General features: G+C 59.6%; 46 protein-coding genes and 2 pseudogenes (2 of these 48 cut by a window edge). 21 read left to right on the top strand and 27 right to left on the bottom strand.

Annotated features, from left to right (window positions below):
• Window positions 1-125: pseudogene (locus K5E40_RS13555) on the bottom strand (DUF6124 family protein); its annotated part reaches 166 nt to the left of the window's first position; the annotation flags it as partial.
• 377 nt (window positions 126-502) lie between these two features.
• Complete coding sequence (locus K5E40_RS13550) at window positions 503-910, bottom strand: hypothetical protein (protein WP_221731203.1); 408 nt, start codon at window positions 908-910, stop codon at window positions 503-505.
• Window positions 911-1,209: 299 nt separating this feature from the next.
• Here K5E40_RS13550 and K5E40_RS13545 point away from each other — a divergent pair, with 299 nt between their 5' ends.
• Window positions 1,210-1,668 carry a ubiquitin-like protein gene (locus K5E40_RS13545; RefSeq protein ID WP_221731202.1) on the top strand — a complete coding sequence of 153 codons (459 nt, stop codon included), beginning with the start codon at window positions 1,210-1,212 and terminating at the stop codon, window positions 1,666-1,668.
• Window positions 1,669-1,754: 86 nt separating this feature from the next.
• Here K5E40_RS13545 and K5E40_RS13540 read toward each other — a convergent pair.
• Window positions 1,755-1,937: pseudogene (locus K5E40_RS13540) on the bottom strand (polysaccharide lyase family 7 protein); the annotation flags it as partial.
• 165 nt (window positions 1,938-2,102) lie between these two features.
• On the opposite strand from K5E40_RS13540, the gene K5E40_RS13535 reads away from it, so the two are divergent.
• The gene (locus tag K5E40_RS13535) at window positions 2,103-2,243 is read left to right on the top strand and encodes a hypothetical protein (protein ID WP_221731201.1); all 141 of its coding nucleotides are present in this window, start codon (window positions 2,103-2,105) and stop codon (window positions 2,241-2,243) included.
• An 89-nt stretch (window positions 2,244-2,332) separates the two neighbouring features.
• Here K5E40_RS13535 and K5E40_RS13530 read toward each other — a convergent pair whose 3' ends face one another.
• Window positions 2,333-3,001, bottom strand: coding sequence for a polysaccharide lyase family 7 protein (locus K5E40_RS13530; RefSeq protein ID WP_221731200.1), 669 nt, complete (start codon window positions 2,999-3,001; stop codon window positions 2,333-2,335).
• Between the two features lie 321 nt (window positions 3,002-3,322).
• Here K5E40_RS13530 and K5E40_RS13525 point away from each other — a divergent pair, with 321 nt between their 5' ends.
• Genes K5E40_RS13525 through K5E40_RS13515 form a run of 3 tightly spaced genes read left to right on the top strand, consistent with a single transcriptional unit; the run spans window position 3,323 to window position 6,305 of the window.
• Window positions 3,323-5,446, top strand: coding sequence for a bifunctional diguanylate cyclase/phosphodiesterase (locus tag K5E40_RS13525; protein ID WP_221731199.1), 2,124 nt, complete (start codon window positions 3,323-3,325; stop codon window positions 5,444-5,446).
• Between the two features lie 44 nt (window positions 5,447-5,490).
• Complete coding sequence (locus K5E40_RS13520; protein WP_221731198.1) at window positions 5,491-5,982, top strand: M48 family metallopeptidase; 492 nt, start codon at window positions 5,491-5,493, stop codon at window positions 5,980-5,982.
• A gap of 26 nt (window positions 5,983-6,008) precedes the next feature.
• Window positions 6,009-6,305: a helix-turn-helix domain-containing protein gene (locus K5E40_RS13515; RefSeq protein ID WP_221731197.1), complete on the top strand. Its 297-nt coding sequence runs from the start codon at window positions 6,009-6,011 to the stop codon at window positions 6,303-6,305.
• Window positions 6,306-6,402: 97 nt separating this feature from the next.
• Here the strand turns inward: K5E40_RS13515 and K5E40_RS13510 are convergent, their stop codons facing one another.
• Entirely contained in the window at window positions 6,403-6,855 is a 453-nt protein-coding gene (locus K5E40_RS13510; RefSeq protein ID WP_221731196.1) for a GNAT family N-acetyltransferase, read from the bottom strand.
• A 255-nt stretch (window positions 6,856-7,110) separates the two neighbouring features.
• On the opposite strand from K5E40_RS13510, the gene K5E40_RS13505 reads away from it, so the two are divergent.
• Complete coding sequence (locus tag K5E40_RS13505; RefSeq protein WP_221731195.1) at window positions 7,111-7,848, top strand: ABC transporter substrate-binding protein; 738 nt, start codon at window positions 7,111-7,113, stop codon at window positions 7,846-7,848.
• A gap of 120 nt (window positions 7,849-7,968) precedes the next feature.
• Here K5E40_RS13505 and yccS read toward each other — a convergent pair whose 3' ends face one another.
• The 9 genes from yccS to betI all read right to left on the bottom strand — a co-directional run bounded on the left by yccS (window position 7,969) and on the right by betI (window position 21,810).
• Window positions 7,969-10,161, bottom strand: coding sequence for a YccS family putative transporter (gene yccS, locus K5E40_RS13500; RefSeq protein ID WP_221731194.1), 2,193 nt, complete (start codon window positions 10,159-10,161; stop codon window positions 7,969-7,971).
• 226 nt (window positions 10,162-10,387) lie between these two features.
• Complete coding sequence (locus tag K5E40_RS13495) at window positions 10,388-11,566, bottom strand: NAD(P)/FAD-dependent oxidoreductase (RefSeq protein ID WP_221731193.1); 1,179 nt, start codon at window positions 11,564-11,566, stop codon at window positions 10,388-10,390.
• A gap of 99 nt (window positions 11,567-11,665) precedes the next feature.
• The gene (dbpA, locus tag K5E40_RS13490; RefSeq protein ID WP_260455775.1) at window positions 11,666-13,003 is read right to left on the bottom strand and encodes an ATP-dependent RNA helicase DbpA; all 1,338 of its coding nucleotides are present in this window, start codon (window positions 13,001-13,003) and stop codon (window positions 11,666-11,668) included.
• 128 nt (window positions 13,004-13,131) lie between these two features.
• Entirely contained in the window at window positions 13,132-14,559 is a 1,428-nt protein-coding gene (gene mdtD, locus K5E40_RS13485) for a multidrug transporter subunit MdtD (protein ID WP_221731191.1), read from the bottom strand.
• A gap of 160 nt (window positions 14,560-14,719) precedes the next feature.
• Entirely contained in the window at window positions 14,720-16,057 is a 1,338-nt protein-coding gene (locus K5E40_RS13480) for a TldD/PmbA family protein (RefSeq protein WP_221731190.1), read from the bottom strand.
• Window positions 16,057-17,499, bottom strand: a complete 1,443-nt coding sequence (locus K5E40_RS13475) for a TldD/PmbA family protein (protein WP_221731189.1) — start codon at window positions 17,497-17,499, stop codon at window positions 16,057-16,059. Before K5E40_RS13475 ends, K5E40_RS13480 begins: the two co-directional genes overlap by 1 nt.
• A 280-nt stretch (window positions 17,500-17,779) precedes the next feature.
• Window positions 17,780-19,483, bottom strand: coding sequence for a choline dehydrogenase (betA, locus tag K5E40_RS13470; RefSeq protein WP_221731188.1), 1,704 nt, complete (start codon window positions 19,481-19,483; stop codon window positions 17,780-17,782).
• Between the two features lie 152 nt (window positions 19,484-19,635).
• Window positions 19,636-21,108 carry a betaine-aldehyde dehydrogenase gene (gene betB / locus K5E40_RS13465; RefSeq protein ID WP_221731187.1) on the bottom strand — a complete coding sequence of 491 codons (1,473 nt, stop codon included), beginning with the start codon at window positions 21,106-21,108 and terminating at the stop codon, window positions 19,636-19,638.
• A gap of 108 nt (window positions 21,109-21,216) precedes the next feature.
• Window positions 21,217-21,810, bottom strand: a complete 594-nt coding sequence (gene betI / locus K5E40_RS13460; protein WP_221731186.1) for a transcriptional regulator BetI — start codon at window positions 21,808-21,810, stop codon at window positions 21,217-21,219.
• Between the two features lie 484 nt (window positions 21,811-22,294).
• Between betI and K5E40_RS13455 the strand changes: the two genes are divergently transcribed.
• Window positions 22,295-24,235 (top strand): BCCT family transporter, encoded by a 1,941-nt coding sequence (locus K5E40_RS13455; RefSeq protein WP_311775949.1) that lies wholly within the window; start codon window positions 22,295-22,297, stop codon window positions 24,233-24,235.
• A gap of 200 nt (window positions 24,236-24,435) precedes the next feature.
• Here the strand turns inward: K5E40_RS13455 and choV are convergent, their stop codons facing one another.
• The 3 genes from choV to K5E40_RS13440 all read right to left on the bottom strand — a co-directional run bounded on the left by choV (window position 24,436) and on the right by K5E40_RS13440 (window position 27,470).
• Window positions 24,436-25,614 carry a choline ABC transporter ATP-binding protein gene (choV, locus tag K5E40_RS13450; RefSeq protein WP_221731184.1) on the bottom strand — a complete coding sequence of 393 codons (1,179 nt, stop codon included), beginning with the start codon at window positions 25,612-25,614 and terminating at the stop codon, window positions 24,436-24,438.
• Window positions 25,611-26,456, bottom strand: coding sequence for a choline ABC transporter permease subunit (choW, locus tag K5E40_RS13445; protein ID WP_221731183.1), 846 nt, complete (start codon window positions 26,454-26,456; stop codon window positions 25,611-25,613). The genes choV and choW overlap by 4 nt, the downstream gene beginning before the upstream one ends.
• Window positions 26,457-26,522: 66 nt before the next feature.
• A complete protein-coding gene (locus K5E40_RS13440) occupies window positions 26,523-27,470 on the bottom strand; it encodes a choline ABC transporter substrate-binding protein (protein WP_221731182.1) in 948 nt (315 codons plus the stop codon).
• 425 nt (window positions 27,471-27,895) lie between these two features.
• On the opposite strand from K5E40_RS13440, the gene K5E40_RS13435 reads away from it, so the two are divergent.
• Together K5E40_RS13435 and K5E40_RS13430 are read left to right on the top strand one after the other, a co-directional pair.
• Complete coding sequence (locus tag K5E40_RS13435) at window positions 27,896-29,272, top strand: L-serine ammonia-lyase (protein ID WP_221731181.1); 1,377 nt, start codon at window positions 27,896-27,898, stop codon at window positions 29,270-29,272.
• Window positions 29,273-29,795: 523 nt separating this feature from the next.
• A complete protein-coding gene (locus K5E40_RS13430) occupies window positions 29,796-30,899 on the top strand; it encodes a GlxA family transcriptional regulator (protein ID WP_221731180.1) in 1,104 nt (367 codons plus the stop codon).
• A 112-nt stretch (window positions 30,900-31,011) separates the two neighbouring features.
• Here the strand turns inward: K5E40_RS13430 and K5E40_RS13425 are convergent, their stop codons facing one another.
• The 5 genes from K5E40_RS13425 to K5E40_RS13405 all read right to left on the bottom strand — a co-directional run bounded on the left by K5E40_RS13425 (window position 31,012) and on the right by K5E40_RS13405 (window position 35,203).
• Window positions 31,012-31,275, bottom strand: a complete 264-nt coding sequence (locus K5E40_RS13425) for a hypothetical protein (protein WP_221731179.1) — start codon at window positions 31,273-31,275, stop codon at window positions 31,012-31,014.
• Window positions 31,276-31,584: 309 nt separating this feature from the next.
• On the bottom strand, window positions 31,585-32,061 hold the full coding sequence (locus tag K5E40_RS13420) for a thioesterase family protein (RefSeq protein ID WP_221731178.1): 477 nt from the start codon (window positions 32,059-32,061) through the stop codon (window positions 31,585-31,587).
• Between the two features lie 127 nt (window positions 32,062-32,188).
• Window positions 32,189-33,154 (bottom strand): L-carnitine dehydrogenase, encoded by a 966-nt coding sequence (locus tag K5E40_RS13415; RefSeq protein ID WP_221731177.1) that lies wholly within the window; start codon window positions 33,152-33,154, stop codon window positions 32,189-32,191.
• A 141-nt stretch (window positions 33,155-33,295) separates the two neighbouring features.
• Entirely contained in the window at window positions 33,296-34,183 is an 888-nt protein-coding gene (locus K5E40_RS13410) for a 3-keto-5-aminohexanoate cleavage protein (protein WP_221731176.1), read from the bottom strand.
• Between the two features lie 75 nt (window positions 34,184-34,258).
• A complete protein-coding gene (locus K5E40_RS13405) occupies window positions 34,259-35,203 on the bottom strand; it encodes a choline ABC transporter substrate-binding protein (protein ID WP_221731175.1) in 945 nt (314 codons plus the stop codon).
• Window positions 35,204-35,410: 207 nt separating this feature from the next.
• Between K5E40_RS13405 and K5E40_RS13400 the strand changes: the two genes are divergently transcribed.
• A complete protein-coding gene (locus tag K5E40_RS13400; protein ID WP_221731174.1) occupies window positions 35,411-36,355 on the top strand; it encodes a GlxA family transcriptional regulator in 945 nt (314 codons plus the stop codon).
• Window positions 36,356-36,494: 139 nt separating this feature from the next.
• On the opposite strand, the gene K5E40_RS13395 is transcribed toward K5E40_RS13400, so the two are convergent.
• The 3 genes from K5E40_RS13395 to K5E40_RS13385 form a co-directional block, all read right to left on the bottom strand.
• Complete coding sequence (locus tag K5E40_RS13395) at window positions 36,495-36,911, bottom strand: DUF3010 family protein (RefSeq protein ID WP_221731173.1); 417 nt, start codon at window positions 36,909-36,911, stop codon at window positions 36,495-36,497.
• 28 nt (window positions 36,912-36,939) lie between these two features.
• Window positions 36,940-37,263, bottom strand: coding sequence for a helix-turn-helix domain-containing protein (locus K5E40_RS13390; RefSeq protein ID WP_221731172.1), 324 nt, complete (start codon window positions 37,261-37,263; stop codon window positions 36,940-36,942).
• Between the two features lie 103 nt (window positions 37,264-37,366).
• On the bottom strand, window positions 37,367-37,768 hold the full coding sequence (locus K5E40_RS13385) for a lysozyme inhibitor LprI family protein (RefSeq protein WP_221731171.1): 402 nt from the start codon (window positions 37,766-37,768) through the stop codon (window positions 37,367-37,369).
• Between the two features lie 234 nt (window positions 37,769-38,002).
• Here K5E40_RS13385 and K5E40_RS13380 point away from each other — a divergent pair, with 234 nt between their 5' ends.
• The 10 genes from K5E40_RS13380 to K5E40_RS13335 all read left to right on the top strand — a co-directional run bounded on the left by K5E40_RS13380 (window position 38,003) and on the right by K5E40_RS13335 (window position 54,299).
• The gene (locus K5E40_RS13380; protein ID WP_221731170.1) at window positions 38,003-38,980 is read left to right on the top strand and encodes a dipeptidase; all 978 of its coding nucleotides are present in this window, start codon (window positions 38,003-38,005) and stop codon (window positions 38,978-38,980) included.
• A 78-nt stretch (window positions 38,981-39,058) separates the two neighbouring features.
• Window positions 39,059-39,589, top strand: a complete 531-nt coding sequence (locus K5E40_RS13375) for a DUF5943 domain-containing protein (RefSeq protein WP_047303843.1) — start codon at window positions 39,059-39,061, stop codon at window positions 39,587-39,589.
• A 15-nt stretch (window positions 39,590-39,604) separates the two neighbouring features.
• Window positions 39,605-41,665, top strand: a complete 2,061-nt coding sequence (dgcA, locus tag K5E40_RS13370) for a dimethylglycine demethylation protein DgcA (protein ID WP_221731169.1) — start codon at window positions 39,605-39,607, stop codon at window positions 41,663-41,665.
• A gap of 154 nt (window positions 41,666-41,819) precedes the next feature.
• On the top strand, window positions 41,820-43,769 hold the full coding sequence (dgcB, locus tag K5E40_RS13365) for a dimethylglycine demethylation protein DgcB (protein WP_221731168.1): 1,950 nt from the start codon (window positions 41,820-41,822) through the stop codon (window positions 43,767-43,769).
• Window positions 43,769-44,989 (top strand): electron transfer flavoprotein subunit alpha/FixB family protein, encoded by a 1,221-nt coding sequence (locus K5E40_RS13360; protein ID WP_221731167.1) that lies wholly within the window; start codon window positions 43,769-43,771, stop codon window positions 44,987-44,989. Before dgcB ends, K5E40_RS13360 begins: the two co-directional genes overlap by 1 nt.
• A gap of 9 nt (window positions 44,990-44,998) precedes the next feature.
• On the top strand, window positions 44,999-45,769 hold the full coding sequence (locus K5E40_RS13355; protein WP_221731166.1) for an electron transfer flavoprotein subunit beta: 771 nt from the start codon (window positions 44,999-45,001) through the stop codon (window positions 45,767-45,769).
• A gap of 221 nt (window positions 45,770-45,990) precedes the next feature.
• Window positions 45,991-46,557 carry a GNAT family N-acetyltransferase gene (locus K5E40_RS13350; protein ID WP_221731165.1) on the top strand — a complete coding sequence of 189 codons (567 nt, stop codon included), beginning with the start codon at window positions 45,991-45,993 and terminating at the stop codon, window positions 46,555-46,557.
• A gap of 987 nt (window positions 46,558-47,544) precedes the next feature.
• On the top strand, window positions 47,545-50,997 hold the full coding sequence (locus K5E40_RS13345) for a GMC oxidoreductase (protein ID WP_221731164.1): 3,453 nt from the start codon (window positions 47,545-47,547) through the stop codon (window positions 50,995-50,997).
• Window positions 50,998-51,160: 163 nt separating this feature from the next.
• Entirely contained in the window at window positions 51,161-53,029 is a 1,869-nt protein-coding gene (locus K5E40_RS13340; protein ID WP_221731163.1) for a hypothetical protein, read from the top strand.
• A gap of 25 nt (window positions 53,030-53,054) precedes the next feature.
• Window positions 53,055-54,299 carry a metallophosphoesterase gene (locus K5E40_RS13335; RefSeq protein ID WP_221731162.1) on the top strand — a complete coding sequence of 415 codons (1,245 nt, stop codon included), beginning with the start codon at window positions 53,055-53,057 and terminating at the stop codon, window positions 54,297-54,299.
• A gap of 98 nt (window positions 54,300-54,397) precedes the next feature.
• Here the strand turns inward: K5E40_RS13335 and gbcA are convergent, their stop codons facing one another.
• Window positions 54,398-55,693, bottom strand: a complete 1,296-nt coding sequence (gbcA, locus tag K5E40_RS13330) for a glycine-betaine demethylase subunit GbcA (protein ID WP_221731161.1) — start codon at window positions 55,691-55,693, stop codon at window positions 54,398-54,400.
• Window positions 55,694-55,976: 283 nt separating this feature from the next.
• On the opposite strand from gbcA, the gene gbcB reads away from it, so the two are divergent.
• A complete protein-coding gene (gene gbcB, locus K5E40_RS13325) occupies window positions 55,977-57,077 on the top strand; it encodes a glycine-betaine demethylase subunit GbcB (protein WP_221731160.1) in 1,101 nt (366 codons plus the stop codon).
• A 120-nt stretch (window positions 57,078-57,197) separates the two neighbouring features.
• Here the strand turns inward: gbcB and K5E40_RS13320 are convergent, their stop codons facing one another.
• A protein-coding gene (locus tag K5E40_RS13320; protein ID WP_221731159.1) for an NAD(P)-dependent oxidoreductase crosses the window boundary here: on the bottom strand, window positions 57,198-57,671 show its 3' portion. It continues 351 nt past the right edge of the window; the window shows 474 of its 825 coding nt (coding positions 352-825); its start codon lies beyond the right edge, outside the window; it ends in the stop codon at window positions 57,198-57,200.

The following is a 57,671-nucleotide window of genomic DNA, read 5'->3' as shown; positions in this document are numbered from 1 at the left end:
GCCGCCGCGGGGTTGAGGTAGTGGTCGAGGGCGCGTTCGGCGGCGTCGTGAAATTTTTTTGAGTGGGGGGATTCGTAGGGGGATGCCGGGTCGGTGACCGGCGGATGAGGCGTTGATTTGATCATTTGCTCGAAACCTGATTGGAGTGCCCCCTCTCTGGCTACTAATCAAAGTGGAGGCAACTGTACGCAGGTTAGTAGACCGGGGTTTCGAGCAAGCCGGCGCACCCGAAGGTGCCCTGCGCACAGCTACCATCAAGCGCAGGAATCGCAATCCCTGACTGACAGATACTTGTGCACCAAGCTTGAAACCACGGGCTACTAAACCCGATCACTGGAAATCAGTGACGCGAATCAAGTTACCGATGGCCCTCCAGGCGCACAAGCCGGCGGATTCTGGCGTACCCGTAGGCAACGACGCAAGCTGTTGTAGGCCTGCGGATGTAACGTCTTACGAATGTAAACAACTCGTGGAAATGCCCGTCTTGCCCCGTGCAAACAGCTCAACCAAGCATCCAGCGTTTCAAGTGAACGAGTGACCCACCGTAACGCGGTTTTTCTACAGTTGCGTGGGCGGAGCGAGATGGCTGGGCAACGGGTTTCTCTTTCAAGTGATAACCGGTCAAGGCTTGGCCTGCGCCTGGCGAGGCATGAGCCCGGATGACGCTGAGTGTCGGATAACCTCTAAGGCTGTCGATCTCTCCCCACCAGCGGCCCTCTATGCCAGCGATATCTGTCATAAACCCGATCTCGGTGTAAGTGCTGTCACGCTGACGATAAGTCCCGGCAATCGGGTATCGGTGACCTCGTTCTTCCAGCGTACCTCGGAGCTGGCCGTCGTTTTCTGCATGGGCAATATCTATGCAAAAGCTGTTGTTGTCGTTGCAGAAAATTCCGAGTGGGCCAGGCATGGGGCGTCTTCTTGAACAATTGATGGCATTGCCAACGCTATCGATTCTGGATCTGGTCGCCTACTGTGAAATCTGACAGGTGTTTATATTGTTTGGCGATAGGCGCCCGTTAGAAGTATGCGTTTTGTTGTAAGAGAAAAGAAGTTGCTCGAGTTGATGCTCGATCGAGTGCAATGGTTATGGGCGTTATTCAGAATCGATATTAAAACCTGTCAGGTTTGACAGTGGTCAATTTTAATGTTGGCCGTGAATATCGAGGCTCAAATTAACTGTTCTATTAGCCTCTAAAGGAATTGACCATGGACGACGAATATAGAGCAACTGCGGGGATGAAAGTTGTCGTCGGATATACTTTTAATGATGCGATTTCAGGAGCGCAGGAGCATCGAGTTTTTTCAGGCTTGGTGGAATCAAAAGACGATTCAGCGCTAACCATAATCAGTGATCGCGATAACTACGACCGAAGGACTATCTTGTTTAAAAACATAATCAGTTTTTCATCGGATGCCATCATGTTAAATGTACTAGTAATGTCGGGCGAGCAGGGCGAGTCGGATAATGTGGATGATTATTGTAAATTCTATTTTTCTTCATCAGAGCCTATACGGAATGTTAAGGTGTTAATTCAGTCTGACGCAGACATTCCTCCTGCTAAGCAAAAACTCGTGTTCGAAGGTAAACAACTCGAAGATGGACGAACGTTGTCTGACTATGGCATCAGCGACGAATCTACTGTCCAGTTGTTTATTGCTGAATGAACACGGTGGCTGCCTGAAGCTGTGATCATTTGATCTTGCCTTTTATTTAAAAAGCAAAGTCAAAAGATCGCAGCCTGCAGCAATGCCTAAAGAGGGGGCGTGGGCTGTTTATCGTGATCGATACCGAGTTTACTGAACGTCAACTGCCCACCCTCACTCGTGTACCCGGTGTTGTCCTGCACATGAACCCAAGCCTTGAAGTACCGCGGCTTGTTGCGCCACGTCGCGCTGATCTGTTAATCCCACTGATAACCTGCCGCGCTGATGCCCCTTTCTCTTCGAATTCAGTTTCCAGGCTGACGTTCATCTGAGGTTGTGCAGACGCTACGGGCAAATATTGCCAATCGGTATAAGTAACTGTCAGATCTGACAGTTGCCAGTACTACTATTTTTACTCAGTCTTCAGTCTCCACCAAGTAACGGAGTACTGAGTCATGAGCAAGAAAGATTTATCCCCTATTAAACCGAAAGGCCCTGCCCCTGTATCCATCCCGACGGAATCCACACCGATTGAACCTGAGATCAAAAATTCAAAAGGCCCGGCACCGATTACACTTCCCACAGAGAAAAATTAACCAACGAGTAACGAAAACCCGCAGCCATGCGGGTTTTCGTCGTTGATGCATTAATGGTGGGAAAACTGTTAATGATTGGTAGGCATGGCCTATTTATCGTGATCAATATCCAGTTTGGAGAACGTCACCTGCCCACCCTCACTCGTGTACCCGGTGTTGTCCTGCACATAAACCCCAGCCTTGAAGTACAACGGCTTGTTGCGCCAGGTCGCGCTGATCTTCGAATCCCACTGATAACCCGCCGCGCTGACGCCCAGTGCGCCGCCGGGGCTCAAGTGGATGAGGTAGTTGAATTCGTTATCCAGTTTGATCCCGGTGGCGAGGGTGATGACGCGGCTGTCGTCTTCATCGGGGTGCATGCGCACTTTGATCACCAGGTTGCCGGTTTGGGTTTTGGTCTTGTACTGGTATTCGAGTTTGACCAGCGGTTTCTGGCTTTGGTAAGCGTGGATCTGGCCGATGACGATCTTGCCGGAGCTGGGCACTTTGTTGACCGTGACGGTCGCGCGCAGCAGGTTGTCGGCGTCCGGGTAATACCAGTTGCGCAAGGTGCCATTGCTGTAGGTTTCGCGCAGTTCGGTGCGCGGGTAGATGGCGTTTTCGGTCTTTGATCCGGTCACCGGCGACCAGAAAAACAGCGTGCCGGTGTCGGAATGGAAGTACTGATCCTTGAAGCCCTTCACCAGTTTGGAGGTTTCGACGGTGTACGGCGGGCTGCCGACTGGAACGCTGAGGTTCCAGGTTGCGAGATCGATCATGTCGGTTCTTCCACTCGATTGATCCTGAACGCGCGTGCCAGAAGCTCTAGTCCGCGCCTTTTGGGGGCGGTCTTTATAAGCGTAGAGGCGTTTTTTGTTAACGGCCGTTTGGCAGATGATTGGCGTCAACATCCTGTCGAAATGCCATCTTTCACGGTTTACGCGGGCTGTAGCGACGACCGTTAGTCGGCTAGACAATCATTGGTTAGCTGATGGCCTGATGACAGCTTCTGCTTTTGCCGATCCGGGACTAGAGTGAAGCCTCTATATGTGTACGGTTTTTAACGGAAACCGATCTGATGTCCCGACAAGAGAAGCAGCATGGAATGCGCGCAAACACAGCCAGGTGAAGGCAGCTCAGTCCTATTGATCGTTGATGACTACCCTGAAAATCTGATTAGCATGCGGGCTTTGCTGCAGCGTCAGGATTGGCAGGTGTTGACCGCCGCCTCCGGTTTCGAGGCGCTTAACCTTCTGCTCGAACATGACGTCGATCTGGTGCTGCTGGACGTGCAGATGCCAGGCATGGACGGTTTTGAAGTCGCGCGACTGATGCGCGGCAGCCAGCGTACGCAACTCACACCGATTATCTTCCTCACCGCCAACGAACAGTCTCAGGCTGCCGTGATCAAGGGTTACGCCAGTGGCGCGGTGGATTATCTGTTCAAGCCGTTCGACCCGCAGATCCTCAAGCCCAAGGTGCAGGCATTGCTGGAGCACCAGCGCAATCGTCGAGCCTTGCAACGTTTAAGCCGGGATCTTGAATCCGCCCGGGCCTTCAATGCTTCGGTGCTGGATAACGCCGCCGAGGGCATTTTGGTGCTGAGCGAGGATGGTTTGATTCGCTTTGCCAATCCGGCGATTTCACGGTTGCTCAATGCGCCGGTAAGGGATCTGGAGGGTAAGGAGTTTCTCGACTATCTGCAGAAACCGCACATTCCGGTGTGGGCCGATTCCGAGTTTTACACCCGCTATCAGCTTAGTGAAACGCTGAGACTGCACGATGCGTTATTACGCACGGCGCCGGGCCAGCAGGTGCCGGTGGCGCTGTCTTGTGCCGCGTTGCCCGCCGAGCAACACGCCATGGTGGTGACGGTGCTGGATATGTCGGTGGTGCGCCACTTGCACCAGCAACTCGAATTTCAAGCCGTCACTGATCCGCTGACCGGGCTGCTCAATCGTCGTGGTTTTTACCAGACCGTGGAAAACCTGCTGCAGCGCGGCGAACGCAACGACAGCAGTTGGGTATTGCTGTATCTGGATCTCGACGGGTTTAAACGGGTCAACGACTCACTCGGTCACGATGTCGGCGACCGTGTGCTGCGCTGGGTGTCCGAGCAATTGAAGGCTTGCCTGCGACCGTTCGATATTTTGGCGCGCATGGGTGGGGACGAATTCACGGCGCTGCTGGATCTTGAGTTTCCAGAGCAGGCGGCGAAGATTGCGGAAAAGCTCATCGAACGGGTGTCGATCTGTCAGCAAATCGAAGGACTGGACATCGCCCTCGGCGCCAGTATCGGCATCGCCACTTATCCCGATTGCGGGTCGAACCTCGACGGACTACTGCGTGCTTCGGACATCGCTATGTACGAAGCCAAGCGTGCCGGGCGTCAGCAATATCGTTTCTACGATCACGAAATGAACGGTCGGGCGCGTTCGCGTTTGATGCTGGAAGAAAGCGTGCGTACCGCCATCGAAAACCGCGATTTCAATCTGGTCTATCAACCACAGGTGGCGATCGACAGTGGCCAGATCCGTGGTTTTGAGGCGCTGTTGCGTTGGCAGCACCCGAGTGTCGGCGACGTGCCGCCGGGGCTGTTTCTGCCGTTGCTGGAAGAGGCGCGGCTGATCAGTCGCCTCGGCAGCTGGATTTATCATTGTGGCGCCGGTCAGCGCAAAGCCTGGGAAACCTTGTTTGCCGAAGACCTGGTGCTCGGCGTGAGTTTGAGCAACACCCAGTTCAGCCTGCCGAATCTGGTCACCGAGTTGCGCCAGGTCATGGAGCGGCACGCGTTGCAGCCGCGGCAACTGGAGGTCGAAGTCACCGAAGAGGCATTGATGCAAAACCCCGAGGAAACGCGCAAGCAGTTGCGTTTGCTGCGCAATCTGGGGGTGCGGGTGGCGCTGGATGACTTCGGCTCCGGGCCGTGTTCACTGGCGCATTTGCGCGATCTGGAACTGGATACGCTGAAGCTCGATCGCCATCTGATTGCGCGATTGCCGGACTCCAAACGCGATGCCTCACTGGTCAGCACGGTGATCACGTTGTGCAAGCAATACGGGTTGCTGGTGATCGCCGAAGGGGTCGAGACCATCGAGCAATACCAATGGCTGCAAGCCCACGGCTGCGAGTACGTGCAAGGCTTTTTGGTGGCGCGGCCATTGATTGCCGAAGATGCCGCAAGCTTTACCGAGCCGTTTGACTGGAGCGCGTTGTCCGGCTGAATTCGCTACACTGGCGCACCTTTTTCGAACCGTGTCGCTCGTCCATGACTGTGTTGAAGTATCTCCAGGCCTATCCTGCGCCACTGCAGGATCAGGTGCGCCAACTGATCGCCGACGGGCGTCTGGGTGAATACCTGGATCAACGCTATTCGGGGCGCCACGATGTGCAGAGCGACAAGGCGCTGTACACCTACGCCTTGGACTTGAAGCAGGAATACCTGCGCAACGCCCCGGCCATCGACAAGGTGCTGTTCGACAACCGCCTCGACCTGACCCATCGCGCCCTCGGCCTGCACACCACGGTTTCGCGTGTGCAGGGCGGCAAGCTCAAGGCCAAGAAAGAGATTCGTATCGCCTCGCTGTTCAAAGAGGCGGCGCCGGACTTTCTGAAAATGATCGTCGTGCATGAACTGGCGCATTTCAAGGAATCGGATCACAACAAGGCATTCTATAAATTGTGCGAGCACATGCTGCCGGGGTATCACCAGGTCGAGTTTGATCTGCGGGTGTACCTGACATGGCGGGATATGCAGTGAAGAGCTGTCACGTTGGGAGTGTTTGGATGGATGTCAGCAAAACCAAAAGCAGTTTTTACCGACGTCTCTACGTCGCGTATCTGATCGATAGCGGCTTGGCGCCCAGCGTGCCGGCGTTGACTGAAATCACCGGGATGCCCCGGCGCACCGCGCAGGACACAATTGCCGCGTTGGCGGATCTGGACATCGTCTGTGAGTTCGAGCAGGAAGAAGGCGCCCGCAACCATGCCGGGCGCTATAGGGTTCGTGAGTGGGGGGCGATTGATCGCGGGTGGATCGAGCGCAATTTGGGCCAGATCAAGGCTGTGCTTGAGTATCCCTGAGCCTTGTATCGATTGAACTGACACCTTCGCGAGCAAGCCCGTTCCCACAGGAGAATGTATCCCGACTGTGGGAGCGGGCTTGCTCGCGAAGGGGCCGTCAGGAACGGCGCATCCCGATGTGCGCAATGCCATCCTCCAGGTATTCCTCACCCACTGCGACAAACCCGTACTTGCCGTAATACCCCTGCAAATGCGCCTGTGCCGACAGGTAGATCGGCACCTGCGGCCAATGCCGTTCGGCCTGTTTCAGTGCCTGTTCCATCATCTCGTGGCCCAGCCCTTTACCACGCGCCTGTGCGGAGGTCACTACCCGGCCGATGACCACGTCGCCGCCCTGGGACTCCGGATCCAGCAGGCGCAGGTAGGCGACCAGTTGGCCCTTGTCCCAGCCCATCAAATGGTAGGTGTCGCCCTCCAGATCCTGCCCGTCGAGATCCGGATATGCACATTTCTGTTCGACCACGAACACTTCCGATCGCAACTTCAACAGTGCGTACAACTGCTCTTTGCCCAGATCGTTGTGATGTTTGCAGACCCACTCGATTGTCATTGTCCGACTCCTTGAACGTGTCGCCCGATACTAAGCGCACTGGCCGCAGATGTCTTTATGGCGTAAGAGTCTGTGACAAAGGTCAAAATGCCACTATTCCTTTCTCGCGACAGTGACATCTTTGTGTAATCTGCACAGGAGCGCTGTGCAATGGCTCCAATGAGCTAATGTTAGGGCCTGGGTTTTGCCGGTAAGGGGCCTTGGGGTTTTGACTGAAAACACGCTGGGCTGCTCGCCCGCTAAGGATTTTCAAGCATGCCGCGACTGCATCGAGCCTTTGCTTTGATCGGGTTGCTCTTACTGGCTCAAACCGCCGTAGCGGACAAGTTGCGGCTGGTGTTTGATATCTGGCCACCCTTTACCGATGACACCTTGGTCAACGGCGGTCTGGCCACAGACATTGTCAGCACCGCGCTGGCCCGGGCCGGGTATGCCAGCGATTACGAGCAAGTGCCGTGGGCACGGGCACTGATGGGTGTCGGTGAGGGTCGCTACGATGTGCTGGTCAACGCCTGGTATAACGACGAGCGCACCAGGCTTGGGCAGTTCTCCGGTGAGTACCTGCTCAACCGCGTCCGCTTCCTCAAGCGCAAAGACACGCCGCTCGAATACAGCAACTTGCAGCAACTGCACACGTATCCGATTGCGGTGGTGCGCGGTTACGCCTATTCGGCGACGTTCGATGCCGACACCGCGTTGCAGAGAGTCCCTGTGCATAACTTTGCCATGGCCGTGCGCATGCTCGCGGCGGACCGGGTCAAGTTGACGCTGGAGGACGAGTATGTGGCGCGCTATTACCTGGCGCGTGAATCACCGAAGGTGCGCAATGCCGTGGAGTTTTTGCCCAAGCCGTTGAGCGAGAACAGCCTACATATTCTGGTGAGCCTGAAAAACCCGCAGCATGAGCAGATTGTCGCGGGGTTTGACAAGGCGATAGCGGCGATGAAGGCCGATGGCAGTTATGACAAGTTGTTGAGGCAGCATGGGATGTGAGGGCTGACCCAGATTCTGTGGTGCTGCGATGGCCTCTTCGCGAGCAGGCTCGCTCCCACATGGGTGCTGTGTCGTGCACACATTCACTGTGGGAGCGAGCTTGCTCGCGAAGGCGTCCTGTCAGCCAGCGCCAATCTCATTGGTGTCTTTGATCAAATGCGCCGCCAAGGTACGCAACGGTCCGAGCTGCCGGTAAATCAGCGCCAGTTGTGTCTGCACCAACCGCTGCCCCTCATCAATTTCATCGGGCATCTGTTCCAGCTCATTGGCCAGCGTTTCTTCTTCATCGCTCTGAATCGCAATCGGCTGTTTGCTCGCCAGCCCTTGGGCGATTTCATCGATGCTCGTCGCCAGTTTCACCCCGGCGCCGCCGATCAAGTGTTCGCGCACATCCGCCGGTAATTGCGTTTCCCGGTGTGCGCCCAGCCCCGACAGGTAGCTGAGCAGGGTGTGCGACAGCACCAGAAAACGGAACCCCACATCCGCTTCCTTACGAAAATGCCCCGGCTCCATCAGCATGTTCGCCAGCGTCGTCGACAGCGCTGCATCGGCGTTGTGCGCGTTGCGTCGAGCCAGACGATAAGCGAGGTCGTCGGTTTTGCCAGCGGCGTATTGCTGCATGATCTGGCGCAGGTAGATGCTGTTGCAGGTCAGGGTGTTGGCCAGCACTTTGTTCAGGCGTCGACCCTGCCAGTCCGGCAGGAACAGGAAAACGGCCAGCCCCGCGATCAGACTGCCGAGCAAGGTATCGAACAGCCGTGGCAGGAACAGCCCGTAACCGTCGCCGACCTGATTGAAGCAGAACAGCACCATGATGGTGATCGCGGCGGTGGCCAGGGTGTAGCGGGTGGTGCGGTTGGTAAAGAACACCACGCCGGCAGCAATCGCAAAGCACGACTGCACCAACGGGCTGGGGAACAGATCGAATAGCGCCCACGCTACGGTCAGGCCGATGGCAGTGCCGAAGATCCGCTGGCCGAGTTTACGGCGTGTTGCGCCGTAGTTCGGCTGGCAGACGAACAGCGTGGTGAGGATGATCCAGTAGCCTTGCGATGGGTGAATCAAATGCACCATGCCGTAGCCGATACTCAACGCCAGCGGCAGGCGCAGGGCATGGCGGAACAGCAAGGACGTCGGTGTCAGTTGGGTGCGCAGGCGAATCCAAACGTCTTTCAGATTGCGCGGCGAGCGGTCGAGCAAACTGCTGTCGGTGGCATCGGCCAAGGCATCGGGGTTGCTCGCATCACTGAGCAATCGGTCGAGGGTGCCGAGGTTGGCGGCCAGTGCGCGCAGTGAGCGCAGCAGGCCGCGCCAGGCCGGGTTGCTCTGGATGCGCAGGTGTTCGAGGGAGGCATCGAGGTCGCTCAGGGCTTCAGCGAAACTGGCGTCGTAGACGAAGGGCTGACGCATCTGGATCGATTCGGCCAATGCCCGGCAGGCCTTGCCTTGCTGGCGCAACAGGCGCTGACAACGGAACAGCACGTCGCTGTGGAAAAACGCATCGGCCAACGCGTTGTACGGATAGTGCGAAGAACTGGCGCGTTCGTGGATGTCCTGGGCGAGGAAGTACAGTTTCAGGTAACGGCTGACTTTCGAGCCAGGGCGACCGTTGCCGACGCGGTGCAGGATGATTTCCTTGGCGCTGTTCAGCGCAGCGACCACGCGACCATTTTGCTGGGCCAACTCCAGCCGTCGTGCTTCGACGTCCATCTGCCGGATCGGCTCGAACAGCGACGATTTGAGCTTCAGGTAAAAGCCCAGTTCACGGAACAGTCGCGCCAGGCTTTGCTGCACGGGCTGATTGGAGAACAGCGCCTGCCACAACACCGACAGCAGGCCGTACCACGCGGCACCAGCTACCAGCAGCATGGGCTCGTGCCAAAAATCGATGACAGCGCCGCCGCGCTGGTCAACGCCGATCATTGTGTACACGGAAAGAATCAAGGTCGCCGAGGCAATCGCGCCATAACGCTCGCCGAGCGCACCGAGCATGGTCAGGCCGAAACTGGCCAGTGCCAGGGCAACGGCAAAGACGATGGGGTAGGGGAAGAGCAATTCAACCGACAGCGCGGCGACACTGAAACACACCAGCGTCACGGCGAGCGCATTGAGACGGCCCTGCCAACTGTCGTCGGTTTCGGCCAGGGCGCTGGCGATGATCCCCAGGAACAACGGGATCAGCAGCCCCATTTCATCCTGATACCAACACAGCGCCATGCTGCCGGTCAGGGCGATGAACACCCGCACGCTATAGCTGAATTTATCCAGCGCCCACAGGCGCCGCAAAGACTGACGAAACGAGGTCGAGGACATGAAGTGCGAAGGCCTTCCGAGGCGATGCCGCTAAATTGAGCCAGTAATGACGTCGACGCAATGGCGCCGATCACATCTGACAGCAAAAAGTGTTCCTTTGAGCTCTACACATAACAACTGTGGGAGGGGGCTTGCTCCCGAAAGCGGTGTGCCATTCAACATCAATGTCGACTGATCCACCGCATTCGCGAGCAAGCTTGCTCCCACAGTTTTGATTTTTTTGGGATCAGACGTACTGCGCCGCCGCGTAACCCGAGGCCCAGGCCCACTGGAAATTGAAGCCGCCCAAATGGCCGGTGACGTCGAGCACTTCACCGACGAAATACAGGCCAGGGCTTTTCAGCGATTCCATGGTCTTGGAGGAGACTTCGCGAGTATCCACGCCGCCGAGGGTCACTTCGGCGGTGCGATAACCTTCGGTGCCGGCCGGCACGACTTTCCAGCTGCCCAGCCTGTCGGCGATTTCCGCCAGTTCGGCGTGGGTGTACTGCTTCATCGGTTTGGACTCGAACCAGTTGTCCGCCAGCAAATTGGCCATCTTCTTGGTGAAGATTTCACCCAGCAGGGTTTTCAATTCGCTGTTCGGGCGTTCGGCCACTTGCTGTTGCAGCCACGCGGCGGCGTCGTGATCGGGCAGCAGGTTGATCTGGACCACATCGCCGGATTCCCAGAACGACGAGATCTGCAAGATTGCCGGGCCGCTGAGCCCTCGGTGAGTGAACAGAATGTTCTCGCGAAAGCTCTGATCGTTGCAGCTCACCAGACAATCCACCGACGTGCCGGACAGCTCGGTGCACAGTTCCTTGAGCTGATCGGTGATGGTGAACGGCACCAGGCCGGCGCGGGTCGGCAGCAGTTCATGGCCGAACTGTTTGGCCACCTGATAACCGAAACCGGTGGCGCCCAGTGTCGGGATCGACAGGCCGCCAGTGGCGATCACCAGCGATTGGCACTGGATCTGGCCGAGTGTGGTGTCGAGCAGGTAACCGCTCTCGACTTTCTCGATGGTCTGGATCGACGTGTCGAGGTGCAACTCGACGCCCACCTGATCGCACTCGTCCAGCAGCATGCCGAGGATGTCGCTGGACTTGTTATCGCAGAACAACTGGCCGAGTTTTTTTTCGTGGTACGGCACGGCGTGTTTGCCGACCATGCCGATGAAATCCCACTGGGTATAACGCGCCAGTGCGGATTTGCAGAAGTGCGGGTTCTGCGAGAGGAAATTGCTTGGTTCGGTGTACATGTTGGTGAAATTGCAGCGGCCACCGCCCGACATCAGGATTTTCTTGCCGGCCTTGTTCGCATGGTCGAGCAGCAACACCTGACGCCCACGCCCGGCGGCGGTCAGTGCACACATCAACCCAGCGGCGCCAGCGCCAATGATCACGACTTCGGTAGAGCGCAAAACGGTGTCCTCACAAAGAATTCAAAATTCACCGAAGACCAATGTGGGAGCGGCGGTGCGACGGCTCCCACATTTGATCTCTGTCGGGCAGCAGATCAGTTACAGGATACGTACGCGCAACGAACGGCCCTTGATCTTGCCGTCGTTCAGGCGCTGCAAGGCCTGCATGGCCACGGTACGTTCAACGGCCACATACGCCTGGAAGTCGAAGATCGCGATCTTGCCGACCTGAGCGCCCGGGATACCGGCGTCGCCGGTCAGTGCGCCAAGGATGTCGCCCGGGCGAACCTTGTCTTTACGGCCAGCGCCGATGCACAGCGTAGTCATCGGCGGCTGCAGCGGGGCGAGGCCCTGGGATTTGAGGTTGTCGACCTGATCCCAGTTCAACGGGGATTTCTGCAATTGTTCGATGGCTTGTGCGCGATGCGCTTCACCCGGTGCAACGAGGCTGATCGCAATGCCTTTCTCGCCAGCGCGACCGGTACGGCCGACGCGGTGAATGTGGATTTCCGAATCACGGGCCAGTTCGACGTTGATCACCATGTCCAGCGCATCGATGTCCAGACCACGCGCGGCAACGTCGGTGGCGACCAGTACAGAAGTGCTGCGGTTGGCGAACATCGCCAGCACCTGATCGCGATCGCGCTGTTCCAGGTCACCGTGCAGGCCGACGGCGGAGATGCCTTTGGCGGTCAGGTGATCGACGGTTTCCTGCACTTGCTGCTTGGTGAAGCAGAACGCCACGCAGGACGCCGGGCGGAAGTGGTGCAGGACTTTGGTCACCACGCTCATGCGGTCTTCTGGGGAAATCTCGTAGAAACGCTGCTCGATCTGCGTGTCATCGTGGAACGCTTCGGCTTTGACCGTTTGCGGATCACGCATGAACTTCGACGCCAGTTGCTTGATGCCCACCGGGTAAGTGGCGGAGAACAGCAGGGTCTGACGACGCTCCGGGGTCTTGACGATGATGTCTTCGATCGCGTCGTAGAAACCCATGTCGAGCATGCGGTCGGCTTCGTCGAGGATCAGCGTGTTCAGGCCGTCAAGGACCAGCGAGCCTTTGCGCAAGTGCTGCTGAATGCGCCCCGGTGTGCCGACGATGATGTGCGCGCCGTGCTCCAGCGAAGCGATCTGCGGGCCAAACGACACGCCGCCGCATAGGGTCAGCACCTTGATGTTGTCTTCGGCACGGGCCAGACGACGGATTTCCTTGGCAACCTGATCGGCCAACTCGCGCGTCGGGCAGATCACCAGGGCCTGGCAACCGAAGTAGCGCGGGTTGATCGGGTTGAGCAGGCCGATGCCGAAAGCTGCGGTCTTGCCGCTGCCGGTCTTGGCCTGGGCGATCAGGTCCATCCCTTTGAGGATCACCGGCAAGCTCTGCGCCTGGATCGGCGTCATCTGGGCATAACCGAGTGATTCGAGGTTAGCCAGCATGGCGGCGGACAGCGGCAGAGTATTAAAAGCGGTGGCGATGGTGGTCACGGGACTGGCCTGCAAAACAAAATGTCGCGCAGTGTAGCAGCCCCGTGCCATTTTCTTCGAAAGTTCTGGACGAACAGTGACTAATGTTCGAAGTGTTCTTCCGGGTGTTTGGCGCGCCGGCCGGTTTCCTTCGAGAGTTGCGAGAAGATCGTAGCGGCAAGCATCGCCATGACGCCAACCGTCACGAAGGTCAGTTGGAACGCCCCCAGAACGGTGTCCACGCCGTCATTTCCGGCCTCGGCGGTAAACCCGCCCAGCAAGGCCCCTGCACACGCCACCCCCAGGCTCAACGACAATTGCGCGACCACCGACAGCAAGCTGTTGCCACTGCTGGCGCTGGCGTCGTCGAGGTCGATCAGGGTCACGGTGTTCATCGCGGTGAATTGCAGCGAGTTGATCGCCCCGAGAATCGACAACTGACACAGCAGCAGCCAGTAGGGGGTCTGCCCGCTGACCAGGCCCATGCTTGCCAGCATGATCCCCAATGCCAGCGTGTTGCCGGTGAGCACGATGCGATAACCGAGGCGTTCGATCAGCGGTCGCGCCAGCCACTTGGCAAGCATTGCCGCTGCGGCCAGCGGCAGCATGCTCATCCCCGCTTGCGAGGGCGAATAACCCAGCGCTACCTGCAGCAGCAATGGCACCAGAAACGGCAGGGCGCCGCTGCCCAACCGCGCGAACAGATTGCCGAGAATGCCAACGGCAAAGGTGCGGGTCTTGAACAGTGATGGCGAGAACAAGGGGTTTTCGATGTGGCCTGCGCGCAACCAATAAGCAGCGAGGCAAGCCATGCCGCCGAACAGCAGCAACATCACCCGCAGGTGCGGCAAGTGCAGTTCGCCGAGGCCCTCCATGGCGATGGTGATCAGGATCATCGCCGCGCCGAACAACAGGAAACCCAGGCCATCGAAACGTGTTCGCTCAGTACCGCGCAAGTCGGGAATGAACTTCCATACGGCGTAACAGCCAATGACGCCGACCGGCAGGTTGATCAGGAAGATCCAGTGCCACGTCAGGTATTGCACCATCCAGCCGCCCATGGTGGGGCCGATCAGCGGGCCAAGCAGGCCGGGAATGGTGATGAAACCCATGATCCGCACCAGCTCGGAGCGCGGGTAGGCACGCAGCACCACCAAGCGCCCGACCGGCAGCATCAACGCGCCGCCCAAACCCTGAATGACCCGTGCCCCGACCAGCATGGTCAGGCTGCTCGATACCGCGCAGAGCAGCGAGCCGAAGCTGAACAGCAAGATCGCGCCGAAGAAGATTTTCTTGGTGCCGAAACGGTCGGCGATCCAGCCTGAAGCCGGGATCAACAGGGCCACGGTGAGCATGTAGGCGATGATCACGCCTTGCATGCGTAACGGATCTTCGGCCAGGTCGCGAGCCATGGCCGGCAAAGCGGTGTTGAGGATGGTCCCGTCGAGGGACTGCATGAAGAAAGCGATAGCGACGACCCACGGCAACCAGCGTGTGGTGATGGCGTCGAGAGGCGGGCGGCTGGGCATGGAACCTCTTTCGAATTGGATTAATGCGAAACCAGCTTTTGTGGGAACGGGCTTGCTCGCCAATGCGGTGTATCAGTCACCCTCAATATCGACTGACACATCGCATTGGCGAGCAAGCCCGCTCCCACCGTAGATCTCCAGTGTTCTGGGGATCTTTGTCTTACAGGGTCAAGGTCAGTCGGCTCACCAACGCCCCCGGCAACAACGCCGACGAGGTATTGCGCTGGCTGTACGTACTCGACGAGAGCAGCAACTCACGCTCGGCGGTCAACGCTTCCAGTTGCGAACCCAGCAGGTTGTAGGCGCTGTCGTCGAAACGCATGGTGCTGACCGGTGCCTGGATCTCGCCGTTCTCGACCCAGAAGGTCGCGAAGCGTGTCATGCCCGTCATGCGCGCCGCCGGTTGGTCCGAGAAGTTCAGGTACCACAGGTTGCTGATGTACAGCCCTGTGCCCAACTGCTTGAGGATTTCCGCTTGCGGCAGATCACCCGCCGCCATGTTCAGCGCACTCGGCGATTCGCCGCCACTGGCACCGTTGGCGGTCAAACCGTATTCGGCCGCACTGCGCGAACCGACCAACTGATCACCCGCCTTGCCCTCGACAATCAGGCGCAGATCACTGCGCGGATAACCTTCGCCGGAAAACGCCGGGCTCAGCGAGTCGCTGACTTTCTCATCCAGTGACACCAGCGCACTGAACGCCTGATCGCCGACATACAGCTTTTGCAGCGGACTGCTCTTGCTGGCGATCGACTGCGCGGAGAACCCGCCCCAGCTCAGCATGCCCATGATTTCTTCTAGCGCGGCCGGTGCCAGGTAGGCGCGGTACTGCCCCGGCGCCAAGGTGCGTATCGGACGGCCGAGAAACGCCAATTGCTCGCGCGCCTGCTGGAAGCGTTTGGCGAAACCCTCGCGGCTCCAGTCATGCCCGGCGTAGCTGGCCTTCACCGCTTCGCCATTCTCGTGGAACAGGCTGAAGTCGAAGTTGAAACTGTTCGCCTGGTGCCAGCCGAACGCGCCCGAGGAGCTGGCGAAACCACGGCTGATGGGACCGGCGGCGTAGAAGCCGACCAGGTCCAGGCCTTCGGCCGCTGCGCAGATTTGTTCGACCACATGCTCGGTGTCCGGCAGCGGATGCTCCTGCACATGCGTGCTCTGCCAGCCGTTGTGGTTGAGTAGCAAGTACGGATCCTGCGGCAGCAGCGGCAGGGTTTCTCGCAGTTGTTGCAAGCCTTCGGCGAGGCGTTGCAGGTCGGCTTCCTGATCACCGGACAGGGTGATTTGCAGGTCGGCGTGACGACCGTCATTGACCAGCTTCAGCCCGATGTTGGCCTGTTGCACTTGCCCGGCCTGACGCACCTTGGCGTGGTTGAACCGCACGAATGCCGAGGATTCGGCGGCATAGCTGAGGGTGAACTGTTCTGGCTCGCGCACGCTGTCACGCAGCCAATGGACCATCACCTTGAAGGCGTCGGACTGATTCTTCGAAAGGCTCATCAGGCGTCTCCCCCAAACACATCAATGTTGCTGAAAACGCAGGCCGGCGAGGCATGGCCGACGCGGATGACCTGGTTTGGTTCGCCCTTGCCGCAGTTCGGCGTGCCCAGCACCTTGACGGTGTTGGCGTCGCCGACGGCGCGCAGGCTCTTCCAGAAGTGCGCGGAAATCGCCCGGTAGTTGGGGTTTTTCACCACGCCTTTGAGTTCACCGTTTTCGATCAGTTGGCCCCATTCACAGCCGAACTGGAATTTGTTGCGCGCATCGTCAATCGACCACGAACGGTTGGTGCTCATCAGAATGCCGTGCTCGATGCCCTTGATCATTTGCTCAAGTGGCTGGTCGCCCGGCTCGATGTTGAGGTTGGCCATACGGTCGATCGGCGCGCGGTTCCAGCCGCAGGCGCGGCTGTTGGCGACACCGTCCAGGCCCGCGCGGTATTGCGACAGCGCACCGCCCAATGGGCGCAGCAACAGGCCATCGCGAATCAGAAATTGCTTGCTCGCCTGGGTGCCGTCGTCGTCATGGCCGTAGCTGGCGAGCTCTTCGGGAATGCCCGGATCGAACGTCACGTTGAGCAGTTTTGAACCGTATTGCAGGCTGCCGAAGTCGCTCGCTTTGACGAAACTGGTGCCGGCGTAATTGCGCTCATCACCGAGGATGCGATCCAGCTCCAGCGGGTGGCCGATGGATTCGTGGATCTGCAACATCATCTGGTCGGGCATCAGCAGCAGGTCACGCGGGCCTTGCGGGGTGTTCGGTGCGAGCAGCAGTTGCAGCGCCTGATCGGCCACCTGTGGGCCGGCGCCGACCAGCCCGCAACGGCTGATCACGTCGGCGCCGCCCTGTTGGCCGAAGTTCTCGCGACCGAGGCTGCGAGTCTGGCTGTCGTTACCGTCGTAGGCGGTGACGTCCAGGCTTGGGTAGACGAAACGCTGGGCCTGGCGCAGTTCGGCGCCGGCGCTGCTCAGGTAGATCTGCTCGACGAGGGTGATGCCGATGCTCACTTCCCAATTCACCAGGCGCTCATCCTTTGGCACCGAGGCGGACTCCGCGCTGAGCAGCTCAAAGCAGTCGCTCAGGGACGGGAAGGGTTGTTCGAGATTGGGTGAAAAATAATCAGCGCGGTCGCTGGACACCGGTTGATCGCGCAGGTCGAGCAAGGCGTGGGGCTTGAGCCGCCGGGCTTGCTGTTCGGCGCGTTCAAGGGCGGCTTGCAGGCCTTGTTGCGACAGGTCGTTGGTCGCCGCATACGCTTCGACGCCATTGACGCGCACAGTGAGCATTGCCCCTTCGTCGCGGCTCAGGCTCGGCGGTTCGGCAACGTTCTTGCGCACCGACAGGTGCTGGCCGGATTCGCGAACATACCGCAGGGAAAAAAAATCAGCGCCCGTGCGCAAGGCAGCGAAGCGCTGCTTGAGCTGGGGGTGGAAATCGAACATTCGGGAACCTCCTTGTTATGGAGTTGCGGTGCAGCGACGGTGGGGCAGGGGGTGAAACGGTTGCGCGAGGTCTAGAGTAGGCCTGCGTGGGGGTAGGATCAAGTGAAGAGGGGGTGTAGGAGGAATTACTTGAAGTAGAGGGGTTTGCGTGGAATGTGAGGGCCCCATCGCTGGCAAGCCAGGCTCCCACAGGTTTTTTGCTGAACACGATAGGTGTGAACGACGCAAAACCCTGTGGGAGCTGGCTTGCCAGCGATTAGCCGTGACGCGGTGTTATGTCTTACTGAGCAACAGGCGTGATATCACGCATCGGCTTGCCCTTAACCGGCGCATCGCCCGCTACATAGTAGGCGGCGGTGCTACGCGGCAATGGCTTGCGACCACGGATCTTGTCGGCGATTTTCTCGGCCATCATGATCGTCGGCGCGTTCAGGTTACCGGTGGTGATGATCGGCATGATCGAAGCATCGACCACACGCAGGCTCTGCATGCCGTGCACGCGACCTTCGCCATCGACCACAGCCATTTCGTCGGTGCCCATCTTGCACGAGCAGGACGGGTGGAACGCGGTTTCAGCGTGCTCGCGGATGAACTTGTCCAACTGCTCATCGGTTTGCACGTCGATGCCCGGGCTGATTTCGCGGCCACGGTATTGGTCCAGTGCCGGTTGCTGCATGATTTCGCGGGTCAGGCGGATGCCGTCACGGAATTCCTGCCAGTCCTGCTCGGTGGCCATGTAGTTGAACAGGATGCTCGGGTGCTGGCGCGGGTCTTTCGACTTGGCCTGAACGCGACCACGGCTTGGCGAACGCATGGAACCCATGTGCGCCTGGAAACCGTGCTCTTTCACACCGTTGCTGCCGTTGTAGTTAATGGCGACCGGCAGGAAGTGGTACTGAATGTTTGGCCATTCGAATTCCGGACGCGAACGGATGAAACCGCCGGCCTCGAACTGGTTGCTGGCGCCGATGCCGGTGCCGTTGAACAGCCACTCGGCACCGATGGCTGGCTGGTTGTACCAGAGCAGTGACGGGTACAGCGAAACCGGTTGGGTGCATGCGTATTGCAGGTACAGCTCCAGGTGATCCTGCAGGTTCTCGCCCACGCCCGGCAGATCGTGTACGACCGGGATGTCGAGGCTTTCCAGCAGTTTCGCCGGGCCTACGCCGGAACGTTGCAGAATCTGTGGCGAAGCAATGGCGCCGGAGCACAGCAGCACTTCTTTGCGCGCTTTGGCTTCAACACGCTCTTCAGCGTCGCCCACCAGGTAACGTACGCCAACGGCACGCTTGCCATCGAACAGAATCTTGTCGGTCAGGGCGTGGGTGACGATGGTCAGGGTCGAACGCTGTTTAGCGGTGTCGAGGTAGCCTCGGGCGGTGGAAGCACGACGGCCGTTCGGCGTCACGGTGCGGTCCATCGGGCCGAAACCTTCCTGCTGGTAACCGTTCAAGTCTTCGGTACGCGGGTAACCGGCCTGCACGCCCGCTTCAACCATGGCGTGGAACAGTGGGTTGTTGCCCGCCTTCGGCGTGGTCACGCTGACCGGGCCTTCGCCACCGTGGTAGTCGTTCGGGCCGATATCCCTGGTTTCTGCTTTTCTGAAATAGGGCAGGCAATCCAGGTACGACCAGTCCTCAAGACCTGGCAGTTTCGACCAGCCATCGTAGTCCATCGCGTTGCCACGGATGTAGCACATGCCGTTGATCAGCGAAGAACCGCCGAGGCCTTTGCCGCGACCGCATTCCATCCGGCGACCGTCCATGTGTGGCTCTGGATCGGTTTCGTACGCCCAGTTGTAGCGACGGCCTTGCAGCGGGAATGCCAGAGCGGCAGGCATTTGCGTACGGAAGTCTAAACGGTAGTCCGGGCCGCCCGCTTCAAGCAGCAGAACGGTGACGCCTTCGTCTTCAGTCAGACGGGTCGCCAGGGTGTTACCGGCCGAGCCGGCACCGATGATGATGTAATCGAATTCTTGGGACATTGAATGCACCCTCTTTAGATGTGGTCAGGTCAGGCCTGACGAGCGCTTCGCACTCGATTTGCGAGCAAGCCCGCTCCCTCCTTGGAATGTGGGCTCCGGTGGGAGCGGGCTTGCTCGCGAAGGCGGCTTCGCGAGCAATACAAGACTCGGTCTTAGAACACCGAGACGTAATCGCCCAGCTCGACCTGTACCGATTTGATACGAGTGAAGTTGTTCAGCGAGCTGATGCCATTCTCACGGCCCACGCCCGACTGCTTGTAACCGCCCACCGGCATTTTTGCGTCGGACTCGCCCCAGGCGTTGATCCAGCAAATACCGGCTTCCAGTTGATGAATCACGCGGTGAGCGCGGTTCAGGTCTTTGGTGACGACACCGGCAGCCAGGCCGAAGTCGGTGTCGTTGGCGCGGCGGATCACTTCTTCTTCGGTTTCGTAGGAGAGGATCGCCATGACCGGGCCAAAGATTTCTTCACGCACGATGGTCATGTCGTCGGTGCAGTCGGTGAACACGGTTGGGGCAACAAACGCGCCTTTGGCGAATTCGCCGTCGGTCAGACGCTCGCCGCCGCACAGGACGCGGGCACCTTCTTCTTTGCCCTTGGCGATGTAGCTGAGCACGCTTTCCATGTGCGGGAAGCTGACCAGCGGGCCGAAGTTGGTGTTTTCGTCTTCCGGGTTGCCGATGCGGATGCGCGCAACGCGCTCAAGGATCTTGGCTTCGAAAGCGGCTTTGAGGTGGCTCGGTACGAACACGCGAGTGCCGTTGGTGCAGACCTGACCGGAGCTGTAGAAGTTGGCCATCATCGCGGTGTCGGCAGCGCGATCCAGATCGGCGTCGTCGAAGATGATCAGCGGGGATTTGCCGCCCAGTTCCATGGTCACGTCTTTGAGCGAGGATGCCGAAGCGCTGGCCATTACTTTTTTGCCAGTGTCGGTGCCGCCAGTGAACGAGATTTTCTCGATGCGCGGGTGCTCGGTCAGCCAGGTGCCGACTTCGCGGCCGCTGCCGGTCAGAACGTTGAACACGCCATTCGGCACGCCGGCTTCGGTGTAGATCTCGGCCAGTTTCAGGGTGGTCAGCGAGGTCACTTCGCTTGGCTTGAAGATCATCGCGTTACCGGCCGCCAGGGCTGGAGCGGATTTCCACAGCGCGATCTGGATCGGGTAGTTCCACGCGCCGATACCGGCCACAACGCCCAGCGGCTCGCGACGGGTGTAGACGAAAGAAGTGTCACGCAGCGGGATCTGCTCGCCTTCGATGGCGGGTACCAAGCCTGCGTAGTATTCCAGCACGTCGGCGCCGGTGACGATGTCGACGTACTTGGTTTCGGAGAAAGCTTTACCAGTGTCCAGGGTTTCCAGTGCGGCCAGCTCATCGTTGCGCTCACGCAGGATGTCGACGGCACGACGCAGGATGCGCGAACGCTCCATGGCGGTCATCGCGGCCCAGATTTTCTGGCCCTTTTCGGCGCTGACCACAGCGCGCTCGACGTCTTCCTTGGTCGCACGTTGCACTTGTGCGAGAACTTCGCCGTTAGCCGGGTTGATGGCTTCGAAGGTGGCATCGCTGCCGGCGTCGGAATACGCGCCATCGATGTAGAGTTTTTGCAGTTCGAAACGGGCCATAGTGTCCTCGCAAGTGCATTGGTGGTTGGCGTTGGTCACCGGGTGAGCCATGTAGCTGTGGCATCACTGGTCGGTGACAGTTCAGGGGTCGAGCGTTTTATGTGTGCTCTAACTCACCTGCTTGGCCAATTGGATATCCATGTATTCGTAAGCGATCTGTTGCGCCTGCGCCGTGTCGAAAGCGTCTCCTGACAGCGCGCCGCGCAACCACAAACCGTCAATCAACGCTGCCAGTCCTCGCGCGGCACTGCGCGCTTCTTCGAGCGGCAACACACGGCGAAACTCGCAGCACAGGTTGGAATACAGACGGTGATCGTTGATCCGCTGCAACCTGTGCAAAGACGGCTGATGCATGCTGGTGGCCCAAAAGGCCAGCCAGGTTTTCATTGCCGGGCCATTGACCTGGCTGGCGTCGAAGTTGCCTTCGATGATCACCTGCAGATGCGCCCGAGGGCTGCTGTCTGTCAACGCCTGACGGCGTGCGGTGACGTTCTCGCTGAGGACGTTCATCAGATACCGCATCGTGGCGGCAATCAGGCCGTTCTTGTCCTGAAAGTAATGACTGATGATGCCATTCGAGACACCGGCCAAACGGGCGATCAGCGCAATGCTGGCGTCCCCCATTCCGACCTGATCGACCGCCTGCAATGTGGCTTCGATCAGTTGTTGGCGGCGGATGGGTTGCATACCGACCTTGGGCATCTTGCACATCTCCTTAGGCCTTCCGACGGGCGAATAACGCCTATCGGATTGAGGGCCAGTCTATTTTGTTTTGATTGAACGTTCAATCAACAAAGAATAAGATCTGCGACAAATCGTCGCTGCCTACAGATTTTTCCTACATGTAAGTGGCGATAAAACTGACACCCCAAAAAGCTCGAAACCTGCGCGGGGCATGGCGCGGTTCGCGGTTCGATGGACGTGTTGAAAGGGCAAGACGCTCAGGGCCAGGTTTCGGATGAACGTCCGGACTTTCGGCCACGAAAGCGATTCGCAACGCCATTTCGGCAGGTTCGGGCTTTTTTCGGGGTGTCTTTATATCACCCGCCGGTCGGCTGGCAACTAACCGATTGGTCGGGTGCCGTGTTGCCTTGTGTTCTTCTCTCGCACTGCCTGGAGCATTTGTGCCATGAGTTCTGCCTCGCTTATAAAGACCCCGCCCGAGAAGGTGACGGTCAACGGTTGGGTGTTCTACACCTCTACCGCGTTGATTCTGTTGTTGACCGCCATTCTGATCATCGCCCCGCAAGAGGCCGGCAGAGTGTTGGGTGTGGCTCAGGAGTGGTTGTCGCGCAGCTTCGGCTGGTACTACATGGTGGTGATCGCCGCTTACCTGGTGTTTGTGGTGGGCCTGGCGTTCTCCTCCTACGGAAAACTCAAACTGGGCAGCAAGGACGACACCCCGGACTTCAGTTACGGCGCTTGGGCGGGGATGCTGTTCTCGTCGGGTATCGGTATTTCGCTGCTGTATTTCGGCGCGTCCGAGCCGCTGGATCACTACTTCAATCCGCTGGAAGGCGTGGCCGCCACCAACATGGCGGCGCGTCAGGCGGTGCAACTGACGTTCCTGCACTGGGGCCTGCACGGCTGGGCGATCTATGCATTGGTCGGCCTGGCCGTGGCTTACTTTGCCTACCGTCATAACCAACCGCTGGCCCTGCGTTCGGCGCTGTATCCGTTGGTCGGCGAGCGTTGGGTCAAAGGCGCGGCCGGTCACGCGGTGGACGGCTTCGGCATGTTCGTGACCCTGCTGGGCCTGGTGACGAACCTGGGGATTGGTTCGCTGCAAGTGTCCTCGGGCCTTGAAAACCTGTTCGGCATGGAACACAGCAACACTAACCTGCTGATCGTGATCATCGTGATGAGCACCGTGGCGACCATCGCTGCCGTGTCCGGTGTGGAAAACGGTATCCGTCGTCTGTCCAACCTGAACATCGTGCTGTTCAGCGGTCTGCTGATTTTCGTCCTGCTGTTCGGCCCGACGTTGCACTTGCTCAACGGCTTTGTGCAGAACATCGGCGACTACCTCAACGGCGCGGTGCTGAAGACGTTCGACCTGTACGTCTATGAAGGCGACAGCGCCAAGTCTGACCGCTGGTTGGGCCTGTGGACGCTGTTCTACTGGGCCTGGTGGATTTCCTGGGCGCCATTTGTAGGCATGTTCATCGCGCGTATCTCCCGTGGGCGTACCGTGCGTGAACTGGTCGCCGGCGTGCTCCTGATTCCGCTGGGCTTCACGCTGGCCTGGCTGTCGATCTTCGGCAACTCGGCGCTGGATCTGGTGATGAACCATGGGGCGGTTGAGCTCGGGAAGACGGCGCTGGAACAGCCGTCGATGGCGATCTATCAATTGCTTGAGCACTATCCGGCGTCGAAAATCGTCATCGGTGTGTCGATCTTCGTTGGTTTCGTGCTGTTCCTGACCCCGGCCGACTCTGGTGCGGTGATGATGGCCAACCTGTCCTGCAAGGGCGGCAACGTCGATGAAGATGCGCCGCATTGGCTGCGGATCTTCTGGTCGGTGGTGATCACTCTGGTGACCGTCGGTCTGCTGTTCGCCGGTAACTTCGAAGCCATGCAAACGATGGTGGTGCTGGCCGGTCTGCCGTTCTCGGTGGTGCTGGTGTTCTTCATGTTCGGCCTGCACAAGGCAATGCGTCAGGACGTGCTGATCGAAGAGGAGCAAGCGCAACTGGCCGAACGTGGTCGTCGGGGTTTCAGCGAGCGTCTGACTCAGCTGGACCTGCAACCGAGCCAGTCGGTGGTGCAGCGTTTCATGGACAAGCAAGTCAGCCCTGCGCTGGAAAACGCTGCTGCGCAAATGCGTGCTCAGGGGCTGGAAGTGCAAACGCTGCTGGGTAAATCCAAGCGCTGCATGGGCGTGCGCATCGAGATGGAAGAGAGCAACCCTTTCGTTTACGAAGTGAGTCTGGACGGTTACCTCGCAACCCCTACCGAATCGGTGGCGTCTGAAGAGGCACGTCAGCGTTTCTACCGCGCCGAGGTGTATCTGCAAAGCGGCAGCCAGGATTACGACCTGATGGGCTTCACGCAGGATCAGATCACGCGGGATGTGCTCGATCAGTTTGAAAGCCATCGGCAGCTCCTTGGCCGGGTGTACAGCTAAACAGCAAGTGGCGTGGTGTTTCTGTCTGAAGCACCGCGTCGCCTTCTTCGCGAGCAGGCTCGCTCCCACATTGGCATGCATTTCAACTGTGGGAGCGGGCTTGCTCGCGAAAGGGCCATCAGCCACAACACGGTTTGACCTGACTCCCTGATAAACAAAAACGCCGCGATCCTCTCGCGGCGTTTTTGTGTCCGGGATTATTACCCCAGGTTCTTGCCCAGCAACGCGTGATACAACTCGCTGTCACCGAGAATCCCTACGACCTGATTGTTATCGTGCAGCACCAGTTTGTTGCCCGTCTGATAACGAATCTGCAAGGCGTCACGCATGCCGATATTGGAGTCCACCAGCGTCGGTTTGCGCTCCAGCGCTTCAACCGCTTGCCCCGGTGCCCAGTTCTGCAGGTTGAGTGTCGAGCCGTTCTGCCGCGCGCCTTTGATGGTGTTGCCCTCGGCCAGATCCAGCCACGAGTCGTCGCCCGGGTCCAGGCACACCGAACCGTTGATGCGTTTGCAGTTATCCAGCGTGCGCATCAGGCTGCGCCCGCACAGCACGTTGAGCGGATTGGTGTGCGCCACGAAGGTACGCACATAGTCATCCGCCGGGTTCAGCACGATCTCTTCCGGCACGCTGTACTGGACGATGCGACCGTCCTTCATGATCGCGATGCGGCTGCCCAGTTTCAGCGCCTCATCGAGGTCGTGGCTGACGAAGACGATGGTCTTGTTCAACTTGCGTTGCAGTTCCAGCAGTTCATCCTGCAGGCCTTGGCGGATCAGCGGGTCGAGTGCCGAAAACGGTTCGTCCATCAGCAGAATGTCGGCGTCCATCGCCAGTGCACGAGCAAGGCCGACGCGCTGCTGCATGCCGCCGGAGAGTTCGTCAGGCCTCTTGTTGCGCCATTGGGTCAAACCTACCAGTTCCAGTTTTTCGTCGACCAGTTTCCTGCGTTCCTTTTCCGGTCGGCCCTGCATTTCCAGACCAAAGCTGATGTTCTCGCGAACCGTCAGCCACGGCATCAGTGCGAACTTCTGGAACACCATGGCGATGCGTTTGGTGCGCATCATTTTCAGTTCGGCGGGGGTGCAGGATGCGATATCGATCTGACGGTTTTCGTGCTCGACGAACAGCTTGCCGCGGCTCACGGTGTTGAGGCCGTTGATGCAACGCAGCAGGCTCGACTTGCCGGAGCCGGACAGGCCCATCAGCACGCAGATTTCGCCTTTGTTGATGTCGAGGCTGGCCTTTTCCACGCCGACGATCTGCCCGGTCTTTTTCAGGATCTCGTTGCGGGTCATGCCCTCATCCAGCAGCTTGAGTGCCTCGCGCGGGTCCTTGGAGAAAATTACGTCGACGTCTTCGAAGCGAATGATGCTCATGCGTCACCCCCTGCTTTGGCTTCGGGCTGTTTGCAGATACGGTCGAGCATGATCGCCAGCAGTACGATCGCCAGGCCTGCTTCGAAGCCCAGGGCGATATCAGCAGTGTTCAGTGCGTTGACCACCGGTTTGCCGAGTCCGTCGGCGCCTACCAGTGCAGCGATCACCACCATCGACAGCGACAGCATGATGCACTGGGTGATGCCGGCAGCGATGCTCGGCATGGCGTGAGGCAGTTCAATCCGTGAAAGCAATTGGCGACGCGAGCAGCCGAAGGCCTTGCCGGCGTCCATCAGTTCTTGCGGGACATCGCGGATGCCCAGGTAGGTCAGGCGGATCGGCGCAGCGATGGCGAATACCACCGTGGAGATCAGGCCCGGCACCACACCCAGCCCGAAGAGGGTCAGGGTAGGAATGAGGTAAACGAAGGTGGGTACGGTCTGCATCAGATCGAGAACCGGACGCATCAATGTGTAGAACATCGGTTTGTGCGCGGCGACGATACCCAACGGCACGCCGATGACCACGCAGACCAGGGTCGCGAACATGACCTGGGCGAGGGTTTCCATGGTTTCCTGCCAGTACCCCAGATTGAGGATCAGCAGGAAGGACGCAATCACAAAAGCAGTCAGTCCCCATTTGCGCTGGATGAAATGGGCGAGCACGGCGATGAGGCCGATCAAGACAAAAGGGTTGAACCAGGTGAGCGCAAACGTCACGCCGTGGATCATCGTTTCCAGTGTCACGGCGATTGCGTCGAATGTATTGGCGCCGTGGTCGGTCAACCATTCAACGAAACCCGCGATGTACTGGCCTAAAGGTATTTTCTGATCAATCAGCATGGTAGTGAACGTCCGCATGCAAGGAATAAACAGTCCGGGCGAGCGCACTCGCCCGGCATAAGGCGGTTACTGCGCGAGCTTGGCTTTCACGGCCGCAAGGCCTGGTTTACCGTCAATGGTGGTCACGCCAGCGAGCCAGGTATCGAGCACCTGTGGGTTCTTTTTCAGCCAGGCTTTGGCTGCTGCTTCGGGCTTCATCTTGTCGTCGAGGACATTGCCCATCAGCTCACTTTCCATGTCGACGGTGAACTCCAGGTTCTTCAGCAACTGGCCGACATTGCTGCACTCTTCGACATAGCCCTTGCGGGTGTTGGTGGCCACGGTGGCGGCGCCGAAATCCGGGCCGAAGAAGTCATCGCCCCCGGTCAGGTATTGAATGTGAAAGCGTTTGTTCATCGGATGGGGTGCCCAGCCCAGGAACACGACAGAGGTGTCACGTCTCTGGGCGCGGTCGACCTGCGACAGCATCCCCGCTTCGCTGGATTCCACGACTTTGAAACCGGCGTCTTTCAGGCCGAAAGCGTTTTTGTCGATCATGCTCTGGATCAGACGGTTGCCGTCGTTGCCTGGCTCGATGCCGTAGATCTTGCCGTCGAGTTCTTTCTTGAATTTGGCGATGTCGGCAAAGTCATGCAGACCTTTGTCGTACAGGGCTTGCGGCACAGCGAGGGTGTATTTGGCGCCCTTGAGGTTGGTGCGCACGACGTCCACGGTACCGGCATCGCGGTAGGCCTTGATGTCGTTTTCCATGGTCGGCATCCAGTTGCCGAGGAAAATGTCCATGTTCTTGCCGTCGGCCAGGGACTTGTAGGTCACCGGTACGGAAATCATGGTGGTCTTGGTTTTATACCCCAGTGCGTCGAGTACGACGCTGGTGGTGGCGGTTGTCACGGTGATATCGGTCCAGCCGACATCGGAGAAGTTGACGGTGCTGCATTGTTCCGGTTCTGAAGCCTGGGCCAGAAGAGGAAGACTGAGCATGGCGGCCAACAACAACGAGGGGGAACCTTTCATGGGGGGACTCCTGAGTGTTTTTTGGGCGGTGTTCCGACGGGATACCCGCACTTATGAATGTTGCGGTCGGTAGGTGCGTGAAACGTGTTCTGACACGCAGCCTTGCAATCAAGTCGTAAATGATCATGTACCAGTGCATATCGGACGCCTACAGGTAGGGTCGCATCCAGTACAGGCGTGGTCGCATCTAGTGTCGGTAACGTCGCTTACAGCTTTTTTCCACCCATTGGCGGCTCCCTGGGCCACCAAAAAGCGAGTGGATAGAGCCTCACCGACACACGGCGTTAGTGGACAAGACTACGTCGGTGTCAGACGTCAACCTTACGGCAAAAACCGGAAGATGTGGGAATACCGGCGTCAAGCGTAGCTGCTGCGCCGCCCGGCGCAGCCGTGTCGGGACGTGTTTGAACTTGAGATATTCGCCCATGGCAATCAGCGTTTTCGACCTGTTTAAAATCGGCATTGGCCCTTCCAGTTCCCATACTGTGGGCCCGATGCGCGCCGCTGCTCTGTTCGTGCAAAGCCTGCGAGAAAAGGCCCTGCTCGATGACGTTCGGCGTGTCGAAGTTCAGCTTTATGGATCGCTGTCGGCCACGGGTATCGGCCATGGCAGCGACAACGCGGTGATCATGGGATTGATGGGCGAATGGCCTGATGCAATCGATCCCGCACAGATTGGCCCGCGCATCCAGGCGCTACGCGAAACCGATACGCTCTTGCTGGACGGTCGCCTGACGGTGCCCTTTGTCTGGGCCCGGGACATGCGTCTGATCGAAGAGAACCTGCCTTTCCACCCCAATGCCATGACGCTGATCGCCGAAGGTGATGGCGCTACCCTGCATCGCGACACCTATTACTCGGTCGGTGGCGGCTTTGTCGTGGATGAGGCGCAAGCCTGCAGCGGTGTGGTGGATCTGGATCGCACCGAACTGCCCTATGACTTCTCCAGTGCCGTGGAGTTGTTGGCGCTGTGCAAGCAACACAACTTGCGCGTCGCCGACTTGATGATGGCCAACGAAAAGGTCTGGCGCAGCGAAGAGGAAATCCGCGCCGGGCTGATGAAACTCTGGCGAGCGATGCAAGATTGCGTCGAACAAGGCCTCAAGCACGAAGGCATCCTGCCCGGGGGATTGAATGTGCGTCGGCGTGCGGCGAAGTTGCATCGCAGCCTGCAGGAATTGAACAAGCCCAACGTGATCGGCTCGACGCTGAGCGCGATGGAGTGGGTCAACCTGTTCGCCCTTGCCGTGAATGAAGAGAACGCGGCGGGCGGGCGCATGGTCACGGCGCCGACCAACGGTGCGGCGGGGATCATTCCGGCGGTGCTGCACTACTTTATGAAGTTCAGCGAAGCGGTCACCGACGCCAACGTGGTCGACTACTTTCTGGCGGCGGCGGCGGTGGGGATTCTGTGCAAGAAGAATGCGTCGATTTCCGGTGCCGAAGTCGGTTGTCAGGGCGAGGTCGGGTCGGCCTGCGCGATGGCGGCGGCGGGGCTGGCGGAGATTCTTGGCGCTTCGCCTGAGCAATTGTGCAACGCGGCGGAAATCGGCCTGGAACATAACCTCGGTTTGACCTGCGATCCGGTGGGCGGCCTCGTCCAGGTGCCATGCATCGAGCGCAATGCGATTGCGGCGGTGAAGGCGATCAACGCCGCGCAAATGGCGTTGCGTGGCGATGGTCAGCACTTCATCTCGCTGGACCGGGTGATCCGCACCATGCGTGATACCGGTGCCGACATGCATGACAAATATAAAGAGACCTCGCGCGGTGGTTTGGCGGTCAGTGCGGTTGAGTGCTGAATCAGTGACACCGAGGTGAGTTCTTCGCGAGCAGGCTCGCTCCCACAGGAGCATGCATTCCAAATGTGGGAGCGAGCCTGCTCGCGAAGGGGCCAGACCAGTCAAAACTGCTCGCTAAGTGAACACGCATAATTCAAGACGCCACCTTTTAGCGCGTCGCAATCAGATAAGAGTCTTTCCCACCTGTAACAGGCAATCAGCACACCCTACCGTCCGTCACCTGTGCCTGTGGTGACACTCCTTGCCAACGGCGCGCAGCCCCGTTCCCACAAGTGATACCGATCTGCTCACAGGCAACGGGGCAGAGCTTTCACCCTCGCTGATGGCACTTCAAAACACCTATCGTCTGACGTCTCATATAGACACGTCGTGACGTCGTTTTCAGGAGTTATTGAACGGCCATTCAATTTTAGGCATGGCAATTGCTCTGTCATAACAAAGCCCGTCTCCCACTCGAGAGCGTCGGCAAAAACAAGAGCCTCCGCCTGAGGCCTTCACCCGCTTTGTGTGAGGAGATACCGCGATGACGTCGTTCAACTCAGGGGCTCAACCCCAGAACCGTGCGCCTCAATCCATCGGCTTTCTGCTGCTGGACAATTTCACGCTGATTTCCCTGGCCTCTGCGGTTGAGCCGCTGCGCATGGCCAACCAATTGTCCGGTCGTGAACTGTTTCGCTGGAGCACCCTCACCGTCGATGGCGGCCAGGTGTGGGCCAGTGACGGTCTGCAAATCACGCCCGACGCCTCGATGCACAAAGCGCCTCCTCTGGACACCGTGATTGTTTGTGGCGGTGTCGGTATCCAGCGCACCGTGACCCGTGAACACGTCTCCTGGCTGCAAAGCCAGGCACGTCAGTCGCGTCGTCTGGGTGCCGTATGCACCGGCAGTTGGGCCTTGGCATGCGCCGGGCTGCTCGACGGTTTCGATTGCAGCGTGCACTGGGAATGCCTGGCGGCAATGCAGGAAGCTTTCCCGCGTGTAGCCATGAGCACTCGCTTGTTCACCCTCGACCGCAACCGCTTCACCAGCTCCGGCGGCACCGCGCCGCTGGACATGATGCTGCACCTGATCAGCCGCGATCACGGCCGTGAACTGTCCGCCGCGATCTCGGAAATGTTCGTCTATGAGCGCATCCGCAACGAACAGGATCACCAGCGCGTGCCGCTCAAGCACATGCTCGGCACCAACCAGCCGAAGCTGCAGGAAATCGTCGCGCTGATGGAGGCCAACCTTGAGGAACCGATCGACCTCGACGAGCTGGCGGTGTATGTCGCCGTGTCCCGTCGTCAGCTCGAGCGGTTGTTCCAGAAATACCTGCACTGCTCGCCGTCGCGTTACTACCTCAAGCTGCGTTTGATTCGTGCCCGGCAACTGCTCAAGCAGACGCCGATGTCGATCATCGAAGTGGCTTCGGTGTGTGGTTTCGTCTCAACGCCGCACTTCTCCAAGTGCTACCGCGAATACTTCGGCATTCCGCCGCGTGACGAGCGCGTCGGCTCCAACACCACCCAGCAGGTGGCGATGATGCAGTTGCCGCAGGCGATGGTGCTGTCGCCGCTGTCGGGGCCGATGTCGGCGTTGAGTCAGGCGCGCAATGAGTCGACGTTTGCCAGCGTAAGGCTGTAAACCGAGCCATCGTTCTTCGCCAGCAGGCGAGCTCCCACAGGATGGATGTCGATCACAAAAATGTGGTCAGACACAAAAACTGTGGGAGCCAGCCTGCTGGCGATTGGCTTGTTCAGGCGCTGTGGGTCTGTTGGTAGTGCGCCAATGCCGGCAACAACTGTTTATCGATCGCCTGGCGCACAGCGGGCTGGATGCTGGCACCGCTGGTGTACATATCCTTGACCATTTTGCGCAATTCGAATGCCCGAGCATCGTCCAGACCCAGCACTGCGAATTCACATGCCTGCTCGGCTGTCGAGCCGATCGGCACCTGTAATCCCAATGCCTTGAGCTGTCCCAACAGGTCTTCCTGATCGATCAAATCGGCAAACATCATGAGGCGAATCCTTCTTCAGCAACGGAGGTCGTCACTCGATTCTGGTAGGCAAGGGGAGGGACGGCAAGGGCGATTTGTTGCAGTGGCTGCTACGACTATGAACGGGTCGTTTTCGGCTAACTCGTTGTCAAAGGGAGTGGGCAAACTGGCTTCAGCTTGCAACACGACGGTTTGGTCACCCTCGCACGGCAGCTCCTCAACAGTACCCTCAGCCCCGATCCTGTCACGGCTTGTATCGGGGCTTTTTTTGCCTGTCCGTCAGCGAAACCGATCTGCGCAGCAAACACTCATCTCGCTTGATAGTGGGTTTTACCGGGCCGGTGGCAGGGCGATGACGCGGCCGAGGTAAGCCGGAGCGGGCAGGTCGGCCTGCTCGGCGACGATGGCTTGCAGGTGGCTTTGGGTATCTGCGCTGAACGGTGCCGAGCGCGGGCCGGCGAGGTCGACGTGGAGCAACATTTGCTCGTTGCCGGCCAGCTCCTGGTCTTCACCGACTTTATGCAGGCTGTGATAGAGATGCAGACGTTTGCTGTCGTGACCGATGATTTGCGTGCGTACTTCGACGTCGGTGTCGAGCTTCACTTCGTGCAGGTAATTGAGGTGAAGTTCCAGGGTGAACAACGAGTGGCCGCTGGCTTCGCGGTGGTTGCTGTCCATGCCGAGGCGGTCCATCAGGGCGTCGGTGGCGTAGCTGAAGATCAGCAGGTAGAAGGCGTCGCGAAGGTGGCCGTTGTAGTCGACCCAGTCGGGGATGATGCGGGTTTGGTAGGTGGTGAGGGTGGGCATGGTGTCAGATCCAACATTGATAGTGGCTGGGCTGCCGTCTTCGCGAGCAAACCCGCTCCCACATGGGAATGCGGTCATCTGTGGGAGCGGGCTTGCTCGCGAAGGGGCCGGAACTGTTGAGCAAGGATTATTCGCTGAAACTCATTCCATGCTTCTCCTTGGTAGTCCTCACCGCCTCCAGCACCGCCAGCAGGCAATCATCACGATAGCGCTCCAGTGCCGAAATGCTGCGCTCGCCAAGCTGCTCGCGGGTGCCGTCGACCACGTCATCGATCAATTTTTCGGTCAGCTCCGGTGCCGGCAGGTACGTCCACGGCAACTGCAACGCCGGGCCGAACTGCGACATGAAGTGGCGCATCCCGGCATCGCCACCGGCCAACGTATAAGTCAAAAACGTGCCCATGAACGACCAGCGCAAACCGGCGCCAAAACGAATCGCGTCATCGATCTCGCCGGTGGTCGCCACACCATCGTTGACTAGGTGCAGCGCCTCGCGCCACAGCGCTTCGAGCAAACGGTCGGCGATGAACCCCGGCACTTCCTTGCGCACATGCAACGGGCGCATGCCGAGGGATTCGTAGACGTTCATTGCCGCCTGCACGGCCTCGGGCGAGGTGTGTTTGCCGCCGACCACTTCCACCAACGGCAACAGGTAAACCGGGTTGAACGGGTGGCCCACCACGCAGCGCTCCGGGTGGGTCGAGCTCTCGTAGAACTCACTGGGCAGCAGGCCCGAGGTACTGGAGCCGATCAACGCGTTGGGCTTGGCCGCTGCGCTGATTTTGCTGTGCAACTCCAGTTTCAGTTCCAGCCGTTCCGGGGCGCTTTCCTGAATGAAATCGGCATCGCGCACGCATTCTTCGATGGTCGCGACAAAGCGCAGACGATCCTGCGACGCGCCCGGCGCCAGGCCGTTTTTCTCCAGCGCACCCCAGGCATTGGCCACGCGTTTGCGCAGCGCCGCTTCAGCGCCGGGCGCCGGATCCCAGGCCACGACATCGAGGCCGTGGGCGAGGGCGCGGGCGACCCAGCCGCTGCCGATAACACCGCTGCCCAGGGCGGCGAAGGTTTTGATTTCGGTGATAAAGCTCATGGTCACATCCTGAATAATTCGTAGAAACCTGTGGGCGCGGGCTTGCTCGCGAAGAGGCCGGTACAGCCGACGCATCGTTATGGGCAGAGCCATCGCCTTCGCGAGCAAGCCCGCTCCCACAGGGGGGAAATGAGTGATGATTTATCCGCGCTGGGTCAGGCCCATTTTTTTCCGGCCCTCGGCCGGGGTCAGGACCCGGGCGCCTAAGCGGCTGAGTATCTCGGTGGCGCGTTCGACCAGTTGACCGTTGGTCGCCAGCACGCCTTTGTCCAGCCACAGGTTGTCTTCCAGCCCGACCCGCACGTTGCCACCCAGCAGCACCGCTTGCGCGGCCATTGGCATCTGCATCCGGCCGATACCAAACCCAGCCCACACCGCGTCCGCCGGCAGGTTGTCGACCATGGCTTTCATGGTGGTGGTGTCGGCCGGCGCGCCCCACGGAATGCCCAGGCATAGCTGGAACAGCGGGTTATCGAGCAAACCTTCCTTGATCATCTGTTTGGCGAACCACAGGTGACCGGTGTCGAAAATTTCCAGCTCCGCTTTCACGCCCAACTCGGTGATGCGTTTGGCGCCGGCGCGCAGTTGTGCCGGGGTGGAGACATAAATGGTGTCGCCGTCGCCGAAGTTCAGGGTGCCGCAATCGAGGGTGCAGATTTCCGGCAGCAGCTCTTCAACGTGAGCCAGGCGAGTCAGCGGGCCAACCAGATCGGTGTTCGGGCCGAACTCCATCGGCTTCTCGCCCGCGCCGATTTCCAGGTCGCCACCCATGCCGGCGGTGAGATTGACGATGATGTCGACGTCCGCCTCGCGGATGCGCTCCATCACTTCGCGGTACAGCGCCACGTCGCGGCTGAATTTGCCGGTCTGCGGATCGCGGACGTGACAGTGCACAACGGTGGCGCCGGCCTTGGCCGCTTCCACGGCGGCGGCAGCAATCTGTTTCGGGGTGACCGGTACGTGGGGGCTCCTGGCGGTCGTGTCGCCAGCACCGGTGAGTGCGCAGGTGATGATGACGTCGTGGTTCATGAGGCGGTTTCCTTCAGGCGTGATGGGGCTGTTCGCAGCCCTTTGCGGGCTGCGAAACGGTGATTCAGGGGGGCTTTATTTGCGGGTCAGTTGCAGGTTTTCGGCCGCCGGTTTGCCGTCGAAAGTGGTCACACCTTCGAGCCAGCGCTGTTTGTCTGCCGGGTGATCCTTGAGCCACTGCTTGGCCGACTCGAAGGCGTCCTTGTGATCGAGCAGCGGTTGCATCATCCGGCTCTCGTCTTCAGCGGTGAACGTCAGATTGCTCAGCAGGCGACCGATGTTCGGGCACTGTTCGGCGTATTTCGGCGCGGTGACGGTCCAAACGGTGGCCATGCCCTCGTTCGGGCCGAGCGCGTCATCGCTGCCGGTGAGGTAGGTCATCTTGACGTTGACGTTCATCGGGTGCGGCGCCCAGCCGAAGAACACCACGGCTTCCTTGCGACGCACGGCGCGATCGACGGCGGCGAGCATTCCCGCTTCACTGGACTCAACCAACTGGAACTTGCCGAGGCCGAACTGGTTTTTGGCGATCATCGCCTTGATCTGCGTGTTGGCGCCCGAACCCGGTTCGATGCCGTAGATCTTGCCGCCCAGTTCCTTCTCGAACTTGGCGATGTCGGCGAAGGTTTTCAGGCCCTTGTCAGCCAGATACGTCGGCACGGCGAGGGTGGCGCGCGCGTCTTTGAGGCTTGGAGCGTCAAGGACTTTGACCTGGTTGGCGTCGACGAACGGGGTGATGGTCTGGGTCATCAGCGGGTTCCAGTAGCCAAGGAACAGGTCCAGACGCTGGTCGCGAATCCCGGCGAAGATGATTTGCTGGGACGCGCTGGTTTGTTTGGTGTTGTAGCCGAGGCCGTCGAGCAGGACCTGGGTCATGGCACTGGTGGCGATCACGTCGGTCCAGTTGACCACGCCCATGCGCACGTTCTGGCAAGACGCGGGTTCGGCGGCCACGACGCTGGCGCTCAAGAAAGCGGTACCGCTGAGTGCAAGAACGCAGCTGCTGATCAGTCGTTTCATGTCGGGTTCCTCGGCAGGTTGTTTATTGTGAGTTCCGGCGTCTGTTGCGCCGGTGATGCAAAGTTACGCAGCAACGCCCCCGTCAAAGCGCACTACGGCGACAGGCACTTGCACTGTAGCGACCTGCGCGCTTGAACGACGACGACAATCGGCGTATCAACGAGCCACGCTACCCTTCCTCTCGTTACCCGCGAATCGAGTGCGCCCATGTCTCAGGATTTCTACTTCTTGCTGATGCCGGGGTTCTCCGCCATCGGCTTTATCTCGGCAATCGAACCGCTGCGGGTCGCCAACCGCTTTCGCGGCGAGTTGTACCGCTGGCATGTGCTGAGCGCCGATGGCGGGGCGGTACTGGCGAGCAACGGCATGTCGGTCAACGCCGACGCGGCGCTGGAACCGCTGAAGAAAGGCGCGACGTTATGGGTGGTGGCCGGGTTCGAACCTCTGAAGTTCGCCACGCCGACGCTTGAACATTGGCTGCGACGGCTGGACAACGAAGGCGTCACCCTCGGCGCCATCGACACCGGCAGCTTCGTTCTGGCTGAGGCGGGCCTGCTCGATGGCCACCGCCTGACCCTGCACTGGGAAGCCATTGACGCCTTCAAGGAATCTTATCCACAGCTCAGCGTGACCCAGGAGCTGTTCGAGATCGACCGTCGGCGCATCACCTCGGCGGGCGGTACGGCGTCCATCGATTTAATGCTCGATCTCATCGCTCAGGCCCATGGCCCGCAACTGGCAATTCAGGTCAGCGAACAATTCGTGCTGGGGCGCATTCGTCCGCGCAAAGATCACCAGCGCATGGAAGTCGCCACGCGTTACGGGATCAACAACAAGAAACTGGTTCAGGTGATTGGCGAGATGGAACAACACAGCGAACCGCCGCTGACCACGTTGGCGTTGGCGGAATCGATCAAGGTGACGCGCCGGCAATTGGAGCGCTTGTTTCGGCTGCATCTGAACGACACGCCGAGCAATTTCTACCTGCGATTAAGGCTGGAAAAGGCCCAGCAGTTGTTGCGCCAGACCGACATGAGCGTGCTGGAAGTGAGCATCGCCTGCGGGTTTGAATCGCCGTCCTATTTCACCCGCAGCTACCGGGCAAAATTCGCCCGCTGCCCCCGCGAAGACCGGCATACCGCCCAGGCCTGAACGGATGCACACAACACCCATGTGGGAGCGGGCTTGCTCGCGAATGCGGTGTGTCATTCAACAATGCAGTCGACTGACACGCCCTCTTCGCGAGCAAGCCCGCTCCCACATTTTGATCCTCTGTGCCGGGATGAACGGGTTACTTCTTGAGCAGCGCCGAACACGCGGCTTTATAAGCCTCATGCTGATATTTGTTCAGCGTCCCCGGCAGCTCGAAGTTGTGCTTCTTGGCCTGCGCATTGATCGTCTGTGGCGACAACAACGTCACTTCACAACCATCCAACAACTGAAACACACCCTCGATCTTGAACGTCGTTGGCCCACCGGCAAACTCGCCCTTCTTGCTGCGCTTCTTGATCGCAATCCGGTCAATCGAATGTTCGCGCACAAACGACGCTACCTGCGCGGCGAACAGCTTCACGTTGGCCGCTTCGTCATCGTCGTCGAGGGCGATCTTCTTGGTGGCAAGAGCAACGTGGCTCAGGACCGAACCGTCGAGAGCGGCCACGGCGATGATCGCTTCGCTGCCTTTGATTTCGATGCCGCAGATGTTCATGGGAATTCCTTTGAATGAAGAGGCCAGCCTACAACTCAAGCTGATTGGGCGTGATGCCATACGCTGCTGCAATTTTCTCGCGGGTTGCCTTGCGTGGCTTCGCTACTGTTTCTTGTTGAGCGAACGCCGGCTGGGAAATTCCCAGACGTTTCGCCACTTCTTCCTGAGTCAGGTTCAGGTGTTCGCGCCAGGCACGGATCGGTGTCGCCCCGTCGACCATTCGACTGACCACCTCATGCGGGATCAGATCGGGCTGCATTTTCTGTGCGACGTATTGAGCGTAGGGAATTACTACGAAGGCGGGGTTGCCCTCGGCATCGTTGATGATTTGGATGTCGGCAGATTGATTCATGGCGCTGGGAATATAAGTCTTTTATAAGATATTCGAATCTTTACTTATATTTTCCAGTCGGCCAATCCACAACGTTTGTCGGCATGTTGCCGAACTTCCAGAATTACTCCTGCCCAATCGACTCCAAAAACTCCGACCGTTCATCACTCATCCGCGCCACGCAGTCATTTTGCGCAATCTTGAACGCCTTGCTGCCCGCCGTCGCCGGGAAAGCCTCCACCGCGCAATCTGCATCCCGCGTCTTCAGCCACTGCTGCTGGGCGGTTTTGAGTTTGGCGGTGATGTCGGCCAGTTGCGCGGCGTTCTTGCCGTACGCCGTTTGCATGCGTTCGGTGAGGTTGGCGTAGTTGTCCTTGAGCAGGTCTTCGGCGGTGGTGCGGCTGTAGGTCGAGCATTCCAGGGTCTGGATGTCGTTTTCGACGGCGTCGCACGGGTTGTTGTCGGACTCTTCGGCGGCGTGTACGCCGGTCGCAATCAGGGCCAAAGCCAGGAAGATCGATTTCATTGATGTCGCCGCTCTTATCCAGTGGTGTTTGCAAGATGCGCCAGATTCTGGCTTAAGCGAGCAGGCTTGAACAGGTGGCCGTTCGGGGCGGTTAGTGACCCTTTGTCGCGGATTGACGCTTTCGGCAATTCCCCTGTCGTTTTTGCACCCGGTCGCCCGGGCACCGAGGCATATGCTGGCCCCAAAGCGCCGGCAGACGATTCGGCGCATGAATTGCCAATAAGGGGACGCCTGATGAGCCCAGCCGAATTACACGCCGACAGCATCGTTATCGACGGTCTGATCATTGCCAAATGGAACCGCGAGCTGTTCGAAGACATGCGCAAGGGCGGTCTGACGGCGGCCAACTGCACGGTGTCGGTGTGGGAAGGCTTTCAGGCGACCGTGAACAACATTGCTGCCAGCCAGAAACTGATCCGCGAAAACAGCGACCTGGTGATGCCCGTGCGCACCACGGCCGACATCCGCAAAGCCAAGGAGCAGGGCAAAACCGGCATCCTCTTCGGCTTCCAGAATGCCCACGCGTTCGAAGATCAGATTGGCTATGTCGAGGTGTTCAAGCAGCTCGGCGTCGGCATCGTGCAGATGTGCTACAACACCCAGAACCTGGTCGGCACCGGTTGCTACGAGCGTGACGGCGGCCTGTCGGGTTTTGGTCGCGAGATCGTCGCCGAGATGAACCGCGTCGGCGTGATGTGCGACCTGTCCCACGTCGGTTCCAAGACCTCCGAGGAAGTCATCCTCGAATCGAAAAAACCGGTCTGCTACTCCCACTGCCTGCCGTCGGGGCTTAAAGAGCACCCGCGCAACAAGTCCGATGAAGAACTCAAGTTCATTGCCGACCACGGTGGTTTCGTCGGCGTGACCATGTTTGCGCCGTTCCTTGCCAAGGGCATCGATTCGACCATCGACGACTACGCCGAAGCCATCGAATACGTGATGAACATCGTCGGCGAAGATTCCATCGGCATCGGCACCGACTTCACCCAGGGCCATGGTCAGGACTTCTTCGAATACCTGACCCACGACAAGGGCTACGCCCGCCGTCTGACCAGCTTCGGCAAGATCATCAACCCGCTGGGCATCCGCACCGTCGGCGAGTTCCCGAACCTGACCGAAACCCTGCTCAAACGCGGCCACTCCGAGCGCGTGGTGCGCAAGATCATGGGCGAGAACTGGGTGAACGTCCTGAAGGACGTCTGGGGCGAATAAGCCACCGCACTTCTGAATCCTTTCCCCCGGCCGTCCGCGCCGAGGGCAACACACAAATTTTTCTGGAGTTAAGTTTCCATGGCCAAGATCGCCCCGCAATTGCCAATCGAAGTCGACAGCGAGACCGGTGTCTGGACCTCAGACGCCCTGCCAATGCTCTACGTGCCGCGCCACTTTTTCGTCAACAACCACATGGGCATCGAAGAGGTTTTGGGCGCTGAAGCCTATGCCGAAATCCTCTACAAGGCCGGCTACAAATCCGCGTGGCACTGGTGTGAAAAAGAAGCTGAATGCCACGGCCTGGAAGGCGTCGCGGTGTTCGAACACTACATGAAGCGCCTGTCGCAACGCGGCTGGGGCCTGTTCAAGATCCAGGACATCGACCTCGACAAAGGCACCGCCAGCGTCAAGCTCGAGCACTCGGCGTTCGTCTACGTCTACGGCAAGGTCGGGCGCAAGGTCGACTACATGTTCACCGGTTGGTTTGCCGGGGCCATGGATCAGATTCTTGAGGCTCGCGGCAGCAAGATTCGCACCGTCGCCGAGCAAGTCTACGGTGGCTCCGAAGAGGGCCACGAAGACGGCCTGTTTACCGTCAAGCCGTTGTAAGTCGAGGAACCCGCCATGGCTTTCGAAGCAATGTTCCAGCCGATCCAGATCGGCAAACTGACCATCCGCAACCGCGTGCTCAGCACCGCGCACGCCGAGGTCTACGCGACCGACGGCGGCATGACCACCGACCGCTACGTCAAATATTACGAAGAGAAAGCCAAGGGCGGCATCGGCCTGGCGATTTGCGGTGGCTCCTCCAGCGTGGCCATCGACAGTCCGCAAGGCTGGTGGAAATCGGTCAACCTGGCGGACGACCGGATCATCCCGCACTTCCAGAATCTGGCCGATGCCATGCACAAGCATGGCGCCAAGATCATGATCCAGATTACCCACATGGGCCGTCGCTCGCGCTGGGACGGCGAGCATTGGCCGACCCTGCTGTCACCGTCGGGCATCCGTGAGCCGGTTCACCGTGCGACCTGCAAAACCATCGAGCCGGAAGAAATCTGGCGGGTGATCGGCAACTACGCCACTGCGGCGGCGCGGGCCAAGGCCGGTGGTCTGGACGGCGTTGAACTGTCCGCCGTGCACCAGCACATGATCGACCAGTTCTGGAGTCCGCGCGTCAACAAGCGCACCGACGAATGGGGCGGCAGCTTCGAGAACCGCATGCGTTTCGGTCTGGAAGTGCTCAAGGCTGTGCGCAAGGAAGTCGGCGATGATTTCTGTGTCGGCATCCGTCTGTGCGGTGACGAGTTCCACCCGGATGGCTTGTCCCACGAGGACATGAAACAGATCGCCAAGTACTACGACGACACCGGCATGATCGACTTCATCGGCGTGGTGGGTTCGGGTTGTGATACCCACAACACCCTGGCCAACGTGATCCCCAACATGAGTTATCCACCGGAGCCCTTCCTGCATCTGGCGGCCGGGATCAAGGAAGTGGTGAAAGCGCCGGTGCTGCATGCGCAGAACATCAAGGACCCGAACCAGGCCACGCGCATTCTCGAGGGCGGTTACGTCGACATGGTCGGCATGACCCGCGCGCACATCGCGGACCCGCACCTGATCGCCAAGATCAAGATGGGCCAGATCGATCAGATCAAACAGTGCGTCGGTGCCAACTATTGCATCGACCGCCAGTACCAAGGGCTGGACGTGCTGTGCATCCAGAACGCCGCGACCTCCCGTGAATACATGGGCGTGCCGCACATCATCGAGAAATCCACTGGCGTCAAACGCAAAGTGGTGGTGGTCGGTGCCGGCCCTGCGGGGATGGAAGCGGCACGGGTATCTGCTGAACGCGGCCACGACGTGACCCTGTTCGAGAAGAAGGAATTCATTGGCGGGCAGATCACCACGGCGTCGAAAGCACCGCAGCGTGACCAGATCGCCGGCATTACCCGCTGGTTCCAATTGGAACTGGCGCGCTTGAAAGTCGACCTGCGTCTGGGCACCGCTGCCGATGCGGCGGCCATCATGGACTTGCGTCCGGACGTGGTCGTGCTGGCGGTTGGCGGGCATCCGTTCCTGGAGCAGAACGAACACTGGGGCGCCGCCGAAGGGCTGGTGGTCAGCAGTTGGGACGTGCTCGACGGCAAGGTCGCGCCGGGCAAGAACGTGCTCGTCTACGACACCATTTGCGAGTTCACCGGGATGTCGGTCGCCGACTTCCTCGCCGACAAGGGCAGCCAGGTCGAGATCGTCACTGACGACATCAAACCGGGCGTGGCCATCGGCGGTACGTCGTTCCCGACCTACTACCGCAGCATGTACCCGAAAGAAGTGATCATGACCGGCGACATGATGCTGGAGAAGGTCTACCGCGAAGGCGACAAACTCGTTGCTGTGCTGGAGAACGAATACACCGGCGCCAAAGAGGAGCGGGTGGTCGATCAGGTGGTGGTGGAAAACGGCGTGCGCCCGGACGAAGAGCTGTATTACGGGCTCAAGGACGGTTCGCGCAACAAGGGCCAGATCGACATCGACGCACTGTTCGCGATCAAGCCGCAGCCATCGCTGAGCACCACCGGTGACGGCTACTTGCTGTTCCGCATCGGCGACTGCGTGGCGCAGCGTAATACCCACGCCGCGATCTACGACGCCCTGCGGTTGTGCAAGGATTTCTAACGGCGTGCACAAAACCCTGTGGGAGCGGGCTTGCTCGCGAATGCATTCTGTCAGTTCTACATGAGCTGACTGATCCACCGCTTTCGCAAGCAAGCCCGCTCCCACAGTAAAGCGGATCGTGTTTCTCCAGGCTGTACTGGTGGGAGCTTCACCTATGTTGAACACCCTTCTTCCAATCCTGTTGTTCGCAGCCCTGGGCCTCGGCGTCCTCGGCGCGTTGCGGCGGGTAGCGATGTGGCGTCGGGGCCGGGCCTCTAAGGTCGACCTGATCGGCGGTCTGCTCGCCATGCCCAAGCGCTACATGGTCGACTTGCACCATGTGGTGGCGCGGGACAAATACATCGCCAACACCCACGTCGCCACGGCCGGCGGTGCGGTGGCGTCGATTGTGCTGGCGATTCTGGTACACGGTTTCGGCCTGCATAACCGCATTCTCGGGTATGCCTTGCTGCTGATGACGGCGGTGATGTTCGTCGGTGCGATCTTCGTTTACCGGCGCCGGCTCAACCCGCCAGCGCGGCTATCGAAAGGTCCGTGGATGCGCCTGCCGAAAAGCTTGCTGGCGTTCTCGGCTTCGTTCTTCCTGGTGACCTTGCCGGTGGCCGGGATTCTCCCGGAGAACTTCGGCGGCTGGATCTTGGCGGTGATTCTCGGCGTCGGTGTGCTGTGGGGCGTGTCGGAATTGTTCTTCGGCATGACTTGGGGCGGGCCGATGAAGCACGCCTTCGCCGGTGCCCTGCACCTGGCCTGGCACCGCCGCGCCGAGCGCTTTGGCGGTGGCCGTTCGACCGGTTTGAAACCGCTGGACCTCAACGATCCATCGGCGCCACTGGGTGTGGAAAAACCCAAGGACTTCACCTGGAACCAGTTGCTCGGTTTTGACGCTTGCGTGCAGTGTGGCAAGTGCGAAGCAGCCTGCCCGGCGTTCGCTGCCGGCCAGCCGCTGAACCCGAAAAAACTGATTCAGGACATGGTCGTCGGCCTCGCTGGCGGCACTGATGCCAAATTCGCCGGCAGCCCTTATCCGGGTAAACCGGTCGGCGAACACAGCGGCAATCCGCATCAACCGATCGTCAACGGTCTGGTCGATGCCGAAACCCTGTGGTCGTGCACTACCTGCCGCGCCTGCGTCGAGGAGTGCCCGATGATGATCGAGCACGTCGACGCCATCGTCGACATGCGCCGCCACCTCACGCTGGAAAAAGGCGCGACGCCGAACAAGGGCGCCGAAGTTCTGGAAAACCTTATCGCCACCGACAACCCTGGCGGTTTCGCTCCGGGCGGGCGGATGAACTGGGCGGCGGATCTGAACCTCAATCTGCTGAGCGAGAAGACATCCACCGACGTGCTGTTCTGGGTCGGCGACGGTGCTTTCGACATGCGCAACCAGCGCACCTTGCGTGCGTTCGTCAAAGTGCTGAAAGCGGCCAAGGTCGACTTCGCCGTGCTCGGGCTCGAAGAGCGCGACAGCGGCGACGTGGCCCGACGTCTTGGTGATGAAGCAACCTTCCAGTCGCTCGCCAAACGCAATATCCAGACCCTGGCCAAATACAGCTTCAACCGCATCGTCACCTGCGATCCGCACAGTTTCCATGTGCTGAAAAACGAATACGGCGCCTTCGATGGCAACTATCTCGTGCAGCATCACAGCACCTACATGGCCGAAATCATTCAGGCCGGCGCGCTCAACCTCGGTCAGCACAAAGGCAACAGCGTGACTTATCACGATCCGTGCTACCTCGGCCGTTACAACGGCGAGTATGAGGCGCCGCGTGAAGTGCTGCGCGCCCTCGGCATCGAGATCAAGGAAATGCAACGTTCCGGCTTCCGCTCGCGCTGTTGCGGCGGTGGTGGCGGCGCACCGATCACCGATATTCCAGGCAAGCAGCGGATTCCCGACATGCGCATGGACGACATCCGTGAGACCGGCGCCGAGTTGGTGGCCGTGGGTTGTCCACAGTGCACGGCGATGCTCGAAGGCGTGGTCGAACCGCGTCCGCTGATCAAGGACATCGCCGAACTGGTGGCCGACGCGCTGCTCGAAGACGCCGCGCCAGGCAAGCCGACTATGCCGGCCAAACGTGAACCCGCGGAGGCCCACTGATGAGCGACATTATCCGCCGCGACCCGCGCGCCGAATGGATTGCGCGTAACCGTCTGCACCCGCTGCACGCGGCCATGCAACCGGCGCAACACAGTTGGATGGGCCCCAATGGGGTTATCCGCAAGAACCTCCACGGCATCGGTTTCATCGGCCCCAACGGCCTCAAACGTATCGACCGCAGCGGCGCCCAGCAGGGCGGGGCGGTCAAACGCTCGGCCACGGTTGAAGTGCAATTGCCGCTGCATCAAGTGCCGGCCCCGGCGTTCTACATCAGCGTGGTGCCGGACATGGTCGGCGGCCGCCTGAGCAGCCACGACCGCGACTTGCTCGGCCTCGCGCATCAACTGGCCGGCAAGGACGGCGCGGTGTTGGCCGTGGTCTTCGGCGAGCACAAGGAAAACGCTTTCGCCACGGCCGGCGTTGACCGCCTGCTGGTGCTGGAAGGCGAAGCATTCAGCGGTTATGCACCGGAGCAACGCGTGCAAGGTTTGCGCGCTGTGGATAACCAGTTCAACCCGCGCCACTGGCTGCTGCCAGACAGTCGCAGCGGTGGCGGCGAACTCGGTCGGCGCTTTGCTGCTGCACTGGGCGAACGCCCGGCCACACGGGTGTGGCAGGTCAAGGATCAAGAGTGCATCGGCCGCGCGGGTGCCGGGTTGCAGGATCTCGCTCGTCCGGTGGCTCGCTTGATTCTGGCGTCCGCCGAATGTGCCGAACCGGTCAGCGAAACCCGCCACGAAGCACTGTCGGTGGAGTTATCCACAGCTGTCGCGCGCAGCCTGTCGCGGATCGAGGATCTGGGCGCCGTAGCGGTGGATCCGTCGGCGATCCCGATGGCCGAAGCCGAGTTCATCTTCTCCGGTGGCAACGGGGTCAAGGACTGGGCACTGTTCCACCAGACGGCCGCCGCTCTCGGCGCCACCGAAGGCGCCTCGCGGGTGGCGGTGGACGATGGCTTCATGGCGCGCGACCGCCAGGTCGGTGCGTCCGGCACCTGGGTCACCGCGCGGGTGTATGTCGCGGTGGGTATCTCCGGGGCGATCCAGCACCTGCAGGGCATCGGTGCCTGCGACAAGGTGGTGGCGATCAACCTTGATCCGGGTTGCGACATGATCAAGCGTGCCGACCTGTCGGTGATCGGCGAAAGCGCGGACATTCTTCAGGCCTTGATCGCGGCGGTAGAGGCCTACCGCAACGACGCCAAGCGCGATGCGGCTTAAGGAACGGCTATGAACACAACAATCATCAGTTTGGTTTCAATCGGCGCTCATCCGACCTCCGGCCGGCCACGCCGCGCCGAACAGGACGCACGCGCGGTGGAACTCGGCTTGCAACTGGCTGGGGATAACCTGCAAGTGCTGCATGCCGGCGATGTTGCGGAACCGGCGCTGCGCGCCTACTTGGGTATGGGCCTTGAGCAGATGCATGTGCTTGAGCAACCTGCTGGCGCCGATGCGTTGCCGGCATTGACCGCGTACCTGCGCGATGCCGGGGCGCAGGTGGTGCTGACCGGCAGTCAGGCGGAAACCGGTGAAGGTTCGGGGATGTTGCCGTTCCTGCTGGCCGAGGGTTTGGGCTGGCCGCTGGTGGTCGGGCTGGCGCAGGTCGAGTCGATCAATGACGGTTCGGCGCTGGTGCTGCAAGCGTTGCCCCGTGGACAGCGGCGGCGGTTGAAGGTGAAGCTGCCGTTTCTGGCGACTGTGGATAACGCAGCGCCGAAGCCGAGACAGAGTGCGTATGGGCCGGCACGTCGCGGTGTATTGGAGGCTGCGGATGTCGAGGTTGTCGACGACGAGCTCCTGTCTGTCGCCAGCCTGCAACCGGCCAAACCAAGGCCCAAACGCCTGAAAGTGATCAAGGCCAAAAGCGGCGCCGACCGCATGAAAGCCGCCACCGCCAAAGCCAGTGGCGGTGGTGGGCAGGTGCTTAAAGGCGTCACTCCACAAGCCGGCGCCGAGGCCATCCTCAAACTGCTGATCGAAGAAGGCGTGGTCCGCTGACACCCTTCCAATCCCCTTGTGGGAGCGGGCTTGCTCGCGAAAGCAGTGTGTCAGGCGACATTGATGTTGACTGATACAGCCTCTTCGCGAGCAAGCCCGCTCCCACAAGTGTGTGTTCGGCAAGCTGTCATTTGTTGACATGAAAAATCCCCTGCATTCCTTTGCGATCAGCGTCAGTCAGAGGTTAAAACACCCGCTCAAACCCCCGAGGAGTCAAGTGAATGACCGTTGAGTTTCGACCTGCCCGGCGCACGGATGCGCGCGACATTGCGCGTTTGTTTCAGATCTCCTCGGAGGGCGCCTCGGATTACATCTGGAGCCAATTGGCGGAGCCGGGCGAGCCATTGCTGGATGTCGGCGAGCGGCGTTATGCCCGCGACGATGTGGATTTTTCCTGGCAGAACTGTCTGATTGCCGAAGCCGAGGGCCGCGTCATCGGAATGATGCACAGTTATGTCACACGCGAAAATCCTGATCCGACACCCCCTACCGACCCGGTGCTGGCGCCTTACGCCGATATGGAGGTTGTGGACACGCTCTACATCTCCAGCCTGGCGCTGCATGAAGGCTGGCGTAATCAGGGCTTGGGCGTGCAGTTTCTTGAGTATGCTCAGGCGCGTGCAGAGCACCTGGCGCTCAATGGCTTGAGCCTGATCGACTATGCCGCCAATACCGGCGCAAGAAGGTTTTATGAAAGGCATGGTTTCGCCATCGTCAAAACCTGTCAGGTGACGCCTCACCCGATGATCCGGGTGACGGGTGACGCCTATCTGATGCATCGTGCCTGATACCCGCGAACAACCTACGGTTGAGAGCACGTTACCCACAATCCCTGTTGGCCAATCTGTGGGTAACGTGTTCGCCCATCCCTGCACACCACGCCAATCAAGCCCTGCAGACCCAAGATCAAAAAACAACCAGCCTAAGTAGCGGTTTTTCCGAGCTTTTCTTCCTGAATAACTCAGCGAGTTGCCCCCAATCTCTGTTGGCGCTTCTGTGGATAAGATGTTCGCTATCCGCTGAAGCCTATACAAACCGTGGCTTGCGAAGACTTGATCAAAAAACAGTCAATTCATCTGTTTCCACGGAAAACTCTCCCGTAAACCTTAAATTCACACAGCCTCCAGCGCTTTTCCACAGACCGGGCAAAGTTACCCCCGAACTCTGTTGGCGCTTCTGTGGATAACGTGTTCGCCATCCTCTACAGGCCATTAAAACCGTGGCTTACAAAGATGTGATCAAAAAACACTCAATCTGTTGCGCAAACCGTCGTTCTGGATAAGTCACGATATTTCTTCGCCAATCAGCCAGTTATTTTTCCAGTCATCCACAGTTGTCCCCATTTGCTGTGGGTGGCTATGTGGATAACTTGTTCGCTAAACCCTGTAAGCCCCACCGGCTATAGTCCAAATAGCTATTGATCAGATTTCATACAGGTCTAAGCCGTTGCCTTGACTTCGATCCGGCCCCTGTCTTCACTTTGATGGCACAAGGACAGCGACTACTTATCCACATCTGGTTCAGGGAGAACGCCTGATGGATAGCCATCCCCATCGATCAGCCCACACCCCCCGCAAGTTCTGCGCGCCAGTGCCGCCTTCGCTGCGAAAGCGTTCGGCGCGTCTTGCTGCCATTCAGCGCGCTCAGTTGTAGCCGTTAAATCTGCCCAAACCGCTGTGCTGTCGCCGGGTTAGCCCGGAGGCCAGGTGCCCGTTCGCCCATTGATTGCAGGCAACCGCAGAGTTGCCCCATCTGCCTGAGAGAGGAACCACCACATGACACGGATCGCAACGCCCATCAGCGAGATCAAGGAACACTACGACGTCATTGTCATTGGCTCCGGTTATGGCGGCGGCATTGCTGCGTCGCGCCTGTCCCGGGCTGGTAAACGTGTGTGTTTGCTGGAACGCGGTCGGGAGATTCAGCCCGGCGAATACCCCAACACCATGATTGCCGCCACCGAAGAATTGCAGGTGCATGATCCCGACGGCCACATTGGCTCGCGCACCGGATTGTTCGACCTGCATGTCAATGCTCAGCAAAACGTTGTGGTCGGTTGCGGCCTCGGCGGTACTTCGCTGATCAACGCCAATGTGGCCCTGGAGCCGGAGCCCGGCGTGTTCGATGATCCGCGCTGGCCACAGGCAGTGCGTGAACACCGCGACACGCTGCTCAAGGACGGCTACGCCCGTGCCCGGGAAATGCTCAAACCCAATCCTTATCCGGACACTGCACCCAATCTGCCCAAGCTCGACGCCAACAAAAAGTCCGCGGAGTACCTCAAGCAAGGCGCGCATTTCTACAAGCCGCCGATCAACGTGACCTTCGACAAACTGCCGAACAACCTCAACCACGTCGGCGTCGAACAACTGCCGTGCAACCACTGCGGTGACTGCGTCTCGGGCTGTAACAACAAGGCCAAGAACACCACGCTGATGAACTATCTGCCGGACGCCTGGAACCACGGCGCGGAGATTTTCTGTCAGGCCCAAGTGCGGCATCTGGAGCGTGACGGTGACGGCTGGATCGTGCACTTCCAGTATCTGGACAGCGGCCGTGAGAAATTCTCGGCGCCGACATTGTTCGTGAAGGCTGACATTGTGGTGGTGTCCGCCGGCACGCTGGGCTCCACTGAGCTTCTTCTGCGCTCTCGGGACAAAGGCCTGGTGATGTCCGGCCAGCTCGGCGAGAACATGAGCGGCAATGGCGACATCCTTGGCTTCGGCCACAACTGTGAGCAGACCATCAACGGCATCGGTTTCGGCGCGCACCCGGCCAAGGAGTTGCACCCGGTCGGCCCGTGCATCACCTCGATCATCGACATGCGCACCGAGGGCGACTGGCGCAGCCGCATGGTCATTGAGGAAGGCTCGATCCCCGGTGCTCTCGGCCGGCCAATGGTGCCGAGCATGGCCGGGTTCGCCGAGATGATCGGCGTGGCCACCGACGACAGTTTCAGTGGCAAGGTGAAATACAAGGAACGCGAGGCCGAAAGCTTCCTGCGCGGCCCGTATTACGGCGCGCTGCACAACATGCAGACCTACCTGATCATGAGCCACGACAGTGGCCAGGGGCGGATGGTGCTGGATAACAAGGATCAGTTGCGCATCGACTGGCCGGGCGTCGGCGAGCAGGAAAACTTCAAACTTGGCAATGATCGGCTGTATCAGAGCACCAAGGCGCTGGGCGGCATCTGGGTGGAGAATCCGATCTGGACCAAGCTGCTCAAGCACAGCATCGTCTCAGTGCATCCACTGGGCGGTTGCGTGATGGGCGAGGACGCCGGGCAAGGCGTGGTCAACCACAAGGGCCAGGTGTTCAGCGGCGCTAGTGGCACCGACGTGTACGCCAATCTGTACGTGACTGACGGTGCGGTGATTCCGACCTCGCTGGCGGTCAATCCGTTGCTGACCATCTCCGCCGTCAGTGAACGCAATATGGGCTTGCTCGCCGCTGACCGTGGCTGGCAGATCGATTACACGCTGCCATCCGCACCGAGCAAACAGGTCGCGCCGCCGACCCTTGGCGTGCAGTTTACCGAAACCATGAAGGGCTATTTCTCCCGGGCGTTCACTGCTGCGCAAAGCACCGATCTGAAAGTCTATGAAGCGGCGGCCAAACGCGGCGAGGCAGACAATTCGCCGATCGACTTCACCCTGACCATCACCGCCAACGACCTCAATCGGATGATCAAGGAGCCGGAACACGCCGCGACCATTGTCGGTACGGTCAATGCCTCGGCGCTGTCGCCACAGCCGCTGACCGCAAGCAACGGCGTGTTCAACCTGTTCGAACAATTCGAGGAGCAGGTCGATACGCGCCACATGAAGTACGACATGAAACTGACCGCCGAAGACGGCAGCGAATACTTCTTCAGCGCGTTCAAAACCGTGCCGGAAGACAACGGCGTGCTGAACATCTGGCACGACACCAGCACCCTCTATGTGACGTTGTATCGCGGGCCTGACAAGTCGGGCGAGGTGATCGGCTCCGGGGTGATGCACATCCATCCGACCGATTTCGCCAAGCAGATGACCACCATGAAAGTGCTCAACGCGCGCAACGAGCGCGAGCGCATTGAAGGGCTGGCGCGCTTTGGCAAGTTCTTCGCAGGCATTCTCTGGGAGAGTTATGGCGGGGTGTTTGCCGGTGATATCTACTTCAACCCCGACGCGCCACCACGGCTGAAACGGCCGCTGGATGCGCCATCCCCGGCGGTGCATTTCTTCCCCACCGAGGATGGCGTCGAACTGCGCCTGACTCGCTATCAGGCCGGCAGTAAAGGCCCGGTAATGCTGGTGCATGGTTTGGGTGTGGGTTCGAACATCTTTTCCACCGACACCATTCAGACCAACCTGCTCGAATATCTGTGCAAGCACGATTACGACGTCTGGCTGCTGGATTTTCGCGTGAGCATTCTGCTGCCGGCGAGCAAGAAGGAATGGAACGGCGACCAGATCGCCCAGTACGACTTCAAGGCTGCGATTGCGCAGATTCAACAGCAAACCGCTGCCAAAGACGTGCAATGCGTGGTGCATTGCTATGGCGCGACGACGTTTTTCATGTCGCTGCTGGCCGGGTTGCAGGGTGTGCGCTCGGTAGTCTGTTCGCAGATTGCCGCCGACACGGTGGTTGCCACCGCAACGGGGTTGAAGGCCGGGCTGCACCTGCCGGGGATGCTTGACGCCGTCGGCATCAAATCGATGACGGCTTACGCCGACAGCAAGGAGAACTGGTTCAACAGGCTCTACGACAAGGCCCTCAACGGCTACGCACGGATCGAAGCCCAGGGCTATTGCACCAACCCGGTGTGCCACCGCATCACCTTTATGTACGCGTCGCTGTACCGCCACGACACCCTCAACGAAACCCTGCACGACAACCTGCACGAACTGTTCGGCGAATCGAATATCGAGACCTTCGAGCATCTGGCGCTGATCGTGCGCAAAGGGCATCTGGTGGATTTCAAAGGCAACGATGTGTACATGCCGCACTTTGATCGGTTGACCATGCCGATCTGCTTTATCAGCGGTGCCGACAACCAGTGTTATTTGCCGCAAAGCACGCTCAAGACCTATCAGCGCTTGTGTGACCTGCACGGGCCGGATCGCTATAGCCGGCAGGTCGTGCCGGGCTACGGCCACATCGACTGCATGTTCGGCAAGAACGCGGTGGTTGATGTGTATCCGATCATCCTTGAACACCTGGAGAAAACGGCCCTGGGTTGACTTGAAACCGAGTCGACTGCATCGCTGGCAAGCCAGCTCCCACATTGGGTGGTGCCAGGCACAGATCCTGTGCACACCTCTAGACCCTGTGGGAGCTAGCTTGCCAGCGATAGCTGAAGGTCAGGCACTACATCTCTTGGGTCTGTACAAGGAAATGGATGACATGGACACCTACATCCGCTGGTTTCAACGCTTCATCTGGCTAGGCATTGCGATGAACATGGTGTTCGCGATCCCCGCGCTGTTCGCGCCGGGATTGCTGACATCGGTGGTCGGTTTGCCGCCGCAACTCTCCGATCCGTGGCTGGAAAACGCCGGGATGCTGTTGGTGGGCATCAGCGTGTTTTACATGCCGTCGGGGTTCAACGCGTCGCGTTACGTGGTGCATTCCTGGCTGTGCGTGCTGACGCGGCTGATCGCCGTGGTGTTCTGGATTTACCTGATCAACACCAGTATTCAGGGCTCGGTGTTTGTGCCGATGCTGATGGGCGATCTGAGTTTTTTCCTGATCCTCGGCGTTCTGCTGTACCTGGGTACCACGCCTGAGAATCGACCGCTGGCACTGCTCTGCGAGGGCTGGCGCCAATGGCGCGCCGCGTGGTCGCGACATTGGCAACGCCACAGTTTCAAGGTCGGCACCTTGGTGGTCGTGGCATTACTGGGTTTCATCGGTTACCAAACCTGGTATCAGATGCTGCGCGTGGTGCCAGAGCAGGAATACGCCTCCGACGAAGACCACTACAAATACGCTGCCATCGGCCTCGGCATCGAAGCGCGAATCCCGTATTACCTGTTCGCCGTGCTGCCGCAGATGTGCCCTGAGAAAATGCCCAAGCCCGGTGGCTGGGAAGTCTTCGGTTTTCTCTTCGAGAACGGTAAGGACCTGCCCATTGGCATGGCCAAGCGGCAGATCGGCTACCCGACCGTCGAGCCCAATTGCGCGCTGTGCCACACCGGGTCTTATCGCGCCAATGCCAGCGACGTCGCCGTCAATGTGCCGAGTGCGCCGGCCAATACCTTGCAACTGCAAGCGTTCCAGTGGTTTGCCTACGACTGCGCCAGCGATCCGACATTCACCACCGACGCGGTGATGGCGGCGATCAACAGCAAATTCCAGCTGGGCTTTTTCGAGAAGCTCTACAACCGTTACCTGATCATGCCGATGGCGAAAAGCGCCTTGCTCAAGCAGAAGCAGGCCTACGCCTGGCAGAAGCTGCGCCCGCCGCAAGGGCCGGGGCGCACCGATACGTTCAACCCGACGAAAATGGTGGTGTTCGGCTTCCCGGATGACTCAACCATCGGCACCGTCGACCTGCCGCAAGTGTGGAACCAGAAACCACGCGAATCGATGTACCTGCATTGGGACGGCAATAACAACAAGATCCACGAACGCAACTACGCTGCCGCGATGGCCGTGGGGGCGACAGCGGAATCGGTACTGCCACCCAGTTTCAACCGCGTGACCAACTGGCTGCTCGGCCACAAAGCCCCGGCGTGGCCGTGGGCGCTGGATCAGGCCAAGGTCGCGCAGGGCAAACCGGTCTGGGAGGCGAACTGTGCCGGTTGCCATGACTTCGGCCGTGCCGACACGGGTCAGGTCACCACCAACATCGATCAGCTCGGCACTGATCCGCATCGGCTGGACTCGTTCACCACCGGTCTGGTGGCGGCGTTCCATACCTTCAAAAAACCGCCATTTGACTTCGGCGCCTATCGCAAAACCCAGAGCTACAGCAACACGCCCACCGACGGTATCTGGCTGCGCGCGCCGTACCTGCATAACGGCTCGGTGCCGACCTTGTGGGACTTGCTGCAACCGCCGGAAAAACGTCCCCAGGTGTTCATCACCGGCTCCGACATTTACGACCCGGTCAACGTCGGTTTCGTCACCAGCGGCGCGCAGGCCAAGGCCTCGGCGGACTTCAAGTACGACACGCGGCTGGAGGGCAACCACAACAGCGGTCACCTGTATGGCACGACGCTGTCGGACGACGACAAGCGCGCGCTGATCGAATTCATGAAAACCCTGTGAACCCTTACGGAGAGAGGATTACGCCATGTCACTGGTCAGTCATTGGGAACACGAGTACGACAAGGTCAAAGTACGTATTCACGGCTTGGTCACCCGCATGGAAATGGCCTGGATGAAGCTCGTCAGCGAGCTTGAGCCGCATGAGTTCGAGGCCATCATCAAGCTGCTCCAGCGGGGGCACGATCAGGCGCAGTACGTGCTGAAAAACGGCGAGTTGCCGGACGACGAACCGGGCGTGCCCTGGGAGCTGTCTCACGGCTTGTCGATCTTGCGCATCGGCAACGCCGCGCCGTTGCCGCAGTCGAGCGATCAGCTGCAAACCCGAGTGCTCAAGGACGGCAGCCTGCTCGGTTGTCGCAAGTGGGAACTGCTCGATCTGCTGTGGAGCGAGGCGCTGCTCAAGTGGATCGAAAACCTGCGTCATCACGCGACATTCGGCACCGATCCGGCGGTAGTGCAGATGGAGCGCGACGTGACCCTGGCGATTGCCGGCGACTGGGGCACCGGCCCCTTCGACAGCCACGCGCCGGCGGTGTCGGTGGCCAACCAGATGCAACTGGCCCAGGCCGATTTCACCATCCATCTGGGCGATGTGTATTACGCCGGCAGCCACTCGCAGGAAGACGTCGACATGGCCGGATGGCCGATGGGCACCCATGGCTCATTCACCCTCAATTCCAACCACGAGATGTACAGCGGCGCCCACGGCTACTTCAAGGAACTCGCCAAGCGTTTTCCGGGGCAGCAGGGCACCAGTTATTTTGCGTTGATCAACGATGATTGGCTGGTGGTCGGACTCGACTCGGCGTACGCGTCTGAGGCATTGAACCTTTATATGGACGGCACCTTGAACGAGCCGCAAATCCAGTGGATGAAAGGCTTGCCGAAACGCAAAAAAATCATGGTGCTCAGCCATCATCAGGGTTTCGATATTTCCGGGCACAACAAGACCGCGCTGTATCAACCGGTGTGCGATGCGCTGGGGCGTGAGCCGGATTATTGGTATTGGGGGCATTTGCACAACGGCATCGTCTACGCGCAGCAGGGCGGCTTGCAGGCGCGATGTGCCGGGCACGGAGCGATACCTTATGGCAACGCCAGTGAACTGGACGGGCATTCTCGGGTGTTGTGGTCGGAGACTCAGGATGCGAACGATCCGGCGTATCCGCTGCGGGTGTTGAATGGGTACGCGAAGATCAGGTTGGTGGGGGAGGAGATTATTGAGGAGTTTATTGGTGAGGATGGGTCGGTGAGGTGGTCATCGAAGTGATTGGGTGACTGTGACGGCCCCTTCGCGAGCAAGCCCGCTCCCACAGTTTGAACGCATTCCAAAATGTGGGAGCGGGCTTGCTCGCGAAGCTGTTGCTGTTAGCCCTGAACCGGCACACCTTTGAGGTAAGGGGCTGGCTCGGCGCCGAGGTTGTTCAGCATGCGCTCGCTGTACCAATCGACGAAATTCACCACGCCAAATTCGTAGGTCTTCGAGTACGGCCCCGGCTGGTAAGCGGTGGAGTTGATCCCGCGCTGGTTCTCTTCGGCCAGACGGCGGTCCTGATCGTTGGTCGCGTCCCACACCTGACGCATGCGCTCGACGTTGTAATCCACGCCTTCGACCGCGTCCTTGTGCACCAGCCACTTGGTGGTGACCATGGTTTCCTGGGCGCTGATAGGCCACACGGTGAAGACGATGATGTGGTCGCCCATGCAGTGGTTCCACGAGTGCGGCAGGTGCAGGATGCGCATCGAGCCCAGATCCGGGTTCTTGATCCGGCCCATCAGTTTGGCGCAGCCCTGTTTGCCGTCGAGGGTCATCGACACGGTGCCCTTGAGAAGCGGCATGCGCACGATGCGGTTACGCAGGCCGAAACTGGCATGGGCGTAAGGGATCTTCTCGGCTTCCCAGGCAGCGGCGGAGGCAGCGACGTGATCCTTGAACGCCTGATCGGCGCGTGGGTCGGTGACGTCGTCCCATTCGAGCAGGGTTTTCAGCAGTTCGGGGTGCGAGGCGTTGCAGTGGTAGCACTCGCGGTTGTTTTCCAGTACCAGTTTCCAGTTGGCCTTTTCCATCAAGGTGGTGGTGATCGCCACCTTGGTGTTCTCCATGTCGTACGGTTCCATGTAGTGGTTCAACGTCGACAGGAAGTCATCGATGGCCGGCGGGTTTTCCGCCAGGCTGATAAAGATGTAACCGCCGGCCGTCTTCACGTTCACCGGTTTGAGGCCGTACTGCTTCATGTCGAAGTCGGCGCCCATTTCGGTGCCGGCGAACAGCAGGCGACCGTCCAGCTCATAGGTCCACTGGTGGTAGTGGCAGACCAGTTTGGCCACCTTGCCCTTTTCGCTGGTGCACAGGCGCGAGCCACGGTGGCGGCAGACGTTGTGGAAGGCATGCACCACGCCTTCGGCGCCACGAATGACGATGATCGGGTTCTTGCCGACCTGCAGGGTCAGGTAGTTGCCCTTGGCCGGGATTTCGCAGGTCATGCCAGCGATCAGCCACTCTTTCTGGAAGATTTCCTGCATGTCGATATCGAACAGCCGCTCGTCGCTGTAGAACGGTTGCGGCAGCGAAAAGGTGCGCTCGCGTTCCTGCAACATCTGTGCGGTGGCCTTGCGTGCGGGTTCCAGTGGATCGCCCAAGCTCAGGGTAGTGGTGACGTCCATCGATATGTTCCTCATGGCCATCAGGGTGGCCGGCGAATAGTGGCTGATACGGTTACATCGCAAGGCGCAGAAAATCTGTGTTGATGTGGCGCTGAGTGTGGGCCCGGCGCAGGTCGCAACCTTATCCATGGGCGACATGGCGCAATCTGTTCCCGACGCGTATCCCCTAGTGATAGGGGGCTGGTTGCCATAAGTATGTCAATGTCGCGGATAGGTAAACGGGCCCTCTGCGCTATACGCAGAATCGCCACATGAAGGCCGACAGTCGGCCGTGGAGAACAGCATGTCCAACAGCTTCCTGAATCCGGTCACCACTCAGACCTGGGCCAATGGCCGACACATCGTCCGTTGCGTCAAAGTCATCCAGGAAACCTGGGACGTGCGCACCTTCTGCTTCATGGCGGATCAGCCGATCCTGTTCTTCTTCAAGCCTGGGCAATTCGTCACCTTGGAGCTGGAAATCGAAGGCCAGCCAATCATGCGCTCGTACACCATTTCCAGTTCGCCGTCGGTGCCTTACAGCTTCTCGGTGACCATCAAACGGGTGCCGGGCGGCAAAGTGTCGAACTGGCTGCACGACAACCTGCATGAAGGTCAGGAGCTGGCGGTGCACGGGCCGGTCGGGCTGTTCAACGCCATCGATTTTCCGGGCCCGAAAGTGCTCTACCTCAGCGGCGGCGTCGGTATCACCCCGGTGATGTCGATGGCGCGCTGGTTCTACGACACCAACGCCAACGTCGACATGACGTTTATCCACAGCGCCCGCTCGCCCAAAGACATCATTTACCACCGCGAGCTGGAGCACATGGCGTCGCGGATCGACAACTTCAGTTTGCACCTGATCTGCGAGAAGCATGGTCTGGGCGAGCCGTGGGCCGGGTATCGCGGTTATCTGAACCACAAGATGCTCGAACTGATGGTCCCGGACTTCCTTGAGCGTGAGGTGTTCTGCTGCGGCCCGACGCCGTACATGAGCGCGGTCAAACGCTTGCTGGAAGCGGCCGGTTACGACATGGCGCGTTATCACGAGGAATCCTTCGGCGCCACGCCTCCCGAGGCCCGCGCCGACGCGGTGGAACAGGCCGAACAAGCCGCGGACGCACCGGAAATCGATGTGGCAGACCTGCATCAGGTGGAATTCACCGCGTCCGGCAAGAGCATTCGCGTGGCACCGGGCGAAACCGTGCACGCAGCGGCGGCCAAGCTTGGGCTGATGATTCCGAAAGCCTGCGGCATGGGGATTTGCGGGACGTGCAAGGTCATGAAGCTGGGCGGCGAAGTCGAGATGGACCACAACGGCGGGATCACCGAGGAAGACGAGGCCGAAGGGTTTATCTTGTCGTGCTGCAGCGTGCCCAAAGGCGACGTGCGGATCGAATTCTAGATTTCACCGCAGTACAAATGTGGGAGCGGGCTTGTTCGCGAATGCGGTATGTCATTCAACACTGATGTTGACTGATTTGACGCCTTCGCGAGCACGCCCGCTCCCACAGGTGAGGGTGTTTCAATCCACGAACAGGTCGGGCATCAAAGCGGCGTCGCTGTCCGGCTCGAAACGGTAGTGGTCGAATTCAGTCGCGCCGTGCTCGCGCAAAATCTCTTCATCAATCAACAACCGCCCGCTGATCTGGCGTCCGCGGCTACTCAAAATCACATGCGCCGCATCCGCCATGATCGCCGGCGTCCGCGCATGCTTGAACGACTCCCGACTGCCCAACTGAAATTCGATGGCCGCCGTGGCGATCATGGTCTGCGGCCACAGCGAATTGACGCTGATGCCGTCATTGGCGAATTCCTCACTCATGCCCAGCGTCAGCATGCTCATGCCGTATTTGGTCACGGTGTAGGGGCTGTATTGGGCGAACCACTTGCTCGCCAGATTCAGCGGCGGTGACAGATTGAGAATGTGTCCGGCGGATTTTTTCAGATAGGGCAGGGCGGCTTGGCTGCACAACAGCACCGCGCGGGTGTTGATCTG

The organism is Pseudomonas baetica (assembly GCF_019733355.1).
Taxonomy (GTDB): domain Bacteria; phylum Pseudomonadota; class Gammaproteobacteria; order Pseudomonadales; family Pseudomonadaceae; genus Aquipseudomonas; species Aquipseudomonas baetica_A.
Note: the sequence above shows the minus strand (reverse complement) of the source record. Positions and strands in the feature narration are given on the sequence as shown.

Coding starts and splice junctions, on each gene's coding strand:
- choW (WP_221731183.1), bottom strand. CDS start 26,456: ATGCTGATTGATCAGAAAATACCTTTAGGCCAGTACATCGCGGGTTTC.
- yccS (WP_221731194.1), bottom strand. CDS start 10,161: ATGTCCTCGACCTCGTTTCGTCAGTCTTTGCGGCGCCTGTGGGCGCTG.
- K5E40_RS13405 (WP_221731175.1), bottom strand. CDS start 35,203: ATGAAACGACTGATCAGCAGCTGCGTTCTTGCACTCAGCGGTACCGCT.
- dbpA (WP_260455775.1), bottom strand. CDS start 13,003: ATGCTGGCTAACCTCGAATCACTCGGTTATGCCCAGATGACGCCGATC.
- K5E40_RS13360 (WP_221731167.1), top strand. CDS start 43,769: ATGAGCGACATTATCCGCCGCGACCCGCGCGCCGAATGGATTGCGCGT.
- K5E40_RS13505 (WP_221731195.1), top strand. CDS start 7,111: ATGCCGCGACTGCATCGAGCCTTTGCTTTGATCGGGTTGCTCTTACTG.
- K5E40_RS13525 (WP_221731199.1), top strand. CDS start 3,323: ATGGAATGCGCGCAAACACAGCCAGGTGAAGGCAGCTCAGTCCTATTG.
- betB (WP_221731187.1), bottom strand. CDS start 21,108: ATGGCCCGTTTCGAACTGCAAAAACTCTACATCGATGGCGCGTATTCC.
- K5E40_RS13420 (WP_221731178.1), bottom strand. CDS start 32,061: ATGCCCACCCTCACCACCTACCAAACCCGCATCATCCCCGACTGGGTC.
- K5E40_RS13385 (WP_221731171.1), bottom strand. CDS start 37,768: ATGAAATCGATCTTCCTGGCTTTGGCCCTGATTGCGACCGGCGTACAC.
- dgcA (WP_221731169.1), top strand. CDS start 39,605: ATGGCTTTCGAAGCAATGTTCCAGCCGATCCAGATCGGCAAACTGACC.
- gbcB (WP_221731160.1), top strand. CDS start 55,977: ATGTCCAACAGCTTCCTGAATCCGGTCACCACTCAGACCTGGGCCAAT.
- K5E40_RS13410 (WP_221731176.1), bottom strand. CDS start 34,183: ATGAACCACGACGTCATCATCACCTGCGCACTCACCGGTGCTGGCGAC.
- betI (WP_221731186.1), bottom strand. CDS start 21,810: ATGCCCAAGGTCGGTATGCAACCCATCCGCCGCCAACAACTGATCGAA.
- K5E40_RS13545 (WP_221731202.1), top strand. CDS start 1,210: ATGGACGACGAATATAGAGCAACTGCGGGGATGAAAGTTGTCGTCGGA.
- K5E40_RS13430 (WP_221731180.1), top strand. CDS start 29,796: ATGACGTCGTTCAACTCAGGGGCTCAACCCCAGAACCGTGCGCCTCAA.
- K5E40_RS13440 (WP_221731182.1), bottom strand. CDS start 27,470: ATGAAAGGTTCCCCCTCGTTGTTGTTGGCCGCCATGCTCAGTCTTCCT.
- K5E40_RS13425 (WP_221731179.1), bottom strand. CDS start 31,275: ATGATGTTTGCCGATTTGATCGATCAGGAAGACCTGTTGGGACAGCTC.
- K5E40_RS13355 (WP_221731166.1), top strand. CDS start 44,999: ATGAACACAACAATCATCAGTTTGGTTTCAATCGGCGCTCATCCGACC.
- K5E40_RS13335 (WP_221731162.1), top strand. CDS start 53,055: ATGTCACTGGTCAGTCATTGGGAACACGAGTACGACAAGGTCAAAGTA.
- gbcA (WP_221731161.1), bottom strand. CDS start 55,693: ATGGACGTCACCACTACCCTGAGCTTGGGCGATCCACTGGAACCCGCA.
- K5E40_RS13510 (WP_221731196.1), bottom strand. CDS start 6,855: ATGACAATCGAGTGGGTCTGCAAACATCACAACGATCTGGGCAAAGAG.
- K5E40_RS13390 (WP_221731172.1), bottom strand. CDS start 37,263: ATGAATCAATCTGCCGACATCCAAATCATCAACGATGCCGAGGGCAAC.
- K5E40_RS13480 (WP_221731190.1), bottom strand. CDS start 16,057: ATGAGCCTTTCGAAGAATCAGTCCGACGCCTTCAAGGTGATGGTCCAT.
- K5E40_RS13530 (WP_221731200.1), bottom strand. CDS start 3,001: ATGATCGATCTCGCAACCTGGAACCTCAGCGTTCCAGTCGGCAGCCCG.
- K5E40_RS13395 (WP_221731173.1), bottom strand. CDS start 36,911: ATGAACATCTGCGGCATCGAAATCAAAGGCAGCGAAGCGATCATCGCC.
- K5E40_RS13400 (WP_221731174.1), top strand. CDS start 35,411: ATGTCTCAGGATTTCTACTTCTTGCTGATGCCGGGGTTCTCCGCCATC.
- K5E40_RS13550 (WP_221731203.1), bottom strand. CDS start 910: ATGCCTGGCCCACTCGGAATTTTCTGCAACGACAACAACAGCTTTTGC.
- K5E40_RS13520 (WP_221731198.1), top strand. CDS start 5,491: ATGACTGTGTTGAAGTATCTCCAGGCCTATCCTGCGCCACTGCAGGAT.
- K5E40_RS13475 (WP_221731189.1), bottom strand. CDS start 17,499: ATGTTCGATTTCCACCCCCAGCTCAAGCAGCGCTTCGCTGCCTTGCGC.
- betA (WP_221731188.1), bottom strand. CDS start 19,483: ATGTCCCAAGAATTCGATTACATCATCATCGGTGCCGGCTCGGCCGGT.
- K5E40_RS13415 (WP_221731177.1), bottom strand. CDS start 33,154: ATGAGCTTTATCACCGAAATCAAAACCTTCGCCGCCCTGGGCAGCGGT.
- K5E40_RS13340 (WP_221731163.1), top strand. CDS start 51,161: ATGGACACCTACATCCGCTGGTTTCAACGCTTCATCTGGCTAGGCATT.
- K5E40_RS13345 (WP_221731164.1), top strand. CDS start 47,545: ATGACACGGATCGCAACGCCCATCAGCGAGATCAAGGAACACTACGAC.
- K5E40_RS13535 (WP_221731201.1), top strand. CDS start 2,103: ATGAGCAAGAAAGATTTATCCCCTATTAAACCGAAAGGCCCTGCCCCT.
- choV (WP_221731184.1), bottom strand. CDS start 25,614: ATGAGCATCATTCGCTTCGAAGACGTCGACGTAATTTTCTCCAAGGAC.
- K5E40_RS13515 (WP_221731197.1), top strand. CDS start 6,009: ATGGATGTCAGCAAAACCAAAAGCAGTTTTTACCGACGTCTCTACGTC.
- mdtD (WP_221731191.1), bottom strand. CDS start 14,559: ATGCCCAGCCGCCCGCCTCTCGACGCCATCACCACACGCTGGTTGCCG.
- K5E40_RS13375 (WP_047303843.1), top strand. CDS start 39,059: ATGGCCAAGATCGCCCCGCAATTGCCAATCGAAGTCGACAGCGAGACC.
- dgcB (WP_221731168.1), top strand. CDS start 41,820: ATGTTGAACACCCTTCTTCCAATCCTGTTGTTCGCAGCCCTGGGCCTC.
- K5E40_RS13350 (WP_221731165.1), top strand. CDS start 45,991: ATGACCGTTGAGTTTCGACCTGCCCGGCGCACGGATGCGCGCGACATT.
- K5E40_RS13435 (WP_221731181.1), top strand. CDS start 27,896: ATGGCAATCAGCGTTTTCGACCTGTTTAAAATCGGCATTGGCCCTTCC.
- K5E40_RS13380 (WP_221731170.1), top strand. CDS start 38,003: ATGAGCCCAGCCGAATTACACGCCGACAGCATCGTTATCGACGGTCTG.